45 protein-coding genes, 6 tRNA genes, 1 pseudogene and 1 riboswitch are annotated in these 57,671 nt (G+C 71.4%); of the genes and pseudogenes, 30 read left to right on the top strand and 22 right to left on the bottom strand.

Annotation, left to right across the window (positions count from 1 at the left end; translation table 11 throughout):
- Nucleotides 1-253: 253 nt before the first annotated feature.
- From ACF07B_RS17750 to ACF07B_RS17710, 9 genes are all read right to left on the bottom strand, one after another.
- Complete coding sequence (locus ACF07B_RS17750) at nt 254-445, bottom strand: DUF6274 family protein (protein WP_328450780.1); 192 nt, start codon at nt 443-445, stop codon at nt 254-256.
- A gap of 294 nt (nt 446-739) precedes the next feature.
- A tRNA-Asp gene (locus ACF07B_RS17745) sits at nt 740-814 on the bottom strand.
- A gap of 95 nt (nt 815-909) precedes the next feature.
- Complete coding sequence (hrpA, locus tag ACF07B_RS17740; RefSeq protein WP_392179579.1) at nt 910-4,887, bottom strand: ATP-dependent RNA helicase HrpA; 3,978 nt, start codon at nt 4,885-4,887, stop codon at nt 910-912.
- Nucleotides 4,888-4,955: 68 nt separating this feature from the next.
- Nucleotides 4,956-5,321: a hypothetical protein gene (locus ACF07B_RS17735; protein ID WP_392179578.1), complete on the bottom strand. Its 366-nt coding sequence runs from the start codon at nt 5,319-5,321 to the stop codon at nt 4,956-4,958.
- Nucleotides 5,322-5,502: 181 nt separating this feature from the next.
- Nucleotides 5,503-5,579, bottom strand: a tRNA-Phe gene (locus tag ACF07B_RS17730).
- 24 nt (nt 5,580-5,603) lie between these two features.
- A tRNA-Asp gene (locus tag ACF07B_RS17725) sits at nt 5,604-5,678 on the bottom strand.
- A gap of 48 nt (nt 5,679-5,726) precedes the next feature.
- Nucleotides 5,727-5,799, bottom strand: a tRNA-Glu gene (locus ACF07B_RS17720).
- Nucleotides 5,800-5,999: 200 nt separating this feature from the next.
- Entirely contained in the window at nt 6,000-7,532 is a 1,533-nt protein-coding gene (locus ACF07B_RS17715) for a metallophosphoesterase (RefSeq protein WP_392179577.1), read from the bottom strand.
- 146 nt (nt 7,533-7,678) lie between these two features.
- Entirely contained in the window at nt 7,679-8,029 is a 351-nt protein-coding gene (locus ACF07B_RS17710) for a metallopeptidase family protein (RefSeq protein ID WP_326790896.1), read from the bottom strand.
- A 163-nt stretch (nt 8,030-8,192) separates the two neighbouring features.
- Between ACF07B_RS17710 and ACF07B_RS17705 the strand changes: the two genes are divergently transcribed.
- The 6 genes from ACF07B_RS17705 (at nt 8,193) to ACF07B_RS17680 (ending at nt 17,850) form a co-directional block, all read left to right on the top strand.
- Nucleotides 8,193-9,440, top strand: a complete 1,248-nt coding sequence (locus tag ACF07B_RS17705; protein ID WP_369486376.1) for a serine hydrolase domain-containing protein — start codon at nt 8,193-8,195, stop codon at nt 9,438-9,440.
- Nucleotides 9,441-9,620: 180 nt separating this feature from the next.
- Nucleotides 9,621-10,139, top strand: coding sequence for a hypothetical protein (locus tag ACF07B_RS17700; protein WP_392179576.1), 519 nt, complete (start codon nt 9,621-9,623; stop codon nt 10,137-10,139).
- Nucleotides 10,140-10,479: 340 nt separating this feature from the next.
- Entirely contained in the window at nt 10,480-12,729 is a 2,250-nt protein-coding gene (locus ACF07B_RS17695) for a DEAD/DEAH box helicase (protein ID WP_392179575.1), read from the top strand.
- A gap of 236 nt (nt 12,730-12,965) precedes the next feature.
- Complete coding sequence (locus ACF07B_RS17690; protein WP_392179574.1) at nt 12,966-16,058, top strand: FG-GAP repeat domain-containing protein; 3,093 nt, start codon at nt 12,966-12,968, stop codon at nt 16,056-16,058.
- 58 nt (nt 16,059-16,116) lie between these two features.
- Nucleotides 16,117-17,652 (top strand): amino acid permease, encoded by a 1,536-nt coding sequence (locus ACF07B_RS17685; protein ID WP_392179573.1) that lies wholly within the window; start codon nt 16,117-16,119, stop codon nt 17,650-17,652.
- A 122-nt stretch (nt 17,653-17,774) separates the two neighbouring features.
- A tRNA-Lys gene (locus ACF07B_RS17680) sits at nt 17,775-17,850 on the top strand.
- 263 nt (nt 17,851-18,113) lie between these two features.
- Here ACF07B_RS17680 and ACF07B_RS17675 read toward each other — a convergent pair.
- Nucleotides 18,114-19,172 (bottom strand): annotated as a pseudogene (locus tag ACF07B_RS17675) (tyrosine-type recombinase/integrase); the annotation flags it as partial.
- Nucleotides 19,173-19,267: 95 nt separating this feature from the next.
- Nucleotides 19,268-19,951: a helix-turn-helix domain-containing protein gene (locus ACF07B_RS17670; protein WP_392179572.1), complete on the bottom strand. Its 684-nt coding sequence runs from the start codon at nt 19,949-19,951 to the stop codon at nt 19,268-19,270.
- 132 nt (nt 19,952-20,083) lie between these two features.
- Here ACF07B_RS17670 and ACF07B_RS17665 point away from each other — a divergent pair, with 132 nt between their 5' ends.
- The 13 genes from ACF07B_RS17665 (at nt 20,084) to ACF07B_RS17605 (ending at nt 27,292) form a co-directional block, all read left to right on the top strand.
- Entirely contained in the window at nt 20,084-20,299 is a 216-nt protein-coding gene (locus tag ACF07B_RS17665; RefSeq protein WP_392179571.1) for a helix-turn-helix domain-containing protein, read from the top strand.
- A 126-nt stretch (nt 20,300-20,425) separates the two neighbouring features.
- Complete coding sequence (locus tag ACF07B_RS17660) at nt 20,426-20,716, top strand: hypothetical protein (protein ID WP_392179570.1); 291 nt, start codon at nt 20,426-20,428, stop codon at nt 20,714-20,716.
- A complete protein-coding gene (locus ACF07B_RS17655) occupies nt 20,713-21,192 on the top strand; it encodes a hypothetical protein (RefSeq protein WP_392179569.1) in 480 nt (159 codons plus the stop codon). Before ACF07B_RS17660 ends, ACF07B_RS17655 begins: the two co-directional genes overlap by 4 nt.
- Nucleotides 21,189-22,706: a phage/plasmid primase, P4 family gene (locus ACF07B_RS17650; RefSeq protein ID WP_392179568.1), complete on the top strand. Its 1,518-nt coding sequence runs from the start codon at nt 21,189-21,191 to the stop codon at nt 22,704-22,706. Before ACF07B_RS17655 ends, ACF07B_RS17650 begins: the two co-directional genes overlap by 4 nt.
- A gap of 355 nt (nt 22,707-23,061) precedes the next feature.
- The gene (locus tag ACF07B_RS17645; protein ID WP_392179567.1) at nt 23,062-23,382 is read left to right on the top strand and encodes a hypothetical protein; all 321 of its coding nucleotides are present in this window, start codon (nt 23,062-23,064) and stop codon (nt 23,380-23,382) included.
- Between the two features lie 19 nt (nt 23,383-23,401).
- Complete coding sequence (locus ACF07B_RS17640; protein ID WP_392179566.1) at nt 23,402-23,899, top strand: helix-turn-helix domain-containing protein; 498 nt, start codon at nt 23,402-23,404, stop codon at nt 23,897-23,899.
- A complete protein-coding gene (locus tag ACF07B_RS17635; protein ID WP_392179565.1) occupies nt 23,896-24,588 on the top strand; it encodes a hypothetical protein in 693 nt (230 codons plus the stop codon). Before ACF07B_RS17640 ends, ACF07B_RS17635 begins: the two co-directional genes overlap by 4 nt.
- Nucleotides 24,585-24,860 (top strand): hypothetical protein, encoded by a 276-nt coding sequence (locus ACF07B_RS17630; RefSeq protein ID WP_392179564.1) that lies wholly within the window; start codon nt 24,585-24,587, stop codon nt 24,858-24,860. Before ACF07B_RS17635 ends, ACF07B_RS17630 begins: the two co-directional genes overlap by 4 nt.
- 208 nt (nt 24,861-25,068) lie before the next feature.
- A complete protein-coding gene (locus ACF07B_RS17625) occupies nt 25,069-25,272 on the top strand; it encodes a hypothetical protein (protein WP_392179563.1) in 204 nt (67 codons plus the stop codon).
- Between the two features lie 2 nt (nt 25,273-25,274).
- Complete coding sequence (locus ACF07B_RS17620) at nt 25,275-25,811, top strand: DUF6879 family protein (protein ID WP_392179562.1); 537 nt, start codon at nt 25,275-25,277, stop codon at nt 25,809-25,811.
- Complete coding sequence (locus tag ACF07B_RS17615; RefSeq protein ID WP_392179561.1) at nt 25,808-26,650, top strand: helix-turn-helix domain-containing protein; 843 nt, start codon at nt 25,808-25,810, stop codon at nt 26,648-26,650. Before ACF07B_RS17620 ends, ACF07B_RS17615 begins: the two co-directional genes overlap by 4 nt.
- Nucleotides 26,651-26,846: 196 nt before the next feature.
- A complete protein-coding gene (locus ACF07B_RS17610) occupies nt 26,847-27,083 on the top strand; it encodes a hypothetical protein (RefSeq protein WP_392179560.1) in 237 nt (78 codons plus the stop codon).
- On the top strand, nt 27,080-27,292 hold the full coding sequence (locus ACF07B_RS17605; protein WP_392179559.1) for a hypothetical protein: 213 nt from the start codon (nt 27,080-27,082) through the stop codon (nt 27,290-27,292). The genes ACF07B_RS17610 and ACF07B_RS17605 overlap by 4 nt, the downstream gene beginning before the upstream one ends.
- 257 nt (nt 27,293-27,549) lie before the next feature.
- Here the strand turns inward: ACF07B_RS17605 and ACF07B_RS17600 are convergent, their stop codons facing one another.
- The 4 genes from ACF07B_RS17600 to ACF07B_RS17585 all read right to left on the bottom strand — a co-directional run bounded on the left by ACF07B_RS17600 (nt 27,550) and on the right by ACF07B_RS17585 (nt 29,888).
- Complete coding sequence (locus ACF07B_RS17600; RefSeq protein WP_392179558.1) at nt 27,550-27,972, bottom strand: hypothetical protein; 423 nt, start codon at nt 27,970-27,972, stop codon at nt 27,550-27,552.
- Nucleotides 27,965-28,249 carry a hypothetical protein gene (locus ACF07B_RS17595; protein ID WP_392179557.1) on the bottom strand — a complete coding sequence of 95 codons (285 nt, stop codon included), beginning with the start codon at nt 28,247-28,249 and terminating at the stop codon, nt 27,965-27,967. Before ACF07B_RS17595 ends, ACF07B_RS17600 begins: the two co-directional genes overlap by 8 nt.
- A gap of 341 nt (nt 28,250-28,590) precedes the next feature.
- Nucleotides 28,591-29,253 carry a GTP cyclohydrolase II gene (gene ribA, locus ACF07B_RS17590; protein WP_369486380.1) on the bottom strand — a complete coding sequence of 221 codons (663 nt, stop codon included), beginning with the start codon at nt 29,251-29,253 and terminating at the stop codon, nt 28,591-28,593.
- A 125-nt stretch (nt 29,254-29,378) separates the two neighbouring features.
- Complete coding sequence (locus ACF07B_RS17585; RefSeq protein WP_392179556.1) at nt 29,379-29,888, bottom strand: MarR family winged helix-turn-helix transcriptional regulator; 510 nt, start codon at nt 29,886-29,888, stop codon at nt 29,379-29,381.
- 80 nt (nt 29,889-29,968) lie between these two features.
- On the opposite strand from ACF07B_RS17585, the gene ACF07B_RS17580 reads away from it, so the two are divergent.
- The 5 genes from ACF07B_RS17580 (at nt 29,969) to ACF07B_RS17560 (ending at nt 35,380) form a co-directional block, all read left to right on the top strand.
- Nucleotides 29,969-31,111, top strand: coding sequence for a dihydrofolate reductase family protein (locus ACF07B_RS17580; RefSeq protein ID WP_392179555.1), 1,143 nt, complete (start codon nt 29,969-29,971; stop codon nt 31,109-31,111).
- Nucleotides 31,112-31,228: 117 nt separating this feature from the next.
- Nucleotides 31,229-31,302 (top strand) — tRNA-Met (locus ACF07B_RS17575).
- A 287-nt stretch (nt 31,303-31,589) separates the two neighbouring features.
- Nucleotides 31,590-32,774, top strand: a complete 1,185-nt coding sequence (locus ACF07B_RS17570) for a PP2C family protein-serine/threonine phosphatase (protein ID WP_392179554.1) — start codon at nt 31,590-31,592, stop codon at nt 32,772-32,774.
- A 306-nt stretch (nt 32,775-33,080) separates the two neighbouring features.
- A riboswitch (cyclic di-AMP (ydaO/yuaA leader) is annotated at nt 33,081-33,237 on the top strand.
- An 11-nt stretch (nt 33,238-33,248) separates the two neighbouring features.
- The gene (locus ACF07B_RS17565; RefSeq protein WP_392179553.1) at nt 33,249-34,280 is read left to right on the top strand and encodes a M23 family metallopeptidase; all 1,032 of its coding nucleotides are present in this window, start codon (nt 33,249-33,251) and stop codon (nt 34,278-34,280) included.
- 155 nt (nt 34,281-34,435) lie between these two features.
- A complete protein-coding gene (locus tag ACF07B_RS17560; RefSeq protein ID WP_392179552.1) occupies nt 34,436-35,380 on the top strand; it encodes an aldo/keto reductase in 945 nt (314 codons plus the stop codon).
- A gap of 90 nt (nt 35,381-35,470) precedes the next feature.
- On the opposite strand, the gene ACF07B_RS17555 is transcribed toward ACF07B_RS17560, so the two are convergent.
- The 4 genes from ACF07B_RS17555 to ACF07B_RS17540 all read right to left on the bottom strand — a co-directional run bounded on the left by ACF07B_RS17555 (nt 35,471) and on the right by ACF07B_RS17540 (nt 40,814).
- Complete coding sequence (locus ACF07B_RS17555; RefSeq protein ID WP_369486546.1) at nt 35,471-36,817, bottom strand: PrsW family intramembrane metalloprotease; 1,347 nt, start codon at nt 36,815-36,817, stop codon at nt 35,471-35,473.
- An 89-nt stretch (nt 36,818-36,906) separates the two neighbouring features.
- Nucleotides 36,907-37,743, bottom strand: coding sequence for a tRNA (guanosine(46)-N7)-methyltransferase TrmB (trmB, locus tag ACF07B_RS17550; protein ID WP_384233727.1), 837 nt, complete (start codon nt 37,741-37,743; stop codon nt 36,907-36,909).
- Nucleotides 37,744-38,051: 308 nt separating this feature from the next.
- Complete coding sequence (gene lhgO / locus ACF07B_RS17545) at nt 38,052-39,257, bottom strand: L-2-hydroxyglutarate oxidase (protein WP_369486544.1); 1,206 nt, start codon at nt 39,255-39,257, stop codon at nt 38,052-38,054.
- 135 nt (nt 39,258-39,392) lie between these two features.
- Nucleotides 39,393-40,814, bottom strand: a complete 1,422-nt coding sequence (locus tag ACF07B_RS17540; protein WP_369486543.1) for an MFS transporter — start codon at nt 40,812-40,814, stop codon at nt 39,393-39,395.
- Nucleotides 40,815-41,629: 815 nt separating this feature from the next.
- Here ACF07B_RS17540 and ACF07B_RS17535 point away from each other — a divergent pair.
- Together ACF07B_RS17535 and ACF07B_RS17530 are read left to right on the top strand one after the other, a co-directional pair.
- Entirely contained in the window at nt 41,630-43,723 is a 2,094-nt protein-coding gene (locus ACF07B_RS17535; protein ID WP_369486542.1) for an asparagine synthase-related protein, read from the top strand.
- 323 nt (nt 43,724-44,046) lie between these two features.
- A complete protein-coding gene (locus ACF07B_RS17530) occupies nt 44,047-47,496 on the top strand; it encodes a BTAD domain-containing putative transcriptional regulator (RefSeq protein ID WP_392179551.1) in 3,450 nt (1,149 codons plus the stop codon).
- A gap of 23 nt (nt 47,497-47,519) precedes the next feature.
- Here the strand turns inward: ACF07B_RS17530 and ACF07B_RS17525 are convergent, their stop codons facing one another.
- Together ACF07B_RS17525 and ACF07B_RS17520 are read right to left on the bottom strand one after the other, a co-directional pair.
- Complete coding sequence (locus tag ACF07B_RS17525) at nt 47,520-49,619, bottom strand: sigma-70 family RNA polymerase sigma factor (protein WP_392179550.1); 2,100 nt, start codon at nt 49,617-49,619, stop codon at nt 47,520-47,522.
- A gap of 402 nt (nt 49,620-50,021) precedes the next feature.
- Nucleotides 50,022-50,801: a TetR/AcrR family transcriptional regulator gene (locus tag ACF07B_RS17520; RefSeq protein ID WP_369483774.1), complete on the bottom strand. Its 780-nt coding sequence runs from the start codon at nt 50,799-50,801 to the stop codon at nt 50,022-50,024.
- Nucleotides 50,802-51,175: 374 nt separating this feature from the next.
- On the opposite strand from ACF07B_RS17520, the gene ACF07B_RS17515 reads away from it, so the two are divergent.
- The 3 genes from ACF07B_RS17515 (at nt 51,176) to ACF07B_RS17505 (ending at nt 55,207) form a co-directional block, all read left to right on the top strand.
- The gene (locus tag ACF07B_RS17515; RefSeq protein WP_392179549.1) at nt 51,176-52,540 is read left to right on the top strand and encodes an NAD(P)/FAD-dependent oxidoreductase; all 1,365 of its coding nucleotides are present in this window, start codon (nt 51,176-51,178) and stop codon (nt 52,538-52,540) included.
- A 130-nt stretch (nt 52,541-52,670) separates the two neighbouring features.
- Nucleotides 52,671-54,338, top strand: a complete 1,668-nt coding sequence (locus ACF07B_RS17510; RefSeq protein WP_369483776.1) for a SpoIIE family protein phosphatase — start codon at nt 52,671-52,673, stop codon at nt 54,336-54,338.
- Nucleotides 54,339-54,391: 53 nt separating this feature from the next.
- Nucleotides 54,392-55,207: a class I SAM-dependent methyltransferase gene (locus tag ACF07B_RS17505; RefSeq protein WP_392179548.1), complete on the top strand. Its 816-nt coding sequence runs from the start codon at nt 54,392-54,394 to the stop codon at nt 55,205-55,207.
- Between the two features lie 91 nt (nt 55,208-55,298).
- Here the strand turns inward: ACF07B_RS17505 and ACF07B_RS17500 are convergent, their stop codons facing one another.
- On the bottom strand, nt 55,299-56,573 hold the full coding sequence (locus tag ACF07B_RS17500; RefSeq protein ID WP_392179876.1) for an MFS transporter: 1,275 nt from the start codon (nt 56,571-56,573) through the stop codon (nt 55,299-55,301).
- Nucleotides 56,574-56,754: 181 nt separating this feature from the next.
- Between ACF07B_RS17500 and ACF07B_RS17495 the strand changes: the two genes are divergently transcribed.
- Nucleotides 56,755-57,303 (top strand): MarR family winged helix-turn-helix transcriptional regulator, encoded by a 549-nt coding sequence (locus ACF07B_RS17495; RefSeq protein ID WP_369483778.1) that lies wholly within the window; start codon nt 56,755-56,757, stop codon nt 57,301-57,303.
- Nucleotides 57,304-57,671: the final 368 nt, after the last annotated feature.

Below are 57,671 nucleotides of genomic sequence, written 5' to 3'. Positions count from 1 at the left end.
GCCTTGTCGAAGTCTGGGGGCGGGTGTCGGATCCGCTGTGGATGCCCCCGATGAGGGGTGCAATTGCACATATTAAATTGACTGGTTGTAGGAGGGGGGTAAGTTCCACACTTCTGAAAACATATGCGGTGACTCCCGTCACATGCCACAGTCCTTGTCCCCCGAGAGCCCTCTGCGCTAGGGGAGTTGGGGTGGTGCGGGGGTGTCTCGCGCGGACGCCCGCTTCGGGTCGCCGGCGCGGGAGCGGGCCCGGTCACGCCGTCGAGGGGCTTTCGTCCTCCGGAGTGCTCTCGGGGTCCTGCTCGTCGTTCGGGACGGCTTCCATGGCCAGGCGCGCGAGCTGATGGCAGATCGGGCAGTGCCGCGTCAGATGGCGGTACCCGGAGGCGGCCGCCAGGTGGGCTCGGAGCAGAGCCCGGGTCTCGTGCCGAGCGGACACCGCCATACGCACCTCCACGGGGCCGGCAGGGCGAGGGCCCTGGATTCCGGGGTACCGGCGGAATGTGACGCCGTCAAGGGACGCGAACGCGCCGCGGGGGTGCCCTCCGGGGCCCTGGAGCCGGACGCGGACCGGTGCGCGCACGCGAACGGGCGGCGCGGACACCGGCGTACGGGCGGCGCGGGACGGCGTAGGGGCAGATCGGGCGCCGTGCGGGCCCGCCGGGCGCCGAGAGGCGGGTGGATCGGGGCGCGGACACACGAAAAGGCCCGGAGCCGAAGCTCCGGGCCTTTCCTCATGCGGTCCTGACGGGATTTGAACCCGCGGCCTCCACCTTGACAGGGTGGCGAGCACTCCAAACTGCTCCACAGGACCTTGTTTCGCAGCGACTTGTTCTTGCGCTGTGCTGCGAAATGAGACTGTACATGAGCTCAGGCCCGGGGTCGAACTCACCGCACGTGCGGGTGCCGTTACGGGACGGCGGCGTCGATCGCCTTCACGATCCGCTTGTCGGAGACCGGGTACGCCGTGCCGAGCGCGTGGGCGAAATAGCTGACCCGGAGCTCCTCGATCATCCAGCGGATGTCCAGGACCGACGAGGGCACCGGCCGGCCCTGCGGAAGCTGCTCCAGGAGCCAGGCGTACTCGTCCCGCATCTCGTGGACCTTCTCCATGCGGCTGGTGTCCCGCTGGGCACCGGTCGGCATCTGCTGGAGACGGCGGTCCGCTGCGACCAGATAGCGCATCAGGTCCGGCAGCCGGCGCAGTCCCGTCGCCGTGACGAAACCTGGCTTCACCAGCGCGTCCAGCTGCCCGCGTACGTCGGCCAGGTTCGCGAGCAGGGTCGGGCTCCTGACGCCCTTCAGCCGGCGCTCACAGGCCTGCCAGGCGGCGAGCACCTGCTGCACCTGTCCGACCGTGCGCACGGTCGTGTCGACGATCTCGGCACGCACCTTGTCGTACAGCTTCCGGTAGGACTCCTCGTCCCACGCCGGGCCGCCGAAGTCCGCGATGAGCTTGTCCGCCGCGGCCATCGCGCAGTCGTCGAAGAGCGCCTGGACCGAGCCGTGCGGGTTCGCGGACAGCGCCAGTTTCTGGGCGTTGGTGAGCTTGTCCGAGGCGAACTTGCCCGGGTTCACCGGGATGTTCCGCAGGATCAGCCGACGGGTGCCCTTCCACATGGCCTCGGCCTGCTCGGCCTCGGTGTCGAAGAGCCGCACCGAGACGGTGTTCGCCGCGGGGCCGTCGTCGACCAGCGCCGGGTACGCCTTCACCGGCTGGCCGGCCCGGCGCGTCTCGAAGACCCGCCGGAGCGAGCCGATCGTCCAGTCCGTCAGTCCCGAGCGTTCCAGGGACTCGCCGCCCTCGCGTTCCGCCGTCGCCGCGGCGGCCTGCGAGATCGCCTGGCGCGCCTTCGGCTTCAGCCGGACCTTGAGGGCTTCGAGGTCCTTGTCCTCGGCGAGCTTGCGGCGCCGCTCGTCGACGATCCGGAAAGTGATCTTCAGATGCTCGGGGAGCCGTGACCAGTCGAAGTCGTCGGCCGTCAGCGGCACTCCGACCATGCGCTTGAGCTCGCGCGCCATCGTCAGCGTCAGCGGTTCCTGGAGCGGTACGGCCCGCTCCAGGAACTTCTGGGCGAAGTTGGGGGCGGGGACGTAGTTCCGCCGGATCGGCTTCGGGAGCGAACGGATCAGCTCCGTCACCACTTCCTCCCGCAGCCCCGGGATCTGCCAGTCGAAGCCCTCGTCGGTGACCTGGTTCAGGACCTGGAGCGGGATGTGGACGGTCACGCCGTCCGCGTCCGCGCCCGGCTCGAACTGGTAGGTCACCCGGAACTTCAGCCGCCCCTGGAGCCAGGAGTCGGGGTAGTCGTCCTTCGTGACCTGCCCGGCCCGGTCGTTGATGAGCATCGAGCGCTCGAAGTCGAGGAGTTCGGGCTCCTCGTGCCGCTTGTGCTTCCACCAGGAGTCGAAATGCGCGCCGGACACGACGTGTTCGGGCACCCGCTGGTCGTAGAAGTCGTACAGGGTCTCGTCGTCGACCAGGATGTCCCGGCGGCGGGCCCGGTGCTCCAGTTCCTCGACCTCGGTGAGCAGCTTGCGGTTGTCGGCGAAGAACTTGTGGTGCGTGCGCCAGTCGCCCTCGACGAGCGCGTTGCGGATGAACAGCTCGCGGCTGACCTCGGGGTCGATCCGTCCGTAGTTCACCTTCCGCTGCGCGACGAGCGGTACGCCGTACAGCGTCACCTTCTCGTACGCCATCACGGCGGCCTGGTCCTTCTCCCAGTGCGGCTCGCTGTACGTCCGCTTGAGGAGATGGCCGGCCAGCGGTTCCACCCACTCCGGTTCGACGCGGGCGTTGACGCGGGCCCACAGCCGCGAGGTCTCGACGAGCTCGGCGGACATCACGAACCGCGGGGGCTTCTTGAAGAGCGCCGAGCCCGGGAAGATCGCGAACTTGGCGTTGCGCGCGCCCAGGTACTCGTTCTTGCCCGTGCTCCGCCCGCTCTCGCCGCCGGTCTCCTTCACGTCCTTCATGCCGATGTGCGAGAGCAGGCCGGCGAGCAGCGACACATGGACGCTCTGCTCGGGAGCGTCCTCCTCGTTCAGATGGATGCCCATCTGCTTGGCGACGGTCCGCAGCTGGCTGTAGATGTCCTGCCATTCGCGGATGCGCAGGAAGTTCAGGTACTCCTGCTTGCACATCCGGCGGAACGCGGACGAGCCGCGCTCCTTCTGCTGCTCGCGGACGTAGCGCCACAGGTTGAGGAAGGCCAGGAAGTCGGAGGTCTCGTCCTTGAAGCGGGCGTGCTGCTGGTCGGCCTGCGCCTGCTTCTCGGACGGCCGCTCGCGCGGGTCCTGGATGGAGAGCGCGGCCGCGATCACCATGACCTCGCGGGCGCAGCCGTTCTTGTCGGCCTCCAGCACCATCCGGGCGAGCCGGGGGTCGACGGGCAGCTGGGCGAGCTTGCGGCCGGTGGGTGTGAGCCGCTTGCGTACGTCCTTCTCCGTCGGGTCCAGCGCGTTCAGCTCCTGGAGGAGCTGGACGCCGTCGCGGATGTTGCGGTGGTCCGGCGGGTCGATGAACGGGAACTTCTCGATGTCGCCGAGGCCGGCCGCGGTCATCTGGAGGATGACGGAGGCGAGGTTCGTCCGGAGGATCTCGGCGTCGGTGAACTCCGGGCGGGCGAGGAAGTCGTCCTCGGAGTAGAGCCGGACGCAGATGCCGTCGGACGTACGGCCGCAGCGGCCCTTGCGCTGGTTGGCGCTGGCCTGTGAGACGGGCTCGATGGGCAGCCGCTGCACCTTCGTGCGGTGGCTGTACCGCGAGATGCGCGCGGTGCCCGGGTCGATCACGTACTTGATGCCCGGGACGGTCAGCGAGGTCTCGGCGACGTTGGTCGCCAGAACGATCCTGCGGCCCGTGTGCTGCTGGAAGACGCGGTGCTGCTCGGCGTGCGAGAGCCGCGCGTACAGGGGCAGCACCTCGGTGAAGCGGTAGTTCTTCTTCACCAGCGCGTCGGCCGTGTCGCGGATCTCGCGCTCGCCGGAGAGGAAGACGAGGATGTCGCCCTTGCCCTCGGCCTGGAGTTCCTCGACGGCGTCGCAGATCGCGGTGATCTGGTCGCGGTCCACGTCCTCGGAGTCCTCTTCGAGGAGCGGGCGGTAGCGCACCTCGACCGGATACGTCCGGCCGCTGACCTCGACGATCGGGGCGTCGCCGAAGTGGCGGGAGAAACGCTCCGGGTCGATGGTCGCGGAGGTGATCACGACCTTGAGGTCGGGCCGCTTGGGCAGCAGCTGGGCGAGGTAGCCGAGCAGGAAGTCGATGTTGAGGGACCGCTCGTGGGCCTCGTCGATGATGATCGTGTCGTACGCGCGCAGCTCGCGGTCCGTCTGGATCTCGGCGAGCAGGATGCCGTCCGTCATGAGCTTGACGAACGTGGCGTCCGGGTTGACCTGGTCGGTGAAGCGGACCTTCCAGCCGACGGCCTCGCCGAGCGGTGTGTCCAGCTCGTCCGCGACGCGCTCCGCCACCGTGCGGGCGGCGATGCGACGGGGCTGGGTGTGCCCGATCATGCCGCGCACGCCCCGGCCCAGCTCCATGCAGATCTTCGGGATCTGGGTGGTCTTGCCGGAGCCGGTCTCACCGGCGACGATCACGACCTGGTGGTCGCGGATGGCCGCCGCGATGTCGTCCTTCTTCTGGCTGACGGGAAGCTGCTCGGGATACGTGATCGCGGGCACGCGGGCGCGGCGCCGGGCCATGTGGGCCTCGCCCCTGGCGACCTCCGCCTCGATCTCGGAGAACACGGCGGAGCGGGCCTCGGGCTTACGGATCTTGCGCGCGCCTTCGAGCCTGCGCCCGAGCCGGTGCGCGTCGCGCAGGGACAGCTCGGTCAGGCGGGCGGCGAGATCGCCGAGGGCGGGGGCGGGGTGCGTAGACATACGCGGTCCAGGATCTCATCCCGGGGAAATCCGTGGCGAACCCTTTTGCCGCGGCGGTGCGGGCGGGGTCAGATCGCTCGCTGTGCCGACGGTGCGGGCGCGTCGGTGGCGGGTGCGGCAGGTGCGGCGGGAGCGGGGGTTTTGGCCGGAGCGTGCGCGGGCTCCCGCCGGGACGCCGACCCCAGGGCGATGGACCGGGCGGTGTTGGAGATGGCCTTGATGCCCAGGTAGGCGGTGGTCATGCTGCTCACCGCGGTGAACGCGGAGGTGAGCACGCCGACGATCACGGCCTTGTCGCCGTCGAGCCGCCAGACCCCGAAGATCGCGACGCCGACGATGGCGAGATTGCTCATGACGACCGCGATCAGCCCGTACCGGGCCCGGTCCTTCTCCAGCTCGGTGTCCGCCGTCGTCCCGGTCTCGTCCCGGCTCATGTCATCCCCCCGATGGAACCTGATCGATCAGCCAACGAAGCTAGCGCCGACCGCGTCCGGTGCCAAGCGGACCTCGTGAACCTCGTGAACCTCGTGAACCTCGTGGGCCACCGTGCCGCCGTACGTGTGGCTCGTGAACGAGGAAAACCCCCTCCGATTGACCCGGAGGGGGTTTTCGTTCTGGTGGCTGGGGCCGGGGTCGAACCGGCGACCTATCGCTTTTCAGGCGATCGCTCGTACCAACTGAGCTACCCAGCCACGAGGTTTCCGAAGAAACCTCAGCGGTCCTGACGGGATTTGAACCCGCGGCCTCCACCTTGACAGGGTGGCGAGCACTCCAAACTGCTCCACAGGACCATGCTGTTGTGCGTGCGACGTGTAACCAGTGTCCCACACGGTGTTGCGTACCCCCAACGGGATTCGAACCCGTGCTACCGCCTTGAAAGGGCGGCGTCCTAGGCCGCTAGACGATGAGGGCGAGCCAGTACCGCTCTGCTTCGTCTTCGCGTTCCCGAAGGGACGTGAGAAGCATGTGACTCCGCTTCCCCCCGAGGGGTTCCACTTCTCCTCCGCTTCGACAGAAGCTCGGGACGGTCAAGCCCTGACCGGCGCCCTTGGGCACGAACAGACTGTACTACGTGGTCTGGACGCGGACCAAACCAGATACCGAGGCGGGCCTCAGGGCCGGTTCCCCTCGGGGAGATGGCGGCTGATCTCGGCCGTCGTGAGGCCGAGACCACCGAGCTTGATCTCGTCCCAGGCCTGGAGGCGGCGGGTGTCCCGGCCGAAGTAGAGCACCGAGGCCTCGATCGGGTCCGGATACCTTCCCTCGACGGCGCGCAGCCCGCTGCCGCCCGTCGAGCCCTCGACGCGCAGCCGCGTGCCGTACTTCATGACCTCCGTCTCCTCGTGGTGCACATGGCCGGCCAGCACCAGGGGCACCTCGCCGTCCGTCACGCGCGCGGCCGACGGTTCGTGGGCGACCGCGATGTCGACCGGGGTGCCGGCGGCCCGCTGGTCCCGCAGGGCCGAGGCCAGGCGGGCGCCCGCCAGACCCTCCGCCGCGTCGCCGCCCCGCGCGGCCGAGCGGTCCGGGGTGAACTGGGGGTCGCCGATGCCGGCGAAACGCAGGCCCGCGACCGTGGCGGCCCGGCCGTCGTCGAGGACGTGCACGTTCTTCAGGCCTTCGAGATAGCGCTGCGTCTCACGGGAGTCGTGGTTGCCCCGGACCCAGACGTACGGGGCGCCCAGATCGGGGATCGGGTCCAGGAAGCCGTTCTCGGCCGCCGAGCCGTGGTCCATGGTGTCGCCGGAGTCGACGATCACATCGATCGCGTACTGCTCCACGAGCGAGGCGATGATCTTCCAGCTCGCCGGATTCAGATGGATGTCGGAGACGTGCAGCACCCGGATGGTGGTCGGGTCGGGCTGGTAGACCGGGAGAGTGGAGGTGACGTCGTACAGCTTCGTCACGTTCGTCACCAGGCGCGCCAACTCCTCCTGGTAGACGTCGAATTCGCTGACGATGCTGCGGGCGTCGCCGACCAGGGAGGGGGCCGAGGAGAGCAGCCCGGAGTACTTCGGCTCCAGGACCGACTCGGGATTCCAGGTGGCGAAGGCGGATGTGCCCGAGGCGGCCAGCAGGGCGAGGGCGAGGCCGCCCGCCGCCAGGGCCCGGCGCGGGCGGCGGTAGACCGCGAGGCCGAGGGCGGTGGCACCGGCGACCACGGCTATGCAGGAGCGGACGGCCAGGTCGAGGGCGCCGTGCTCGACGTCCTGCGCGACCTCGTCCTGGAGGCCCGAGAGGCGTTCCGGGTGGTCGACGAGGGCCTGGGAGCGTTCCGGGTCGAGCTGGTCCACGTCCACGTCCAGGCGCAGCGGGGCCTGGTGGCTGCGCAGCTCCAGCGCCCCGAGAGGGGCGATGTTGATCTTTGTGCCGCCGGTGAGGGAGGGGCGCAGGGTCATGGTGGTGTTCATGGGGCCGACCGGGACGCGGACGTTGCCCACGACCAGCAGTCCCAGCCAGGCGCCGAGCAGCACCACGCACAGCAGCCCGAGGGCGCGGGCGTACGGGTTCTGGCGGGCGGCGAGTTCGGGCACCGGGCCCTTGCGGCGGCCGGGGCGGCGGCGGGCGAGCGCGCGCAGCGCCCGTCCGGCGCGGCCGGCGGTGCGGCGGACGGTGGCGGTTGCGGCAACGCGGGCGCGGACCATTTGTCCCGTCTGCCCAAGGCGTGGGACGGGTATGCGGGGTTCCGTCGCCCGCACGCCGCGGGAGTGCGGCCGTCCGTCCGTCGTGCCGGGCCGGGTCCGCGGGGGAGGACGGGCCGCCTCCGGCCGCGGGCCCTTCGGCGGCCGGGTCAGCCCCAGCCCAGTTCGTGCAGCCGGTCGTCGTCGATGCCGAAGTGGTGGGCGATCTCGTGGATCACGGTCACGGCGACCTCGTGGACCACCTCGTCCGTGGTCTCGCACGTGCGCAGGGTGGGGCCCATGTAGATCGAGATGCGGTCGGGGAGCACCCCGGCGTACCACTCGCCGCGGTCGGTGAGCGGGGTGCCCTCGTAGAGGCCCAGCAGTTCGGGATCGTCCGCCGGAGGCTCGTCCTCGACGAACACGGCGACGTTGTCCATGACCCGGGTCAGCTCGGGCGGGATCCGGTCCAGCGCCTGGCTCACGAGCTCTTCGAAGGTTTCGCGCGTCATCTCCAGCACCTGGCCATTGTCGGGGATGGCGCGGCGGTGGCGGCGGACGACGGAGGCCCGGAGGGGCCGGAATCCGGCGGGGAAGCCGGGCGCCTGCCCCACATGGGGTGTCTTGTAGCATTTTCGGAGTGTTCTGTCGAATTGCCCTCGACCGTCCGGTGATAGTGCGGGCATGACACGCACCCCTTCCCCGGCCCGTCCGGGAGCGCGCGCCCGTGCCCGAACGGCCCTCCTGTGCGCCGCGCTGCTGGCCCTCGCGCTCCAGACCGGCGCCGCGCCGGCGTTCGCCGGGGCCCCCGGCCGCTCCGGCGGCGGCGACTGTGTGAGGACCGAGGGGCCCCTTGGCCCGGAGGCCCGCGAGGTCCTCGCCATCGCCCGGAAGGCCAAGACCGACCTGCGTCTGAAGTCGGTGGAGCTGAAGGTCACCAGCGACGGGCGCGAGGTCCTGACCGACGCGCTCGGCGAGTCCATGACCGGTGTCCCGGCCCGGCCGGACATGCACTTCCGCGCCGGTTCCGTGGCCTTCTCCTACGTCGGCACGGCTTTGCTCCAGCTGGTCCAGGAGGGGAAGGTCCGCCTCGACGACACCGTGGAGCGCTGGCTGCCCGGTCTGCCCAAGGCGAACCGGATCACCCTGCGGATGCTGGCCACCAACACCACCGGGCTGCACGACTACGTCACCGACCCGGCCTTCCTGGCCGAGCTGGAGGCCCACCCGTTCCGCGACTGGACCCCGCGGCAACTGCTCGCGTACCCCTACAGCCACTCGTTCTGGTACGAGCCGGGTACCAACTGGAGCTATTCGCACGCCAATTACCTGCTGCTGATCCAGGCGCTGGAGAAGATCACCGGTACCCGGATCGACAGGTTCCTGCGGGAGCGGGTCACGGGTCCGCTCGGACTCGACAACACCCGCAACAACTTCACCCCCGACATCCCGCGTCCGGCCCTGCACGCCTTCACGTCCGAGCGCGGCCTGTACGAGGAGTCCACCTTCTGGAACCCGTCGTGGACCACCGCACCCGGCGCCGTGATCACCACGCATGTCTGTGACCTGGCCCGTTCGGCGCAGGCCATCGGCAGCGGGGAGCTCCTCTCGCACCGCTCCTACCGCACGCTGCTCGACCCGGGGACGGTCGGTCTCGGCCACCCGACCGCCAAGTGCCCCGCCACGGTCTGCCTGGAGCAGACCGAGGCCAGGCACTTCGGACTCGGTGTCATCGTGATCAACGGATGGGTCCTTCAGAACCCGTCGTTCTCGGGTTACGCGGCGATCCAGGCGTATCTCCCGTCCGACCGGCTCGCCATCGCGGTCAACGCCACCAAGACCAAGGACACGCCCGACGGCAACATGGCCGAGGTGGTCGCCCAGCGCATCGCGGCCGCGCTGGCGCCGCGGACCCCGCTGGCGATCGGCTGACGCCCGGCATCCCCGGATCGCGCGGCGGGAGCGGTCTCCCGTACGCCCTCCCGGCGCGGTTGGGCCAGGGGGGCGCGTGTCCTCCCGCGGGCGGCGGGAGTTGGAAGGGGGAACTCCCGTTTCTCCCCACGCTCCCGGCTCCTTGCGAGCGGGGGACACCCCGCTCGGAGGTGGCCGCTCGTGCGTGCCTTGTACGTACCCGCCCGTCTGGTCGCCGTGGTCCTGGCCGCGACCGCCACCGCCGGCTGCATGAGCGTCGGCGACGACGCGGGGCGGCCGGGGCCCTCGCACCCGGCGGGCCGACGAGCCGACGCGGTGCCCGGCGCCGGCTCGGCCGTGGGCGGCGGCGGGTCCGGGGCGTACAGCGGCAGGAGCGGAAAGGGCGGCAAGGGCGGCAAGGCCTCGCCGAAGCCGGGGGAGTCCGCGTCCGGCGACGCGTCGGCCTCGGCGTCCCCGGGCGCGAAGCCGTCCGAGAAGGCGACCGACAAGGGCGGGGCCCCGTCCAAGGACACAGCGCCGCCGGGCGGCGAGCCGACCCCCACGCGTACGACGTCGGAGCCGTCGCCCGAGCCCCCGCCGGTCTCGCAGCCGTCGCCGCCCGACCCCGCGACGCCGGAGCCGTCGTCGTCGGCGCACGAGCAGCCGGTGACCCAGCTGATCCAGCGGGAACCGGCCCCGGAGGCGGGCTCGCCCGTGTAGCGCGGCCCGGGGCGAGGCGGATGTGGCGGGGTTCACGGGCGCCGAAGCCGTGAATGTGGCCGGTACAACAGCGCGGTCGGCGCGGGCGGGGTAGCTTTGATGAAGCGAGCAGGTGGCTAGGAACGCACCCTGGCCTGCTCGTATGGGGCTCAGTTTGCCTTCATGGGGGAAGGGTGCGTATGGTAGTAGATCGTTTGATCCCATTTGCCCGGCGCCGCCGCAGAGAGCGCCGCGTGGCGCGTACTCTCCCTTGCCGTGGCCGGACCGCATAGAGGCGGTCGTTTGCGACTTCACGGAGTTTGGGCGCGTGCCGAAGAACTCCGGAAGGTTCGCATTTCGCATGTCTGTTTCCAGTACTGACCACATCGTCGTGCCCGAGAACAACGAGAACGACGACGCGGTCGAGGCCGTCGAGGTCATCGAGACCGTCGAGGCCGTCGAGTCCGCCCCCGAGCTCACGTTCTCCGACCTCGGTCTTCCCGAGGGCGTCGTCCGCAAGCTCGCGCAGAACGGCGTGACCAGCCCCTTCCCGATCCAGGCCGCGACCATCCCGGACGCCCTGGCCGGCAAGGACATCCTCGGCCGTGGCCGCACCGGCTCCGGCAAGACCCTCTCCTTCGGTCTGCCGACCCTGGCGCAGCTCGCCGGCGGCCACACCGAGAAGAAGAAGCCGCGCGCCGTCATCCTCACGCCGACCCGTGAGCTGGCCATGCAGGTCGCCGACGCGCTGCAGCCCTACGGCGACGTCCTCGGCCTGAAGATGAAGGTCGTCTGCGGCGGTACGTCGATGGGCAACCAGATCTACGCCCTGGAGCGCGGCGTCGACGTCCTCGTCGCCACCCCGGGCCGTCTGCGCGACATCATCAACCGCGGCGCCTGCTCGCTGGAGAACACCCAGATCGCCGTCCTCGACGAGGCCGACCAGATGTCGGACCTGGGCTTCCTGCCCGAGGTCACCGAGCTGCTCGACCAGATCCCGGCCGGCGGCCAGCGGATGCTGTTCTCCGCCACGATGGAGAACGAGATCTCCACGCTGGTCAAGCGCTACCTGACCAACCCGGTGACGCACGAGGTCGACAGCGCCCAGGGCAACGTCACGACCATGTCGCACCACATCCTCATCGTGAAGCCCAAGGACAAGGCGCCGGTCACCGCCGCGATCGCCTCCCGCAAGGGCCGCACGATCATCTTCGTCCGCACGCAGCTCGGCGCCGACCGCATCGCGGAGCAGCTCCGCGACGCCGGTGTGAAGGCCGACGCGCTGCACGGCGGCATGACGCAGGGCGCCCGTACGCGGACGCTGGCCGACTTCAAGGACGGTTACGTCAACGCGCTCGTCGCCACCGACGTCGCCGCCCGCGGTATCCACGTCGACGGCATCGACCTGGTCCTGAACGTGGACCCGGCCGGTGACCACAAGGACTACCTGCACCGCTCGGGCCGTACCGCCCGCGCCGGCCGCTCCGGCACCGTCGTGTCGCTGTCGCTGCCGCACCAGCGCCGCCAGATCTTCCGGCTGATGGAGGACGCGGGCGTCGACGCCGCGCGTCACATCATCAACTCCGGTACGGCCTTCGAGCCCGAGGTCGCCGAGATCACCGGCGCCCGGTCGATGACCGAGGTCCAGGCCCAGTCCGCGGGCGACGCCGCCCAGCAGGCCGAGCGTGAGGTCACGCAGCTCACCAAGGAGCTGGAGCGCGCGCAGCGCCGTGCCGTCGAGCTGCGCGGCGAGGCCGACCGTCTGGTCGCCCGTGCCGCGCGTGAGCGGGGCGAGGACCCGGAGGTGGCCGTCGCGGCCGCCGCCGAGGCCGCGGCCGAGCAGGCCGTCGTCGAGGCTCCGGCCGCCGAGGCCGTCGCCGCCGAGCCGGCCGAGCAGCCGCGTCAGCGCCGTGACGAGCGGGGCAACTACGAGCGTCGTGACGACCGTGGTGGTTTCCGTCGTGACGACAACCGCGGTGGTGGCTTCAACCGCGATGACCGTGGCGGTGACCGTGGTGGTTTCCGTCGTGACGACAACCGCAGCGGTGGCGGTTTCAACCGTGACAACCGCAGTGGTGGCGGCTTCAACCGTGACGACCGTGGCGGCCGTTCTTTCGAGCGTCGTGACGACAACCGCAGCGGTGGCGGTTTCAACCGTGACAACCGCAGTGGTGGCGGCTTCAACCGCGATGACCGTGGCGGCCGTTCTTTCGAGCGTCGTGACGACAACCGCGGTGGCGGCTTCAACCGTGACGACCGTGGCGGCCGTTCTTTCGAGCGTCGTGACGACAACCGCGGTGGCGGCTTCAACCGCGACGACCGTGGCGGTGACCGTGGTGGTTTCCGTCGTGACGACAACCGCAGCGGTGGCGGCTTCAACCGTGACAACCGCAGCGGTGGCGGCTTCAACCGCGACGAGCGTGGCGGCCACCGGGGCAGCGACCGTCCCTTCAACCGTGACCGCCAGGGCGACCGTCCCGCGGGCGGCGGCTTCCGCTCCGGCCACGACCGCCCGACCGGCCGTCGCGACGACCACCGCACGACCGGCACCGGCACCGCTCCCGGTTCGTTCCGCCGTGACGAGAAGCCGCGCTGGAAGCGCAACGGCTGACGCCGGCTAGCTCGGTGAAGTGATGTGGCCCCCACCCGGACCGGGTGGGGGCCACATCGTCGTTTCCGGGGTGAGCCGCGGGAAAACCCCTTCCTGTTCACCTGTCAACTGCCTGTAATATCAGCTGACTTATGTGGGGGATGTGACGGCTGTGACCAGGTCGACGCCTGGTGCACACCCCTCCCCGCATGGCTTCGGGAGGGGTTTTCTTGTTGCGTCATTCCTTTGTCGGCCCGGTGCGAGCGCGACGCGTCGCCGTCGCCGCGGCGGCTTCCGCGATGCTCGCGGGCGGCGTGATCCCGCTGCTGCCGACGTCCGCCTCCGCGGTGGGTTCGGCTCAGGAGACGGTGGTCCCCGCCGCGTTGCGGAGCGCCTACACCTCGGCGACGATCTCCGGCACCTCCACGGGATCCGGCCACGACAGTGCCGGGGCGCGGGGCGTCTTCCACCGGCAGGAGGGCATGACGGGGCTGCTGTGGACGCGGTACGCCGACGGTGAGTCCGTCCCCGTTCCGCAGCGTGCCGGCCTGTCCCCCACGGCCACCGGCAGCGATGTCCTGGCGTACAAGGGCGCAGACGGCCGGGTCGACTTCTGGGACGCGGCGGACGGTACGTCCCGCAGCGTCCAGATCCCCGCGAACCTCGGGTATCTCACGTCCTTCGACAACCTGGCCGTCGCGTTTCGCAACGAGCCCGCCGAGGACGGGACGAGCACCCGGATCATGCACCTGCTCACCCCCGGGCCCGACGGAAGCACTCGTGACGTGAGCGTCGGCGGTGGGCCAGCGGGGCTCCTGCTCGGTCAGCCGGCGGGTGCCGACGCCACGAGCGTCTTCCTGCGGGCGTCGCTGGACGGTGAGACGCGTCTGGTCGCGGTGGACCGGGAGAGCGGCAAGGTGCAGAGCTGGAGCGGCCCGATTCCCGTCACGTACAGCAGGGTGTTGATCGCCCCGGACCATGTCGTCGTCTTCGCCTACGACAAGGCCAAGGTCCTGGTGCTGCCCCGCGCCGACCTGTCGGCGACACCGGCCGAGGTCGTTCTGCAGGGAACCGCCGACGGGCCGAACGCCACCCACGACCTGGCCGTCGTCGGCGACTGGCTGGTCAACGGCGTGAACCAGGTGACCGCGCAGCCGATCGCGGGCGGGCAGGCCGTGACGCTGCTGCCGTCCTCGAACTACGGGATCGCGGCCGGCCCCGGCGGCTCCGCCGTGAAGATCGGCCGCACCGGCCCCGACGACTGGGGCATCCGGCGCATCGTCTCCGGCGCGGACGGCACCCCCGTCGTCACCCAGGTCAGGCCGCTGCCCAGGCAGCCCGTCCCCGTCCAGGGGATCTCCCTCGACCAGGGCCGTCTCGTCATCACGGACGACAGCCTGCGCGGGCACCGCGACGACTACGTACGGACCGTCGCCGCGACCGGCACCCCCGCGTACGGTGAGCGGTCCGAGTTCTCGCCCTACACGGAGACCGTGTCCATCGCCTCCTGCGCGACGACGGACGTGTCCTGCTCCCAGATCCACGGGACGGCCGACGGCCGGATCGCCTGGCTGGAGCACTCCTCCGCGACGAACGACCTGATCCGGGTCAACGGGCCCCAGGGCAACGACCTCTGGGAGCGGAGCGTGCCCGCGGGCGGGCGTATCACCGACGTCTCGGGCACGTACCTGATCCACACGACCGCCGACAAGCAGTACGTGTACGCGCTCGGCAACGACGGCGCCCCCGTGCTCACCCGTACCCCCGGCGCCGCCGCGCTCTCCGGTGACGTGCTCTGGACGGCGGGACCGACGCCGGGCACGCTCACGGCGTACGACCTCACCGCGAGGAAGACCACCGAGACCCTCACCACCGACGCCGGCTGCACCCCCACCGAACTCCAGGCCCTCGGCCGCTGGATCTACTGGACCTGTGACGGCCGGGCCGGTGTCTTGGACCGTACGGCGAAGAAGTCCGTGGCCGTGCCCGCCGACGAGGCGAAGCTCGGTGACGGATACGTCGTCACCCACGACAAGGCGGCCGGGAAGCTGACGCTCACGACGGTCGTGGGCGGCAGCGCCGAGAGCCGGGTCATCGGGGAGCTGCCCGACACCGGCGTCTCGCAGCGGGACGTGCGCTGGACGGTCGACGAGTCCGGCGCGAACGCCGCGTACGTGGACGGCCAGGAGCGCGTGCACCTCGTACCGTCCGGAGTGGACCAGCAGCCGCTGCGGCTGCTGGCGCCCGCCGAGAACGCCCCGTCCGTCCGCCCGCACACGATCGACACCACTCCGGACACCCTGACCACCCTGCTGCTGTCGAAGCCCGTCGCGAACTGGACGGTGACCGCGCGCAACCGCGCCACCGGCAAGACCTACAGCGACGAGCGCGACGGCGAACCCGCGCGCGGTGAGCTGAACGTCGGCTGGTTCGGCGACGACCCGGCGCTCCCCGGCGACACCTTCGCGCCGGACGGCTCCTACGACTGGACCGTGACCGTCACGCCCGCGGACGGTGTCGGCGGTCCGCTCCAGGTGCGCGGCACGGTCCGGCTGAAGGGCGGCAGCCCGGTGCGGCACGACCACGTGGGGGCCGAGGGGGACCCGGACGGCACCGGCGACCTGCTCACCCTCAACTCCTCGGGCGGGCTGACCTTCCAGCAGGGCGACGGGAAGGGCGCGTTCGCCGGAAAGGTCACCGGCAACGGCTGGTCGGCCAAGGCGGTCGCGGTGCCGTTCGGCGATCTGAACGGCGACCGCTGCAACGACGTCCTGGTGCGGATGAGTGACGGGTCCCTGCGCGGCTACAAGCCCGCGTGCGGCACGGCGCCGACCCCCTCGACCTCGTACAAGGCGCTCGGCACCGGCTGGAACGCCTACAACGTCCTGACCTCGCCCGGCGACCTGACCGGTGACCTGCGGCCGGATCTGCTCGCGCGGAAGGCCTCGACAGGCGACCTCTACCTGTTCGCCGCGAAGAGCGACGGAACGCTCGCCGCGGGCAAGAAGGTCCGTACGGCGTGGACGGGCTACACGAAGATCGTCGGCGCCGGGGACCTGAACGGCGACGGGATCGGGGACGTGCTCGCGCGGGACAAGGCGGGAACGCTGTACCGCTACAACGGCACCGGGACAGGTCTGTTGAAGGACCGGGTCAAGGTGTTCTCCGCCTGGGGCGCGTCGTACGACGCGATCGTCGGGGTCGGCGACATCACCGGCGACGGGAAGAACGACCTGGTCGAGCGCGACACCTCGGGGAACGTCTACCGCAACGCCGGCACGGGGACGGGCTCGTTCGGCTCCCGGGTGAAGATCACCGGCGGCCGGCAGGGCTACAAGGGTCTTTTCTAGCCAACTTGCCCTCCCCCGCAGCGCATGTCATGCCCCCGACGAGGGAATCGCTGGGGGCATGACAGATGACGCCAGAGCGACTGGGCTGTCGGACGAAGAGCGGCTCGCCCAGCTCGGCTACACACAGGTTCTCGCCCGCCGCATGTCGGCGTTCTCCAACTACGCGGTCTCCTTCACGATCATCTCGGTCCTGTCGGGCTGCCTGACGCTGTATCTGTTCGGCATGAACACCGGCGGTCCCGCCGTGATCACCTGGGGCTGGGTCGCGGTCGGACTGATGACGCTGTTCGTCGGGCTGGCGATGGCCGAGATCTGTTCGGCCTATCCGACCTCCGCCGGGCTGTACTTCTGGGCGCACCGGCTCGCCCCGGAGCGCAGCGCGGCCGCCTGGGCGTGGTTCACGGGCTGGTTCAACGTCCTCGGACAGGTGGCGGTGACCGCGGGCATCGACTTCGGCGCCGCGTCCTTCCTCGGCGCCTATCTGAACCTCCAGTTCGACTTCGAGGTGACGCCGGGCCGCACGGTCCTCCTGTTCGCCGGGATCCTGATCCTGCACGGCCTCCTCAACACCTTCGGCGTGGGGATCGTCGCCCTCCTCAACAGCATCAGCGTGTGGTGGCACGTCATCGGCGTCGCCGTCATCGTCGGCGCGCTGACCTTCGTGCCGGACCACCACCAGTCGGCCGGCTTCGTGTTCACGAAGTTCGTGAACAACACGGGCTGGGGCAGCGGGGTCTACGTCGTCCTCATCGGACTCCTCATGGCCCAGTACACGTTCACCGGGTACGACGCCTCCGCCCATATGACGGAGGAGACCCACGACGCCTCCACGGCCGGCCCGAAGGGCATCGTGCGGTCCATCTGGACCTCGTGGATCGCCGGATTCGTCCTGCTCCTCGGCTTCACCTTCGCCATCCAGTCCTACGACAACGAGCTGGGCTCGGCGACCGGCGCGCCCCCGGCGCAGATCCTGCTGGACGCGCTCGGCGCGACCTCCGGGAAGCTCCTGCTGCTCGTCGTGATCGGCGCGCAGCTGTTCTGCGGCATGGCGTCGGTGACGGCCAACAGCCGCATGATCTACGCCTTTTCGCGCGACGGCGCCCTGCCGTTCTCCTCGGTGTGGCACACGGTGCATCCGCGCACCCGGACCCCCGTGGCGGCGGTCTGGCTGGCCGCGTTGGGCGCCCTCGTGCTCGGCCTGCCGTACCTCATCAACTACGCGGCCTACGCGGCCGTGACGTCGATCGCGGTGATCGGCCTCTACGTCGCGTACGTCATCCCGACCTTCCTGCGGGTGCGCAAGGGCGACGCCTTCGAGCGCGGGCCCTGGCACCTGGGCCGCTGGTCCCGGCCCGTGGGGGTGATCGCGGTCGGCTGGGTGGCCGTCATCACGGTCCTGTTCATGCTGCCCCAGGTCTCCCCGGTCACCTGGGAGACGTTCAACTACGCCCCGATAGCCGTCCTGGCCGTCCTCGGCTTCGCCGCGGCCTGGTGGCTGGCCTCGGCCCGTCACTGGTTCCTCAACCCCGATCATCAGCGCACGATCGCCCGTGAGGCCGCCCGCAAGGGTGCACCCGAACCGGTCGATCCCTGACCTTGCGGGCCTTCGGCGCGGCCGGGGCACCGATACCCGATCGGAGTCCCGGCCACGTCCCGCTATGCTCGGGGATGCGTCGGCGCGGGCCGGTGCGCCGTGTCGGGGTTTTCCCGGTGCGGGGACCCTTAGCTCAATTGGCAGAGCAGTGGACTTTTAATCCATTGGTTGTGGGTTCGAGTCCCACAGGGTCTACCAAGCCCTTCGGGGTCGGAACCCCCGCTGACCTGGTCAGACGGGGGTTCCGTCGTTTCCGGCGCCTGTTCGGCGGCTGAGTCCGCGGGCGAGGTGGTCACCAAGTGGTCACGCTGGCCCGCTGCTGGCCCGGATGGCGGCGCCTTCCTGGCCCGCGGTACGAGGGCCGAGGCGCGGTCGGCAGCATCCCGCCCGACTCCGCCGAGCAGATGCGAGTACGTGTCCGACGTGATCGAAATGGAACTGTGCCCGAGCCGCTTGGACACAATCGCGAGGTCGACGCCGGCGGCGAGCATGAGGGACGCCTGACCGTGGCGCAGATCGTGCAGTCGTACCCGGCGCAGTCGCCGACGCTGCTCGTCGGGAAGGTGGGCGTCGTCGTCGAACCGCACCTCGTCGACCAGATGGCCGAACAGCTTCGTGACGTCGTCGGGGCGCAGAGGGTTGCCGTCCTCGCGGGCGAACACGAGGCCGTGGTCGGCGTACGCCTCGCCCCACTGCTGCCGCTCGGCCTGCTGCCGTAGCTGATGGGCGAGCAGGGCGCCGACCGTGACCTCGTCGAGGTCGATGACGCGATCCTCGCCGGACGCGGTCTTGGGCTTGCCGAAGGAGACGCCGAGGTGCCCGGCCTCGCAGTACGGGCACGGCGCGGCGGCCTGCTTGGTCTTCTTCCGCCCGGACTCCTGTACGACCTGCTGCCGAACCACGATGATCCGGCGGCCGAGGTCGATGTCATCCCAACGCAAGCCGACCGCCTCGCCGCGGCGCATGCCGGTACCGGCGATCACCTCGAACATGGAGCCGAGCCTGTGCCCGCCGATGCTGTCGAGGAAGGCGCCCAGTTCGGCCGGCTCCCACGGTTTGGCCTTGGGCCGTTGGGCCCTGGGCAACTCGATGTCCTTGGCCGCGTTGTAGGTCACGAGGCGCTGTCTCACCGCGGTCGACAGGGCGGAACGGAGCGTCGCGTGAATCCGCCGAACGGTGGCGGCCTTTCGCTTCCCGTCGCTCACGGCACGGATCAAGGCGTCGACGTGTGGCGGACGCAGGTCGCGCAGACGTAGGCGGCCGAGCTGGGGCACGAGGTAGTCGTCGATGTGGTGCCGGTACGCGCGGATCGTCGAGGGGCGCAGGCCGGCCCGCTCCTTCGACTCCAGCCACGTGGCGAGCCACTGCGCGACAGTCTGCCCGTCGTCGTGGGTGTAGCCGCCCGAAGTGACGCGGGCGAGCAGCTCGGCGAGCGCGTTCTCGGCGTCGTCCGCGGTACGGAACCCGCCCTTACGGGCTTGCCTGCGCTTTCCGTCCGGACCGAACCCGACGTCGGCCACGTAGTACCAGGCGCCGTGGTCCTTGCGGCAGTTCTTCCGCCGGCCCTTGGCGTCGTACTGCGCGGGGCACTTGCACCGCTTGTACGTCGAACCCTTCACTCTGTGTCCCCCTTGCGTGTCTCCTGAGGCTCGGCATCAGCGAAGTGCGCGTCGTACCGAACAAGGTCATCCAGCTCGCTCGGAAGAACGGGCGGCGTCATTCCGCTGCGACGGATTTCAGAGCGGATCTCCCACAGGACCTCTTCCGCCTGTTCTGCCTGAGACTCGGCTGCCTTGGACAGGTCGAACAGGGCCGCGCGGAGGTCTTTGTCCCGCTCCTCGTCGAGTCGGGCGGCGTTCTCCAAGTGCTTCCGCGCTTGGGCGCGGCTTGCCGCGATGTCGCGTACGAAGTCTTGGTGTTCGTCGTACAGCACAAACCCAACTCGCTTCGCGGGTCGCGCCTCGTTAGGTGTGTTGAAACCGGCCCACCACTGCGCGGCGCGATACGTGTCGTACTCGATGCCAGGCAGAACTTCAACGGTCGGCGCGTAGCCCACGGGGAACACGAGAGATGTCGGCGGCACTTCCAGCGCCTCAGCGATAACGAGCAGCTCAGCTACAGAGAGAGTCGGCCGACGACCGCTTTCGAAGTTGGCGAGCACCGATCGGGCGATCGGGTGCCCCAGCTCTGCGCAGGCGTCAGAGAGCTGCTGCGCGCTCATGCCTTGCAGGTCCCGGTATCGGCGAACCTCTGCCGCTGCCACCTTGGCGACCTTGGACGCCCAGCTTTCATCTGTCATGGAGCAGCACAATACGGCAGAGGATTGACAGCGTCCAGCATCAACGGGCACGCTGTGATCTCCACGCAACGATCACACTGGAGTTGCCACGTGAGAGCACAACGAGACCGGGGAATGAAAGCGGCGCGAGGCATGAGCCACGCCGAAATGCTCGCCCTGCCCGTCGCTGTCGACCTTCCGACCGCGGCCCGCGCCCTGAACCTCGGCCGGACCTGCGCGTACGACCTCGCCAAGCGCGGAGAGTTCCCGGTCCCACTGCTGCGGCTCGGAGTCCAGTACAGGGCCCGCCGTGCCGACCTGCTCGAACTGCTCGGCATCGAACAGCCGGCCACCGCGCCCGCCGCATGAAAACGGGCTCGCACCAGGGTTGCCGCCCCGGTGAGAGCCCTCGACGAACCCCAGAAACAGCGAAGCCCCGGATCGCTCGCCAGCACCCCCGGGGCCCCGCTCCAATCGATTGGAGACGCCAAACCCATGATGGCACGCCCTACGCACCCCACGCCCGTAAGCCAGCTCACCGACGGCGACGCCAACTCGACCACCACGGCTGAGCAGCAGCTCGACGAGCGCGCTGCCCGCCTGGCGACCCGTGACCGCGCCGTCCGCCTGGCCGCCGCCGCCCGCAACGCGATGGCCGTCGCGCACGACGCCGGCGACACCGAAGCAGCCGGGCACGCCGCCCGTGAGCTCGGCCTGTGGTGGGCGATCGCGGACACCCACGGCGCCACCCCGGCCGACATCCTCGCTGTGGGCGCCGCCCTGTGACCGCGCTGCCCGCCGCAACCGACGCCGTAGCCCTCTGGGCCGCAGCCCAGGTAACTGCGCTCGGCGTAACCGACTGGCCGCCGTACGGGGGCCCCGCCTGGCGTGCGCTGCTCTTCACCGACCCCCGCAAGGCCGCCGCAATCTTCGAGGCCGCCGAGCAGTGGCGCCAGCACCGCGCCGAGGTCGACGAACTCGACCGGCTGCTCACCGACGACCCCGAGGAGTGGTGGCGCCGCGTCACTGCCGACGCGGACGCCGAAGCCCGCCGTGTTCTACCGACGCTCGCCAAGCGGCCCACCGTCGCGGAGATCCGCGCCCGTGCCAGTCACCGGCCCCCGCGCCCCGTCACCGCTACCGCGGGCTGGCCGCCCGTAGCCATCCCCGGACGCCCCGGCTGGTACCGGCACCGCGGCCCGAACGGCGAACAGACCGACCTCCCCACCCTCCGTAAGACTCTGGAGACCACCCACCGATGACCGCCGCCTACGGCGAAGCTGTGCCGCCGGCCAGGCCCGCGCCTGAGCCGGTGGTACAGCTGTTCCCCCACGCGTCCCCCAACTACGAGCCGCCGCCCGCCGAAGCGCTCGCCGAGCCGCTGCACCTTCCCGCCCCCACCAACCCCATGGCCGTGGCTCGCGCCCTGCTGCCCGTCTGGCAGGCACACAGCACCTTCACCCTGCGGCACTGGCGCGGCGCGTGGATGCGGTGGCGCGGCCCGCACTGGGACGAGGACGACGCTGCCGCCATGCGCGCCGACCTGTACCCCCGCGTCGAGCACGCCACCTACACCACCACCGACCGCAACGGCCAGGACAAGACCGTCGATTGGGCGCCCACCTCAGCGAAGGTCGCGAACCTCATGGAAGCCATGGCCGCGATCGTGCACCTGCCCGCCGACACGGAACCCCCGACCTGGCTTGCCGCGCCCGACCGCGAGCACGAACAGCGCACCATCGTCGCCTGTCAAAACGGCCTGCTCGACGTCACCACCCGTGCTCTGCACCCACTTACCCCGGTGTTCTTCAACCGTGTGTCGGTGCCGTTCGACTACGACCCGCAGGCGCCCGCCCCTACACGCTGGCTCGGCTTCCTGGGTTCGATCTGGCCCGACGACCCCGAAGCCGTCCAAGCCGTACAGGAGTGGTTCGGCTACGTCCTGTCCGGCCGCACCGACCTGCAAAAGATGCTCCTCATCGTCGGGCCGATGCGATCCGGTAAGGGCACGATCGCCCGGACCCTGACGGCGCTGATCGGTAAACGGAACATGACCGGCCCGACCATGTCGTCCCTGACGACGAACTTCGGCCTGGCCGACCTGATCGGTAAGTCCCTCGCGATCGTTGCGGATGCCCGTCTGCCTCGGCAGGGCGCCGAGACCATCGTCGAGCGGCTGCTCACGATCTCCGGCGAGGACGCGGTCACGGTCGACCGGAAGCACAAGGAGCCTTGGTCCGGGCGCCTCCCGGCGCGGTTCATGCTCCTGTCCAACGAGCTCCCCGCATTCCGCGACTCGTCCGGCGCGATCGCCTCGCGGCTGCTCATCCTCACGATGGCGATCAGCAACCTCGGGCGCGAAGACACCACCCTCGAACGCGACCTGGCCCGCGAGATGCCCGGAATCCTGAACTGGGCCCTCGACGGCCTCGACCGACTCACCACCCGCGGGCGCCTCGTCGAGCCAGCCTCGTCGGCCGAAGCCGTCGCCCTACTCAACGCGAGCACAAGCCCGATCCGCGCGTTCCTCGCCGACTGGTGCCAGCTCGCCCCCGAGGCCAGCACCCCGAAAGACGACCTCTACGAGGCGTGGCGCGACTGGTGCCGAACCGAAGGCCGCGACCACCCCGGCACTAAGCCGACGTTCAGCCGCGACCTGTTCGCCGCCGGCGCAGGCATCAAGGAATCCAAGATCCGTATCGGTGGCGTCCGGACACCGTCATACGTGGGTGTCCGCCTCGACCGACCCGCCACCGGTCCGCGGTGGTCCGGGTAGTGGTCCGGGATTGGTCCAGGGTGTTCGGCCAGTGAACCCGCAGGTCAAACACCCTGGTCCGGGTGGTCCGGGCATTTCCAAGAAGTTCCCCGCACGCACAGGCACGCACCCGCAACCCACCCAGAGAAGTTCCGCGACCTACCCCGGACCACCCAGACCGCCACACGGTGACCAGCGCAAACAGAGGCCGCACCACCCCGGACCACACCCGGTCCTGACCCCGGACCACCCACCCCCAATACCAACGAAGCCCCGGCCGTGGACCGGGGCACAGCCCTATCCAACCCCCGCGTCCGCGACCGGTCGCGACGCCCCTCACGCGCAGGCGCGCGGACATGTACGAGAGGACCCCACCATGCACAGCACCCCCGCCAGTGACCCGCAGACGCCGCCCATGAGCGGCTACCCCGGCCGTGACCGGCTCGACGAGGCCAACCGGTTGTTCCGCCGCGCGCTGGCCCGTACCGCCCGCGAGGGGCGACGCCACGACCACGCGCTACTTGCTGAGGTCGAGCGGATCGCCGCCGAGGCCGCGGTCGCTCTCGACCGGCTCACCCGGGCCGCCATCGAGGCTGAGGGGAACTCGGCCCGGCACCGCTCCGCGTTCGAGCGGGAGCGGCAGAACCTCGACCGCCTCACCCGGAAGATTGCCACCCGCGGGGGTGCTCGTGGGTAGCCCCGGCCGTGACCACCGCGTGAGCACTCCCCTTCCGACCAGCGGCGATGCTGATAGCAGCGGATATCAAATCCGTAGGAACCAGCCCACCGAGCCGCCCCTCGACCTCGTCCGCGCCGACGGGTCGGTCATCGTGCCGGCCGCCGTCGCAGGCGAGGTGCTGCGGGCCCTCGTCCGAGACCTCACCGCCCGCGTACGCGCCGACGGGGGCGAAGTCCCCCCGGACGTCCGCCGACTGTTCTACGCGCTGCACGCGGCTGCACAGCACGCCGAGCACCGCGCCACCACCGGCACTCGAATCGAACGCAGTTCCGATAACGGCACCGCGCCGCCCGCCCCTGCCACGGTGACCGAGGTGTCGGTCGACGAGGCCGCCGCACTGCTCGGCTGCTCACCCGAGTACGTGCGGCGCCTTACCCGCCGCGGCACCCTCGCAGCTCGCCGCATAGGCCGCCGCGCATGGGCGATCGACCGGACCGCCCTCGATGACTACCGCCACGGGAGAACCGCAGCATGACCGAGACCCCCACCATCGAGCAGGCCCGCGAAGCCCTCGCGACCGCCGAGACCGAGAAGACCGAAGCCGAGGAGCTGGCCGCCGCCCTTGCTGACAAGGTGCGCGCCGGCGACGACAGCGTGAAGCCGAAGGACATCACCGCTGCCCGCGAGCTCGCCGAGTTTGCCGACCTGCGTATCACTGCTGCCCGCCGCAAGCTCGCCGCCGCCGAGGAAGCCGAACGCCACGCCCGCGCCGAGGCCGTCGCCGCTGATGTTCGCGACCTGCTCAAGAACGAGGACCCCGACGACATCGCCGCGAAGGTGACCGCGGCTGTCGAGGCAGTCGCCGCCCTGTACTTCGCGACCGAAGCGCGTCGCCTCCGAGTGCTGGAGATGTCCGGCCGCGTCCGGTTCATCGCCAACGAGCTGGAGGTTGCAGGGTTCCACCCCGTGACGGAACTGCAAAAGCGGTACGGCATCAGCGCCGATCACGACTCTGTGGCGATCTGCGAGCCGGAGCGCATAGGCACCGTCGGTGTCACGCCCGCCCTCGCGATCGCTGCGGTCGTCGGCATGGCCGTACGCGACAACGGCAAGCAGGCGGAGATCTCGGAGCAGATGAGCTACCTGTCGTCTCGTGTCGAGACGTTCGTAGCCCAGGTTCCGGCACTGCGCGACATCTTCAACAAGGATGGGAGCACCAAGTGACCATCGGGACGTACAACTTCGACCGCCTGCACGAGACTGCCGCCACCCCGGAACCCCCACCGCGTCAGACCGCCCCGCAGCAGACCGGCTGGGTGTCGCCGACCGCGCGCCGGTTCGCCGAGAATCAGGCCCGCCTCGCGGCCGAGGCCGCCGAGGACCGCTACCGAGTCCCCGAGACCCGCGAGCAACTGATCGCCATGAAGAGCGCCGACCAGACCCGCACGTACCTCGAACACCGTGAGACGTACGACCAGCTCATGGACTCCACGTGACCGACGAGGACCAGGCCGACGAGCAGTCGCCCGCCTTCCGAGCATGACCGGCCCCGGCGCACCCACCGCGCCGGGGCTTCGCCATGTTCCCCACGTTGCGCGCAACCGCCCCGCGACCGCGCCATGCGCGCAATCTCCGGCAATCCGTGGGCGCCACCCCGTCACCCGCCGCCATCCTGGTCACCCGACCAGTTACCCGGAGGGCGACATGACGCTCAGGTTCCTCGGCACCACCAGCGAGCACGGCAACTGCCCGACCCTGTACGAGGTCGTCGAGACCGGTGACATCGTCGTCCAGGGCGACCAACTCACCGACACCGAGCACCTCGCACAGCTCCGTGACCTCGGCGTCCAGGAATCCGCCGTCGTCATCCCCCGTGACCTGCTGACCCGCTTTGCCCCCAAGGAGTGAACGTGCCGCCCCTGGTCCCCTTCGAGGAGATCACTCACCTGTTCGCCGAGTTCGAGCACACCGCGTTCCGGCTGGAGACCCGCCGCAGCTATGCCACCGACCGCGCCGGCGCCCGCTTCCAGGCGTTCATGCGAGGCGTCGACCCTGCGCCGGAACCCGAGCACCCATGGAACGTGAACGTGCGGGACAAGGCCGAACAGGGCGGCCGGTTCTCCCGCGTCCGAATCATCGACAAGCCGCCCACGGACGGACAGCGGTTCCTCATGGCCACCGCTGCGGGCAACACCGCCGCGGGGGAAGATATCCGAGTCTTGCCCCGATCCGAAGCCGTCCGTATCGGCCTGCCGGACTGGGACTTCTGGCTGTTCGACTCCCGAACCCTGGTACGCATGCACATCGACGACACCGACACCACGATCGGCGTCGAGGTCATCGAGGACCCTGCCGAAGTGCTCACCGCGTGCCGGACCCGTGACGCTGCGGTTGCCGCGGCGCGGCCTTCTGCGCAGGTGTGGGCGCAGGTACGTTCGTCCGTGTGAGCACCGACTTTCAGCATGGGCGTGAGGCCCTCGGCGCGCGGCTCCGCGAGCTCCGCGTCGAGGCCGGCCTCGACGGCAAGGCCCTCGCCGATCGTCTCGGCTGGCAGCGCTCCAAAGTGTCCCGCCTCCAGAACGGACACCAGACCGCCACGGAAAACGACTTGGCGGCATGGGCCGAAGCGGTCGGAGCACCCGGGCAGGCCGCCGAGCTGAAAGCCCGACTTCGCGGCCTCGAATCACAGCAACGGCACTGGCGTCGCCAACTCGCCGCCGGACACACGCCCGTACAGGACCGGTACGTCGTCGAGTACCACCGCACCGCCACCGTGCGCGGCTACGAAACGAGCGTCGTACCCGGCCTGTTCCAGACCCCCGACTACGCCCGTCGGCTCCTGGCGCAGAACGCCGAGCTGATGCGCTCGCCGCGCGACACCGACGCCGCCGTACAGGCCCGCATGCGCCGCCAAGAGGTCTTGTACCAGCCGGGCAAGCTGTTCCGCGTGCTGATCTGGGAAGCGGCCTTGCACGTCGTCGTCGGTACTGGCGAGGAGATGGCCGGCCAACTCGACCGCCTGGTCGGTCTGATCGGCATGTCCACCGTCGAGCTTGGCATCGTTCCGCTCGGCGCGAGGATGCCCATCACGCCGAAGCATGGGTTCTGGATCTTCGATGAGGAACGCGTCGTCGTTGAGACCGTCAACACCGAGTTGCAGTACGACTCCGCCGATGACCTCGCACTGTACGGGCGCGTGTGGGACCACCTCGCCGAGACCGCGGCGTACGGGGCCAAGGCGCACCGGTTGATCGCCCGCGCCCGAAGCACGGTTGCAGCAACCTGAGCAACCGGCCTCAACCCACGTAGGGGCCCGCGCAATCCGGCGCAATCAGCCCGACAGGCCCGGTGTCTGCTTCCTACCGTCCCCACATGACCAGACGCACACCCACGCCGCGCATCAAGACCGGCACGAGGATGCGAGTTGTGCTCGCGGGCGACGCTCGTGACGAGGGGCGAGTCATGAGACGGAAGACCCCGCCATGCCTTCACCTCTAACCGTCGAAACGCTGTGCTCGGCCATCGAGCAGGCGACCGGCGACGTGGCCACCGTGAGTCGCCGCGGCGGGTACGTCCGCGTCTACGTGGCCGCGCCACAGGCTGACGACGCGCTCCGAGACCTGCTTGACGTCCTGCTCACTGCGGACGCCTGGGGGAGCAGCGACGGCACGGGACAGCTCCGCATGTGGGCCGCCCTGGTCACGAGGGGCGAGTCATGAGCCCGCGTCCGACGATCCCGCCGGCCGACACGCTGACGTACGCGCAGCATCAGGGATGGGCGTGCGTCTACTGCGGCACGTCACTCCAGGACGGGGCCGTGAGCGTAGGGCGCGCGTTCGCTCAGCTCTCCGAAGGGCACGCGCTCGACATCGAGGTCTACGCCTGCAAGGTCCCGTGCATCCGGCCGAAGAAGAGGCGGGCGCGATGACTGCCGGGGTCCTCATCTGCTGCCGGTGCGACTTCTCGATTCAGCCGGGCGAGCGAGCAGCGAAGCATGTGCACGACCGGCCGACGGGCGTCCCGCTGGTCGAGTACAGCCATGCCAACGGGTGCTCTCCATATCCCCTGCTCGCGGTGTTGAGGAGCACCAAGAGCAGGGCGGGGTAGCGCTGGCCGTTCCATCCAGTCGCGCCCCGCATGGGACGACCCCCGAGACGCCGGCATCGGGGGCCGTCCTGTTACTTCCTACGCCTTCTCGATCGTCTTCCTGTTGTCGCCCGCCGCGTAGGGCCACAACTGGACCACCCGAACCCGCGGCGCCATACCTGGCGGATAGAGCTGGAACTTCCACGCTCCCCGGTACGCCAGAGCGATCGTCGCCAGGGCGAATTCCACGGCCTCTTGCGGGCTCTGGCCGGCCTTCTCGAACACCGCGAGATGCGCGCCCATGGCGTCGGTCATCTCGATCATGGCGGCGCTCACCGGCCGCTTACCCAACGCCTCATCGGGAACCGCCGGGGCGTCTGTCGTGGTCGACACGGCTTCCATGTCCCTGCGCGCGGTATGACGGGATACCCCCAGCTCAGCTGCTATCTCCGTCGAATTCTTGCCCGCGTCGACGAGGTGGCGCACCAACACCTGGCGCAGCTCGCGAGACAGCTCAACCACGGCTCACGTCCCCGTTCCGAGACGCCACGCAGATCACGCCCTCGCGCTTCCTCTGTTCCGTCGTCGCCTCCTCGGCGAGCCTGGCGCGAAGGTAGTCGGCGTTCCAACCGATGTCCGCCGGGTCCTCGGCGAGCGCGGCCGTGGCAACCGTGCGGGCATGGGCGGCGCGGTCCAGGATCCGCCGGTCGTAGTCAGGGGTGTCATAGGGCAAGGTGATGGCGTCGAGGACAACCGCGAGCAACTCGCGCACGGCACCGTCCGGGATACGGTCTGGCATAGGTCTGGGCTCCTTGATCAGAAGGGGTTCGGATCAAGGCCCCGCCCGGCGTTGCAGTCGCCGAGGCGGGGCCGACGTCGTGTCGGCGGCGCGGTGGTCACGTGGTCACACGAGTGGTCACGGACGGGCTGAAGAGGGCCGACACGGGGCGGTATCAAGCGGCGGAGCCCTAAGCCGCTGACCTGCATGGGAAGCAAGAAACGTCACCGGGCATCACCCGGCGGCATGTCTGAACCTGAACTTTTAATCCATTGGTTGTGGGTTCGAGTCCCACAGGGTCTACGGAAGAGCCCCCGGTTCAGAGCGATCTGAGCCGGGGGCTTGTTTCGTTCCGCGGGCTGTCAGCCGGCCGTGAGTCCCGTGAGTCCCGTGAGTTCCGTGCGCTCCGTGAGTTCCTGCAGCGGCAGCGTGTGCTGGGTCTGGAGGACCTTGGCGCGGAGGTAGCGGACGTTGTGGGCGGTGGTGAAGACGCCCGTCGGGACACGGCGGGAGACCGTGATGCCGAGCTCGCGGAGCTGTTCGGCCTTGTCCGGGTTGTTGGAGAGCAGGTCCAGGGAGTCGATGCCGAGGGCCCGGAGCATCTGGGCGGCCGCGGTGTAGTCGCGGTCGTCCTCGGGCAGACCGAGGGCCGCGTTGGCCGCGTAGGTGTCCAGGCCCTGGTCCTGGAGGGCGTACGCGTCGAGCTTGTTGTAGAGGCCGATGCCGCGGCCCTCCTGGCGCAGGTACAGCAGGACGCCGCCGCGGTCCGCGATCTGTTCCACCGCCTCGCGCAGCTGGGGTCCGCAGTCGCAGCGGGCCGAGCCGAACACATCGCCGGTCAGGCACTCGGAGTGCAGTCGCACCAGCGGGTTCGGGCCGGGTTCGCCGAGGACGACGGCCAGGTGCTCCTTGCCGTCGTCGAGGCCGTGGAAGGTCACGAGCTGGGCGTCGACGGAGTAGCCGTCGCCGAAGCGCAGGGGTACGCGGACGCGGGTGCGCACGGTGGCGGTGGGGTGGTCGCGCATGGAGTCTCTCCGTCCGGCGGGTTCGTACGGGGCTGTGTGCTTCAGATTTGAAGCACAGCCACGGAACGAGACACTACATCTGCTTCAAACTTCAAGCAATGGGGTTCACGCCCCCCTCGAGCGCCTCACGAGGAGCAGGAACGCCGCCGCCAGGGCAGATCTTCCCCGGGCGCCCCGGAATCCCCGCCCTGGATCGCCCGGGTGATGGTTCCGCAGATCTCGTCCAGCTGCCGCACCTGCTCGGGGGTCAGATGGTCGAAGATCGCCGTCCGCACCGTCTCGACGTGCCCCGGCGCGACCCGCTCCAGGAGGGCCATGCCCTCGTCGGTGAGGACGGCCATGTGCCCGCGCCGGTCGGTGGGGCAGCCCTCCCGGCGTACGGTGCCGTCCTTCTCCAGCCGGGTCACGGCGTACGTCAGACGGCTGCGGGTGATCTTCTGGGCCTCGGCGAGGTCGGTCATCCGCAGCCTCCGCTCCGGAGCCTCGGACAACTTGGCCAGGATGGAGTAGTAAAGGTGGGGCATCCCCGCCTCCGCCTGGAGCCGGCGGTCGATGGCGTCCTCCAGGAGGGAGCTCGCGGAGAGGTACGAGCGCCAGGCGCGCTGTTCGGCGGCGGTGAGCCAGCGGGTCGTCATGAGACCAGTCTAGGTATTGTTTAAAACTTGAACCACTGCGCTCGAATCGCCGCGCGCGTGCGACCGGAGGAAGCGTCCCGATGCCCCGTCCCTACGTCCTGCTGTCCGCCGCCGTCTCTCTCGACGGCTTCCTGGACGACACCGGCCCCGAGCGGCTGCTGCTCTCGGGCCCGGCCGACTTCGACCGGGTCGACGAGGTGCGGGCGTCCAGCGACGCGATCCTGGTGGGCGCCGGCACCCTGCGCACGGACAATCCGCGGCTTCTGGTCAACTCCGCCGAACGGCGCGCGGCCCGTGTCGCCGGCGGCCGCCCCGCATACCCCCTGAAGGTCACCGTCACCGGTTCCGGCGAGCTCGACCCGGGGGCCCAGTTCTGGCACACGGGCGGCGAGAAGGTGGTCTACACGACGGACGAGGGCGCGCCGCGGGCGTCCGCCCTGCTGAAGGGCATCGTCGGCGTGGACGTCGTCCCGACCGGCCCCGCACTCGACTGGCGTGTGCTCCTGGAACACCTTCACGACGTACGGGGGGTGCGCCGCCTCATGGTCGAAGGGGGCGGCAAGGTCCACACCCAGCTCGTGCGCGAGGAGCTCGCCGACGAACTGCAGCTCGCCGTCGCCCCCCTCTTCGTCGGGCAGCCGGACGCGCCGCGGCTGTTCGGGACCGGGCGGTACCCCCAGGGCCGGATGCGGCTGGTGGAGACGCGGCCCGTCGGCGACGTCGTCCTCATCCGCTACGTCCCCACCGCGCCCGGCACCGGCTCGCGCGCCTCCGCCGCGGACCGGCGGTGGTTGGAGCTCGCCTGTGAGCTGGCGGAGCTGTGCCCGCCCTCGAAGACCGCGTTCAGCGTGGGCGCCGTCGTGGTCGCGGCCGACGGGACCGAGCTGGCCCGGGGCCACTCCCGCGAGGGCGGCGATCCCGTCGTGCACGCCGAGGAGGCCGCCCTCGCCAAGATCGGCCCGGCCGATCCCCGGCTGGCCGCCGCCACCGTCTACAGCAGCCTCGAACCGTGCGCCCACCGCGCCTCCCGGCCCGCGCCGTGCGCCCGGCTCATCCTGGACGCCGGTGTGCGGCGGGTCGTCACCGCCTGGCGCGAGCCCGACACGTTCGTCAGGGACGCCGACGGCAACGGGCTCCTCGCCGCCGCGGGCGCCGAGGTCGCCGTCCTTCCCGAGTACGCGGACCGCGCCGAGGCCCCCAACCGGCATCTGACGGCGAGGTAGAAGCAGGGGAGAAGCCGGGCAGCGGCAGGGGAGAGGCCGGGTGCCCGCGCCGCTGGAGGGGCGGGCTTGAACGGGTGTGCTTCGGGTCCCGCGGATGGCGTACACTGGTTTCAACGACGCGGGGTGGAGCAGCTCGGTAGCTCGCTGGGCTCATAACCCAGAGGTCGCAGGTTCAAATCCTGTCCCCGCTACTGAAGGCCAAGGGCCGGAACTCGGATTCACGAGTTCCGGCCCTTGGTGTTTGTCCCGACCGGTTCCGCCGACCGCGCCGAGTCCTTTTCCCGGCTTCTTCCGGCTTCCTCCGGCTCCTTTCACCTTCCTTTGGCCGCTTTCGCGTTCTTCGGGCCGCGGTTCCCCGGAGCCGGTCCCGGTTCGCGTGGTTCTCCGTGCCGGTCCCGGTCCGCTCCGGCGGGCGGTGTCCTCCCCCGGTCGGGTCACACAGGTCGCCCGCCGCCCCCGCACCGGGTCTTCTGGACAGGTGGGGCAGCCAGGAGGTGAGCGGCGGACCGGACAGCCTCGTGACCGGGCCGGCCGGCTGTCCCGCGAGCCCGGGAGCGTCCCGCCCCCCGGTCCGGCGACGGGAGCGGCCCCGCGCGGGATCGCGCGCGCACGCGCCTTCGTCCGGACCCTGCCCGTGCTGTTCGTCGCCGCCGGGGTCGTCTACGACTACCTCACCCCCTCGGAATTCACCGCGACCCCCCTGTTCGCGGCCGCGCCCCTGGTCGCCGCACCCCTCTACTCGCTGCGCGGAACCGTTCTCGCCGGCGTCCTCGCCGTCGCCGCGGTGCTCGCGACCCACTCCGTCCTCGGCATCGTCCTTCAGGTCGACGCCGTCACCGAGGTGGTCACCGTCGCGATGGCCTCGGTCCTCGCCGTCCTCATCAACACCGTCGTCCGGCGCGGCGACGAGCGGCTCGCCTCCGTCCGGGAGATCGCCGAGTTCGCGCAGCGGGCCGTGCTGCCCGAGCCCGAGGAGCGGATCGCCGGACTGGAGGTCGCGGCCCGGTACGAGGCGGCGCAGGAGGACGCCTTCATCGGCGGGGACCTGTACGCCGTGCAGGACTCCCCGCACGGCGTACGGCTGGTCGTCGGGGACGTACGGGGGAAGGGGATGACCGCGGTGGCCACCGTCGCGACGGTGGTCGGGGCGTTCCGGGAGGCGGCCGAGCGGGAGGCGACCCTGGAGGGCGTCGCGGAGCGCCTGGAGCGGGCGCTGACGCGCGCGGGCACCCGCCGCGACAGCGTCGACGCGGCCGAGGGGTTCACGACCGCCGTCCTCGCCGAGATCCCGCACGGCGAGGACGCCGTACGCGTCGTCAACCGCGGCCATCCGCCGCCCCTGCTGCTGCGTCCCGACGGCACGCTCCTCACGCTCTCCGCCGAATCCTTCGCGCTGCCCCTCGGGATGAGTGAACTGGGCGGCCTGCCCGCGCCGACGGTGCGGGAGGGATTCCCCCGCGGGGCGACGCTGCTGCTGCACACCGACGGACTGTCCGAGGCCCGTGACGCGCGGGGGGAGTTCTTCGATCCGGCCGGCTGGCTGGCCGGACGGGTCTTTCCGGGTCCCGACGCACTGCTGGCCGCCCTCTACGAGGCGGCCCTCCGGCACACGGGCGGCGCGCTGACGGACGACCTGGCGCTGCTCGCCGTCCGGCGCCCGTGACGGGTGCCCGCCGAGCGAAGTCGCGCGTCGCCCGGGAGGTCTTCCGCCCCCCCCGGGCGACGGCTTTTCCGGGCTCGGTCACGAACGGTGAGCGTACGGTGTCCCTCCGCCTAGCATCTGACTGGCCATCAGAGAAACCCGTGTCGACACCATGAGGTCAACTCGCCCGTTTTTCATCGTTCATGACCCCAAAGTCCTGGCCAAGAGCCGTTAATGATCAGTCGGAACAGCTTGGAATTCGGTGCCTGGGTCTATTAACGTTCGATAACGCAGCGCGGTCGTTACAGCCGTCACAAGAGGTGGCTCCGTGCGCACGCGCCGAATCCCGCAAGGGAACCGGGGAACCAACTCGTGGGGTGAATCGAGCGTATTCCGCCGTGGAAGCACGGTGGCCGTACGCGCGTAGGAGACCTTCCTGCTCCGAACCCGTCAGCTAACCCGGTAGGCGGCAAGGAAGGAAAGGAGTGCGCCCACGTGGCGTCCAACCGGCCCGCTCAGCCAACCTCGTTCACGCCGAACGAAACACACACCTTCGGCTACGGCAAGGACGAGGGACCCTGGGAGGAGTGGAATCCCACCGCGGATTCCGTCGCTCCCGTCCGCGGCCGGCACCGCACGGGCAAGCAGCGCGGCGGAGGTCTCGCCCGCAGCTCCACGGTTCTCGGCGTCGGCGTCATAGCCGCCGTCGGAGCGGGTGGTATCGCCAGCGCCGCTCCGGGCAAGCCGCCCGTCTCGATCTCGCTGCCCGACCTGTCGTCGGTCACCGATTCGGCGAGGGCGCTGATATCGGACGGCGGGTCCAGCACTCCCAAGGGCTCCACGACCCCGCTCACCAGCGCCGGTCTGACCACCGCCGACGCGGCCCAGGGCGCCACCGCCGGTGAGGCGCTGCGCGACCGCATCATGCAGCAGGCCCAGTCGCAGCAGAACCAGGCCGACACCGCCACGCAGCAGGCCGCCCAGACGGCCGCCGCGAAGAAGGCCGTCGCGCTCGCCGCCAAGCAGCAGGACGAAGCCGAGGCCAAGGCCGACGCGGTGAAGGAGAAGGCGGAGGAAGCGGCCAAGGCGAAGGCCGAGCAGGAGCGCCTCGCCGAGCTCGCCAAGAGCTACTCGCTGCCGACGTCCTCGTACACGCTGACCTCGACCTTCGGCGAGGCCGGTGCCCTGTGGTCCTCCGGCTACCACACCGGACTCGACTTCGCGGCGCCCACCGGCACGCTCATCAAGGCGGTCCACAGCGGCACCATCACCGAGGCCGGCTGGGCCGGATCGTACGGCTACCGCACGATCCTCACCCTCGACGACGGTACGGAGCTGTGGTTCTGCCACCAGTCGTCCATCAGCGTCAGCGTGGGCCAGAAGGTCGCCACGGGTGATGTCATCGGGCGGGTGGGCGCGACGGGCAATGTCACCGGGGCGCACCTGCACCTCGAAGTGCACCCCGGCGGCGCCGCCACCGGCATCGACCCGATGGCGTGGCTCCAGAGCAAGGGCCTCAACCCCTGATTTCCGATCTCCGGCAGCCCTGACGTCAACCCCCCCGACGTCAGGGCTGTTGGTCGTCCGGGGCACGGACGCCCGGCACGCGGCGGCCCGGGACACGCAGGCCCGCCCAGGTGATTGCGGAATACATCCATCCGGGAACGGCGTTGACCCCTTACATGACTTCTCTTCGCAAGCTCGGTGCGTCCGACCTCGAGGTCTTCCCGCTCTCCCTCGGGGGCAACGTCTTCGGCTGGACGGCCGACGAGACCCGGTCCTTCGCCGTGCTCGACGCCTACGCCGCCGCCGGCGGCAACTTCCTCGACACGGCCGACTCCTACTCCGCCTGGATCGAGGGCAACGAGGGCGGCGAGTCGGAGACCATCATCGGCAAGTGGCTGAGGACCCGCGGCAACCGCGAGGACATCGTGGTCGCCACCAAGGTCAGCCAGCACCCCGCGTACCCGGGTCTGTCCGGCGCCAACATCAAGGCGGCTGCCGACGCGTCGCTGCGCCGCCTGGGCACCGACCACATCGACCTCTACTACACGCACTTCGACAAGCCGGAGGTGCCGGTCGACGAGATCATCGGCGCCCTCGACGAGCTGGTGAAGGCGGGCAAGGTGCGGCACATCGCCGCCTCCAACATCTCCCCGGAGCGGCTTCAGGAGTCCCTGGAGTTCTCCGACCGCGAGGGCCTCGCGCGCTACGTCGCGCTTCAGCCGCACTACAACCTGGTCTCGCGCGACACCTACGAGGGGCCCCTCCAGGAGGTCGCCTCCCGGGCCGGTCTGGCCGCCGTCCCGTACTTCGCGCTCGCCTCCGGTTTCCTCACCGGCAAGTACCGCCCCGGAACGACGGTCGACTCGGCCCGGGCCGCGGGCGCCGCCAAGCACCTCGGCACGGAACGCGGGCCGCGGGTCCTCGCCGCCCTCGACGAGATCGCCGCGGCCCACGGCGTCGCGGTCCCGACCGTCGCGCTCGCCTGGCTGGCCGCACAGCCGACGGTCGCCGCGCCCATCGCCTCCGCCCGCACCGTGGAGCAGCTCCCGGCCCTGCTGGGGGTCGCGGAACTGGTGCTGACGGACGAGGAACTGACGCGCTTGACGCAGGCGTCGGCGTAACGGCCGGAGCACCGGTACGCGGGACCGGTGGACACCACCGGTCCCGCGTGGCGCCGCATGATCCCAACGGCGGGGGCTGCCGGACACGGCCTAGGAGCGGTACGGGTTGTACGCGGGGTACGGGGCCGGTGCGGACGCCTGTGCCGGCGGGCCGTAGGGCCGGGCCGGCGGGACCATGCGGCCGTACCCGGGGGCCGGCCAGGGCGGCGGCGCGGGCAGCGGTGCCGTGGCGCGGGCCGCGTAGGCGAGGGCCGGCCGGGCGATCTCCCGGCGGCGCCACAGCTCGTCGAGCAACTCGCGCTCCCGTACGACGAAGTCGGCGCCCGCGCGGCCCCGCCGCCCCCGGTGGCGCAGGAACGCCAGCGAGGTCGCGTACGCCTCGTACTCCGCCACCGAGCGTGCCGCGCCCTTCCCGAAGTGGTGGCCCGCGTACTCGCGCGCGAGCTGCCGCGCCCGCATCGAGCCGAGGACCCACGGCTCGGCCGCGCCCAGCCAGCCGGCGGCGGTGTACACGGGCAGTTCGGCGCGCACGGTCCGCAGCTCGCGCTGCCGGGTCCAGACGACGAGCCAGGTCAGCAGCCCGAACGCGGGCACCATGAACGCCGCGTACACACCGAAGAAGCCGAACCGGCCGAAGCCGGCCGAGCCGTTCCAGATCGCGTGCATGCCCATCGCGAGCAGCAGTCCGGTGAGGGGCAGCAGCACCCGGCGCGCGTGCTGGCGTTCGGCGGACAGTGCCGCGACGCCGAAGCCGATGCCGGTCAGCACGGTGAACAGCGGGTGCGCGAAGGGCGACATCACCACCCGGACGAAGAACGTCGCCGCGGTGACCGAGGCGATCCCGCTCTCCCCGCTGAGCTGGTCGGTGCCGAACGCGGTGCCGAGATAGAGGATGTTCTCGGTGAAGGCGAAGCCGGTGGCGGTGACCCCGGCGATGACGACACCGTCGACGATCCCCGTGAAGTCCCGTCTGCGGAAGAGGAACACGAGCAGGACGGCCGCCGCCTTCGCCGACTCCTCGACGACGGGCGCTATGACGGTCGCGCCGAGCGTGTCGGCGCCGGAGGGATCCGCGGTCGTCATGGCGATCCAGCGGGTCGCGAAGCTGTTGGCGACGATCGCGATGAGCGCGGCCGCGCAGGCGCCCCAGGCGAAGGAGAAGAACAGGTTCCGCCAGGGGCCCGGTTCGACCCGGTCCAGCCACCGGAAGGCGGCTATGAGCAGCGGCACGGGGAACACGGCCAGTCCGAGGCCGACCAGGAAGCCCTCGGTCCCGGTCTGTTCGCGGACGAGGGCGAGGATCACCAGACCCGACATCGCGAGCAGCGTGATCAGCGCTCCGTACCGCACCCAGCCCCGCTGCCACCAGTGCGGATGTCGCAGCGCAGGTCCGGCGGGGGCGCCGGGCTGGTTCGGGTACGGCGGATGGATGGCCACGGCATTGACCCTAACGAGGGAGGGCGTGGCCCGCGACGGTAACCGGCGTCCCCGGGGTCTCCCGGTGGACGCCTGCCGGTGTGTGCGGGTCAGTCGCCCGGGGTGTGCAGGTCTCGATGCTGTACGCGCCGGAAGAGGAGGTCGTTCACCACATGACCCTTGTCCAGTCCCTGGCCCTCGAAACGGGTCAGCGGCCGGAACCCGGGACGGGGCGTGAAACCGCCGTCGGGCCGGGTGTTCTCGAACGCGGGGTGCGCGCTCAGCACGTCGAGCATCTGCTCGGCGTACGGCTCCCAGTCCGTCGCGCAGTGCACGAGCGCGCCCGGCGCGAGGCGGGTCGCGGCGAGATCCAGGAACTCCGGCTGGATCAGCCGTCGCTTGTGGTGCCGCTTCTTGGGCCAGGGATCGGGGAAAAAGACGCGCAGTCCGTTCAGGGAGGCGGGCGGCAGCATCTCGCGCAGCAGGATGATCGCGTCCCCGTTGGCGACGCGGATGTTGGTCAGGCTGTTGCGCTCGGCGAGATTGAGCAGGTTGCCCTGCCCCGGTGTGTGCACGTCCACGGCCAGGATCCCGGTCCCCTGGTCCTCGGCCGCCATCTGAGCGGTGGCCTCACCCATGCCGAAGCCGATCTCCAGGACGACGGGCAGGTCCGCCCCGAACAGCTCCGCGAGGTCGAGCGTCCGCTGTCCGTCGATGTCCAGACCCCACCGGGGCCACAGCCGCTCCAACGCGTCGGCCTGCCCGGTCGTCACCCGGCTCCGACGCGGCTGGAAGCTCCGGATCCGCCGCTCGAAGTGCGAGCCGGCGGGGTCCGGCTGCGGTCCGTCGGGGAAGCGGGGTTCGCCCTTGGAGCGGTGGTGACGCGGCGAGCCGTCCTCGGCGGAGGCGGGCCGGGTCTCTTCGGTGGAGTCGAGGAAATCAGACACAGTGAGGTCGATTTTACGGGCGCCGCACCGCGGCCCGCCGCCCGTCCCTGCGGCGGGTGGGGCCGTGGGGGTGGGCCGTCCCGGTGGTGAGTGGGGCCGCGGGGTGGTCAGTGCCTGCGGTGGGCGGGCCGCGCGGTGGCCCGCCCTGGTGGGGAGTGGGGCCGTGGGGTGGGCCGTCCCGGTGGTGGGTGGGCCGCGCGGTGGCCCGCCCTGGTGGTGGGTGGGGCCGTGGGGTGGCTTGTCCCGATGGTGGGTGGACCGCTGCGGCCGCCGGGCGGATCGTGTCCCGGACGGCCGTGGGCCGCCTTTCAGGCCGCCGCCAGCGCCGCCAGTGCCCGGCGGGCGACCTCGCGGCCGATCGGGAGGGAGGCGGTGGCCGCCGGGGACGGCGCGTTCAGTACGTGCACGGTCCTCGGGCCCTCCTTGATCAGGAAGTCGTCCACCAGGGTGCCGTCCCGCAGGACCGCCTGGGCGCGGACACCGGCGGCGGCGGGGACCAGATCCTCCGGGGTCACCGCGGGCAGCAGCCTGCGCACCGCCTCCGTGAACGCCGACTTCGACACCGACCGGCGCAGCTCCCCGGCTCCGTAGCGCCAGTGCCGCCGCGCTATCCGCCAGGAGCCCGGCCAGGACAGGGTCCCGCCCAGTTCACGGGGCCGGATCACCTTCCATCCGTACCCCTCACGGGCGAGCGCGGGAACCGCGTTGGGGCCGATGTGGACACCGCCGTCGATGCCCCGGGTGAGATGGACGCCGAGGAACGGGAAGGCGGGGTCCGGGACCGGATACACCAGGCCCCGCACCAGCTCCGGCCGCGCCAGCGTGTAGTACTCGCCGCGGAAGGGGACGATCCGCATCCCGGGGTCGTCGCCCGTGAGCCGGGCCGTCTCGTCGCAGTGCAGCCCCGCGCAGTTGACGAGCACGCGTCCGCGGACGATCGTCCCGTCGTCCGTGCGCACGGCCACGCCGCGGTGGGCGCGTCGGTCGGCGCGCACGACCCGCGCTCCGTACCGGATCTCCGCCCCGGAGGCCTCCGCGAGCCGGCGGGCCACCGCCACGTAGTCGCAGATGCCCGTGGTGCCGACGTGGATGGCGGCGAGGCCACGGACCTCGGGTTCGTAGTCGGTGAGCTGGGTCGGGCCCAGTTCCTTGACCGGGATGCCGTTCTCCCGGCCGCGCTGCACCAGACCGTGCAGGCGGGGGAGCTCCGACTTCTCCGTCGCGACGATCAGCTTGCCGGTGACGGCGTGCGCGATGTCGTACTCCGCGCAGAACTTGACCATCTCGGCGGCACCCCGCACCGCGTACCGCGCCTTCAGGGAGCCGGGGCGGTAGTAGATCCCGCTGTGGATCACTCCGCTGTTGCGCCCGGTCTGGTGCCGGGCGGGTCCCAGCTCCTTCTCCAGCACCGTCACACGGGTGCCCGGTGCCGCCCGTGTGACGGCATACGCCGTCGACAGACCGACGATCCCCCCGCCGATCACCAGAACATCGCAGTCGTACGCGCTCCGCATCCGCACCACCTCCCGGCCTCGATAGTGCACTGCGCCACTGACAATGCCCTCAAACCCGAGGACCGCGCCCCGCGTTTCCTTCGCGCCGCGGGGCCGTGGCGCCCTGTCCGTGCCCGGGTCGTCGGGCGTTCTCCCTCAGGCGGGAGCCATCAGCAGAGGACGGGCCCGCTCCCGCAGCTCCACCACGCGCGGTTCGTCGCCGTAGGGCTCCAGCCGGTGCAGCAGGTCCTTCACGTACTCGGTGGTGCGCGCGGAGGAGATCCGTCCCGCGACCTCCACCGCTCGCACGCCCTGCTCGCACGCCGCGTCCAGGTTGCCGGACTCCAGCTCGGCGACCGCCGAGACCACCAGGCGGAGTCCGTGCGAACGCACGAACTCCTCCGTCGGCTTCGACAGCGCCTGTTCGGTGAACCGGCGCACCTGGCGCGGTGCCTTCAGGTCGCGGTAGCACTCGGCCGCGTCGGCCGCGAAGCGGTCGTACCCGTAGAAGCCGAGCCAGGACGGGTCGTGGTCGCCGTCACGGGCCCGCTCCAGCCAGCCCTCGGCCGCCTTCAGCGCCGCGCCGGCCGCGTGGGCGTCGCCGGCGCGGGCGTGGGCACGTGCCTCGACGAGCCGGAAGAAGCTCATGGTGCGGGCCGTGGCGAGACCGCGGTTGCGCTCCAGGGCGGCCTGGGCGAGGTCGACGCCCTCGTCGCCGAAGCCGCGGTAGGTCGCCTGGAGGGACATGGACGCCAGGACGTAGCCCCCGAGGGGCACGTCGGCGGCCGCGCGGGCCAGCCGCAGTGCCTGGATGTAGTAGCGCTGCGCCGCCTCCTGCTGGCCCGTGTCGAAGGCCATCCAGCCCGCGAGACGGGTGAGCTCCGCCGACGCGCCGAACAGCGCTCTGCCGACCTCGTCGGAGTAGGAGCCGAGCAGCAAGGGCGCCGCCTCGACCCGCAGGCACTCCGGCACCATGGACGAACGCCAGTCACCGCCCCCGTACTTGGAGTCCCAGCGCCTGGCGTCCTCGGCGGCCTCGCGGAGTTTCAGCACATCGCTGTGGCCGACTTTCAGCGGCGCTCCGGAGCCGTCGCCCGGACTCACCTCGCGCGCCACCGAACTGTCGGCCGGGGTTATCAGCCAGCGTGAGGCGGGCGTCGCGTAGGCGCTCACGGCGAAGGATCCGGCCAGTGACTGCCAGATGCCGCCGCCGGCCCGGCGCCCGGCGAGGTCGAGGCGGTACAGCTCCGTGGCCGACCGCACCGCCTGCCCGACGTCACGGGGGAAGGCGAGGCCCACTTCCGGCGCGGGATCCGCGTCCGCCAGGCCGATCTCGTGGAGCGGCACGGGACGGCCGAGCTTCTGGCCGATGGCGGCCGCGATGAGGTGCGGCGCGGCGCCCTGCGGCACCATGCCCTTCGACACCCAGCGCGCCACCGACGTCTTGTCGTAGCGAAGAGTCAACCCGCGTTGAGCGCCAAGGTCGTTGACGCGACGCGCGAGTCCTGCGTTGCTGATTCCCGCGAGGGCGAGAACGGCGCCGAGTTTTTCGTTCGGCCCGCGTTGCTCCCTGGACATGCGCCACCCCTCGACACAGACGGCTGCCGCACTGGCATAACCACGCGGCATTCGTAAACCCAGCGTAGTTCGCCCGATCCCCAGCGTTAAGGGGCGTACGTCCGGTTGGCGGGATTGTGGTCCGTACGACTGTACGGACTGTCGCGGCGTGCTCCTGTTGTGTGGCTGTGCGCCTGTCCGTGCGCTCTTCTCCGGCCACGGTGGGGAGCGCTTCCATGGAACGTGCGTGGGTCGGCCCGCTGTACTGGATCCAGTGGGCTGGGGGACACCGCCGCCTACATCCCCGCGGGCGGCGGACCGGTCCGGGGGGCGAACTCCGCCTCCCGGACTGTGCGTTGCGCAAGCGGTGCGCAAGGCCTGTACGGAGCGTGTCCGCGCCCGTCCGCCTCCCACCGAATTGGCCGAAAACCGACGGCCTCCCCTGAGGGCAATCAGGGCTCCCACCACGTGAGTTGAGGGCGCGAAGGGCGTCCTGAGGGAGCGTATCGGGGGCGCATTCACGTCGACCTGCCGGGGTGGGTCCGGGCGTTCCGGATGGGGTGCCTCGCGGGCCGGGGTCGCCCGGTGGTGGTCCGGTGGCGGTCCTGAGCGGATTTCCCCCGGTGCGGGGTGGCGACTGCCGATGACCTCAACAGGCGCTGTATGAAGGGTATTTGCCGGTAGCGTGCCCCCCGCGTGACGGCGCGGACGTTCGCGTGGGGGCGCACTTCGGGGAGCGCAAGCCGCCGCAGGGGCCCTCCCGTACGCCTCCTTCGTGGCAGCATGGTGCCGAGTTCGTACGGTGCACTGGTTGTCCACAGCCTGTGGAGGCGGCGATGCGATGGTTGGTGGGGTGGAGCAGCACCGTCGCCAGAGCGTCCGCGATCGGCTCGGCGGGCGCCACGGGCAACGACGGAGAGACCGTGCACCCCGTCGGTTCCCAACTCCTGTGGGGTGACCCGGATCCGCTGTGGGCCGTCGGCGACTGGCGCCCCGACGAGGTGCGCGTGGTCAAGGCCGACGCGGAGAACCGCATCGCCGTCCTCGGCACCTGCGGGGCCTCCGACGACGAGCTGCGGGTCGGACTGTTCGCCGCGCGCGGCGGAGCGCTGCGCCACCTCACCAACTGGTCCGGCAGCTACACCGCGGTCGTCCAGGTCGGCCGCCGCGTGACCGTCTGCGGCGACCTCGCCGGTGCCCGGCCCGTGTTCTACACCCCCTGGGCCGGCGGCACGGCCTACGCCACCGCCGCGCTCCCGCTCGCCGACCTCATCGAGGCCAACCTCGACTTCGGGCACCTGGCCGCGATGCTCGCCGCCCCCGACGTACCGGCCGCCGTGCACGACTCCACCCCCTACGAAGGCGTGCGCCGCATCCCGCCGGGACACACGCTCATCCTGCGGGCCGGAGCCCGCGAGATCGCCGGGTACGAACCCGTCGCCTCCCTCGCCGTCGCCGCGCCCATCGCCGATCCCACGATCGCCGTGGACGCCGTACGGGACGCCCTGGTGGAGGCCGTCCGCGCCCGCCTCTCCGCACCCCGCCATGTACCCGGCGCCGACGTGGACCCCGGGCCCGTGCCCGGCATGGGGCCCGCCGAGCGGCGCGCCGCCCGCGGGACACCGGTACCGGGTATCGGGGCCGACCTCTCGGGAGGGCCCGCCTCGGGAACCCTCGCGCTGCTCGCCGCCGGCCTTCCCGGAGCGCCCGGCACGGTCCTCGGACACGGCACCGGTGCGGGGGAACGGCTCCTGGCCGTCACCTTCAACGACCTCGCCGTCCGCGGGCGCGAGGCCGAACTGGAGCGGGCCGGGACGCTGGCCGCGAACCCCAGGCTGCACCACGTGGTCGTCACCGGGGGCGAGGAGACGCTTCCCTACGCCGACCTGGAGGGACCGCTGACCGACGAGCCGGGACCCTCCCTGGTGACCGCGGCACGCCACCGCGCGCGGCTCGCCTCCGGCAGCGCGGACCACTTCACCGGCTACGGCGCGCGGCAGGTGCTCGACGCCCACCCGGCCCGGCTCGCCGACCTGCTCATGGACCGCAAACGACGCCATCTGGTGCGACCCGTCGCCGCGTTGACGAAGGCCGACGGCTCGGTGATGGTCCCCGCGCGCGTGTACGGCGCGGCGCGCAAGCTCGCCCGCACGCCGTACCGCACCGGGGTCGAGGTCCTCGCCGAACAGTTGCTGCACCGGCGGTTCGAGGAACCCGGGGGCGCGGTGGGCGCGTCGCTCGCCGCGCTCAGCTGGGCGAGACCCGGGCCGGCGGCGCGCTGGCTGACCGGCGAGGCGCTGGCGGAAGTATCGGTTCGCCTCCAAGGGGGCGGGGGACGTCCGAACGTCGGTCCCGGACAGCGGCCGGGGGACTTCCGTGCCAGGGCCGCGCTGGCCCGCCACGCGGCCGACGTCCGTGTCCTGGAGCAGGCCGCCGAGATCCGCTTCCAGCGGCTGCACACGCCGTTTCTGGACAACCAGGTCGTCCGGGCGTGCCGTGCCCTGCCGGAGGCGCTGCGGGTGCAGCCGGGGGCACGGGCGGCGATCCTGCGTACGGTGCTGGAGGGGGCCGGGGTGGCCGATCTGCCCCCCGGCTGGGGGGCTCCGTCTCAGTCGTCCTCCACGGCGGCGGCCCGCACCGGGGTGCGGGTGGCGGCCGATTCCCTGGTCTCCCTGTTCGACACACCGTTGCTCGCGCAGGCCGGGCTGGTCGAGGCGCGCGTCGTCCGCAAGGCCCTGCGCTCGGCCGCGGAGGGGGCGCCGCTGCCGCTCGACGGTCTGGCCGATCTCGTCTCGCTCGAACTGTGGCTGCGGCGGTTGCTGGCCCGGCGCGGAACCTGCTGGACGGGGACACCGGCACGCCAACGCGCCGTTCCCGCGGGGATAGTTCCGCAGGGACGGGCGCTCGGGGCGGGTGCCCAGCGGGGCTGAACCTGCGCGCCGGGTCGCTGCGCTCGCGGGTGCGGGTGTGTTGTGGGTCGGGGCCGTGCCGGTGCATCAGCCCGTCGCCGTTGGGTGAGGGGTGGGCGTCGGTGGCGACGGGCATCGATGTACCGGCACGGCCCCTCACGTGCGTGAATTTCAGCCTCTCCGGCGTTTGAGGAGCGGGGGCCGGGGCGGAGCCCCAGGTTCGGGTTGGGTAGGGGCGGAGGGGGCGAAGGAAGGTTTTGGTGGGGCGGGGAAGAAGGGGGACCTTGGCGGCTCGGGAGGGGTCAGGCGGTGACCTCGGGCGGGCGGGCGGTGAGAATGGGGGCGTGCGGTACAGGATTCTGGGGGTTGCCCAGGCGGAGGACGACCGGGGAACCCTCGTCGCGGTGGGCGGCCCCCGGGTCCGCGCGCTGCTCACAGCCCTGGCCTGCCACCCCGCCCGAACCCTCTCCCCGGACACCCTCATCGACGAGGTATGGGCGGACGACCCGCCCCAGGACGCCCCCGCCGCCCTCCAGGCGCTGATGGGCCGCCTCCGCCGCGCCATCGGAAAGGACGCGGTCACCTCCGAGGCCGGCGGCTACCGCCTCCGCGCCGCCCGCGACGACGTGGACCTGTTCGTGTTCGAGCGGCTCGTCACGGAGGGCAGGACCGCGCTCGACGCGGGCGACGCCCGTACCGCCGCCGCCCGACTGGGCGAAGCCCTCGCCCTGTGGCGCGGCCCCGCCCTCGCCGACCTCCCCGACCGCACCGCCGCGACCCGCCCGGAGGCCCTGCGCCTGGAGGCGACGCGCAGCCGCGTCGAGGCGGACCTGCGTCTCGGCCGCGCCGCCGACGTCGTACCGGAACTGAAGGAACTGACGACGGCCCACCCGTACGACGAGGCGCTGCACGTCCTGCTCATCCGCGCCCTGCGCGAGACCGGCCGGAGTGCCGACGCGCTGGCCGCGTACGAGGACGTGCGCCGGGCCCTGACGGACGGTCTCGGCGCCGATCCCGGGCCGGAGCTCCGGGACCTGCACGCCGCGCTGCTGGACCCCCGGGACGCCCGCGGAGCGCGGGAACCCGGGGCCGCCACGGGCAGTGGCGCACCGGACGCCGGCCCGCGTTCCGGGGACCCCTCCCGTGCCCAGCGGACCGGGAACATCCGTCCGCGCCTGAACTCGTTCGTCGGACGGGAACGTGAGGTCGAGGCCATCCGCGCGGATGCGCGGGGGGCACGCCTGGTCACGCTCACCGGACCGGGCGGTTCGGGCAAGACCCGCCTCGCCGAGGAAGCCGCCGCCGGGCTCGCGCAGGCGTGGCTGGCCGAGTTGGCCCCGCTCGACCGGCCCGAGGCGGTCCCGGGCGCCGTGGTCAGCGCCCTCGGCCTGCGCGAGACAGCCCTGATCACCAACGAGATGGCGGGCGCGCAGGACGACCCGGTCGCCCTGCTCGTCGAGTACTGCTCCCCACGCAGCCAGCTCCTGATCCTCGACAACTGCGAGCATGTGATCGACGCGGCGGCCGAACTCGCCGAGACGCTGCTGACCCGCTGCCCGGGGCTCACGATCCTCGCCACCAGCCGTGAACCCCTCGGAATCCCCGGTGAGTTGGTGCGCCCGGTCGAGCCGCTCCCGCCCGATTCGGCCCGCCGCCTCTTCATGGAACGGGCCTCCGTGGTGCGCCCCGAAGCCGCCACCGCGCTCCACGACTCCGCCGCCGTGGACGAGATCTGCCGACGGCTCGACGGCCTGCCCCTGGCCATCGAGCTGGCCGCGGCCCGCCTGCGGCTGCTCACCCCGCGGCAGATCGCCGACCGGCTCGACGACCGCTTCCGGCTGCTCACCTCCGGAAGCCGTACGGTGCTGCCCCGCCAGCAGACCCTGCGCGCCGTCGTCGACTGGTCCTGGGATCTGCTCGACGAACGGGAGCGGACCGTACTGCGCGAGGCCTCCGTGTTCGCGGGCGGCTGGGACCTGGCAGCCGCGGAAGCCGTGTGCACCGGCCCCGCCGCCGACCTCATCGGGGCGCTCGTCGACAAGTCCCTCCTCGTCGCCACCCCGGACCCCACGGGCGGCGACGGCCGTCCGTACGGACCCGGTGACCACGACGGACGGGGCGACGGGGACCGGGACGCCTGGGCGGGCGGCGGGATGCGCTACCGCATGCTGGAGACCATCCACGAGTACGCCACCGAGCGCGCCGCCGAGGTTCCCGAGCTGCGTGCCGCCGCCGAGCGGCGCCACCGCGCCTGGGTGCGCGCCCTGACCGCGGAGGCCGAGCCCCAGCTGCGCTCGGCCGGCCAACTCCCCTGGATCCGGCGCCTGGAGACCGAACTCGACAACATCCGGGCCGCTCTGCGGCGCGCGCTCGCCGCCCATGACGAGGAGGAGGCGGGCGCTCTCGTCCTCGACATGGGCTGGTTCTGGTGGCTGCGCAACTTCCGCTACGAGGGCATCTCGTGGACGGAACGCGTCCTGAAATTGGGGGCGCTGCTCGATACGCCGGCCGGTGACCGTCCGGCGGCGGCCGTCGGCGCCGTGTCCGCCGCCGGTGACGGCCTCCTCCCCGAGCTCGGGGACGTCGATCCGGTGGGCGCCTTTCTCGACCATCCCGAGCGTGACGCGCGGCACCCGCTGCACGCCATGCGGATGCGGGTGCGCATGCTCCACCTGTTCATGAAGGTGGACGTCGTCCCGCTGGACGACTGGGGCGACAAGCGGCTGCGGGAGTACGTGGGGCGGGTGCGGGGCGCCTTCGAGCGGGGCGGTCCGGACGCGGCGCGCATGCCGGGGATCATCTGGCCGATGGCCGCGCACTTCCTGGACGACCCGGACGACGTGGGACCCGCGATGAACTCGGCGGTCGCCAACTGCCGTGAGTTCGGCGGCGAATGGGAGATCGGCGTCGCCCTGATGTTCCGTACGCACATGGTCGTCGACGCCCCGGGCGGCATGCCGGGAGTGGACGAGGACCTGGAGGAACTGCGCGGACTCAGCCGACGCGTCGGGGACCGCTGGATGCGAGCCCAGGTGTGCAGCGCGGCCGGTGAGGCGGCCATGGCACGCAGCCGGTTCGACGAGGCGAAGAGCGAGTACGCGGAGGCGCTGCGGCTCGCCTACGAGGTGGGGGCGTACGCGGAGGTGCCGTTCCTCATGGCGCGGCTGGCCGAGATCGCCCACCGCGCCGGCGACAGTCCGCTGGCCCTGGCGACACTGGACGAGGCGAGCGTCGCCGCCGACCAGTACGGGGTGACCGACTCCCGGGCGTTCGTCCATCTGCTGCGTGCCCAGGTCGTCCTGGACCACGGGGAGGTCGCCCTCGCACGCGAACTGTGCGACAAGTCGCGCGAGGAGAGCCTCCGGGGCACTCCGCCGCCCCAGTTCTCGGCGGGGCTGAACCTGGTGCACGCCCTGGTCACGGCCGCCGAGTCCGGCCCCGCGCCGGGACTGCGGAAGCTGAGCACGGCGCTGCGGCACGCGATGGACGCGCGGTGCGCCGACGTGGTGGCGTCGGGTTTCGTCGAGAGCGCGGCGCGGCTGCTCACCGAGCTGGGGGCCCACTCGGTCGCGGCGCGGCTGCTGGCCGCCGGCACCGGCTGGCGTGGCGGGGATCTGCGGTCCGCCCGAGAGAGCGCCGCCGTGCGGAGCACCGCGGCCGCGGCTCTCGCGGCGCTCGGCCCGGAGCACTACGCGTCCGAGCGCGCCCGAGGCTCCGGCTACACCCAGGAAGAGGCCCTCGGCGACCTGGCCGAAGCCCTTGAGGCGTACCCCGAGTCGCATCCCGCCGCGTGATCCGGACGGCGGGCCCTAGGTGATCACCGGCACCGGAACTTCGATTCCGCCCAGTCGCCCAGCGACGTCGAGTCGAACGGGGTGCGGGGTTCGACGACGAGCCGGACCGTCCGGTGGCCGGTGAGGTTCACATGGACGGGGACCGCCGGGTCGCCGCCCTCGATCAGCGGTGACCGCCACAGCCGCGACCCGTCCGCGTAGACGGAGAAGCGCAGCCTGCCCAGGCCCAGCATCAGATCGTCGACACCGGCCATGGCGTCGTACGAGCTGCACTCGCGGTTCAGGTCGATGGTGACGGAGGACCGGCCGTGGACGGTCACACCGTGCGCGTACCGGGTGTTCGCGATGCTCATCGCGTGGCGCTGCCACACCCAGCTGCTCGCACCGATCCGCATCTCCGGCTCGGTGTGGTCGCCGATGACGTCGTAGTCCAGGTCGCTCCACCGGTAGACGACGGGGGCAGGCGGGGGAGGCGTGGGCTCCGGGGCGGGGTCCGGCGGGGGTGGCTTCGGCAGCGGGGCCGGGGTGGGGGACGGCGTGGGGGACGGACTCGGGCTCGGGACCGTCTTCGGCGCCGGCTTGGGGGCGGGTTTCGGCTCCGCCGGGGAGGGCGGGGCGGGGGCCGGCTCGCGGACCGCCGGCGGTGGCTTCGGCGTGGAGGACTTCCCGGGCGGTGCCGGCGACGGCACCGGCGCCTCGACGGCGGGCGAGGCGGCCGGACCCGCCTCGGGCCGCCGGGCGGGGCTGTCGTTGCCCACCAGGGACAGCGCGACCGCCGCCGCGGCCACCGCGACGACACCCGCCGCGATGCCGGCCTTGACCGGCGCGCCCAGCCCCTCGGAGACCGCGGCGCCGCCCCCGGCGCCGACACCTCCCGAGCCGCCGCCCGCCACGGCCGCCGCGCCCGCGGCTCCGGCCGCGCCCGCTCCGGCGCCACCGGCGATGAGCGCGACGGCCTTCGCGTACCCGGCGGCACCGAACCAGCCGATGACCGCGACCGGCACGACCCCGGGGATCCCGCCGGCCACTTCCTTGATCTGGCCCGCGGCCAGCCGGCACCTGGCGCACTCCTCCAGGTGTTTGCGCAGGCCCCGTTCGGCACGGGTGCGCAGGCCGCCGCGGGCGTAGGCACCGAGCCGGTCGGCGTGCCGCGCGCACTCCTCGTCCAGGGTGAGCGTCGTGCTCACGTGCGCCTGGAGGTAGGCCTGCCGGAGTCCCTCGCGGGCGCGGCTGGCGAGCACACGGGTGCCGTTCGCGTCGAGACCGAAGAGCGTGGCGACCTCGCTCGGGGACTCGTCCTCGACCTCGGTGTGCCACAGCACGGCCTGCCAGCGCTCCGGCAGCGAGCGGAAGGCCCGCATGGCCATGGACTGTTCGGCCTCGTGCATCGCGCGCACATCCGCGCCGAGGTCGAGCGTGTCGTCGTCGGAGACCTCGGATCCGCGGGTGGCCTGTGCGGCGAACACGGCGAAGTCGTCGACCAGTTGCTCGCGTCTGGCCGTCTTCGTCCAGTTCGCGGCGACCCGCCGGACGGTGGTGAGGAGATAGGCGCGCACGGCGTGCTCGGGGCCGCTGCCGCCGCGTACGGCCTGGAGCATGCGGGCGAACACCTCGGCCGTGAGGTCGTCGGCGGTGTGCGTGTCGCGGCAGCAGGTGCGGGCGTAGCGGCGGACGGCTTCGGCGTGCCGGCGGTACAGCTCCTCGTACGCCGTGTCGTCGCCCGCGCGCATCCGCTCGATCAGACCGGCGTCGGGGGGCGGCGGGTCCACGGGGGTTCCCGCCTCGCGCGGGGGCGGCAGAACGCCGTCGTCGTGCACGTCCCAGCGGTCGCGCTGTGACGGCATGCCGAGCTCGGCCGTCGCGGCGTCCGGGCCGTCCCGGTGCCGGTCGTCGCGGTCCCGGCTTCGGTTGTCCGAGCCGTCGCCGTCCCGGCTTACGCGGCTGGAGTCGCCGCCGTCCCGGCTCATGCGGTCAGAGGTGCCGCCGTCCCGGCTCTCGCCGTGCGGGGTTCCGCCGTGCGGGCCGCCCTGGCTCGGCACCCGCCGTGACGGTGAGCCGCCGGTTTCCGTGCCGCCGTCGGCGCCACCGTCACCGAGTGACTCGTCCCGCCCGTCAACACCCATCGCGGAAAGCCCCCGCCTGCACACTCTCGGACCCGAATACCGGGCCAGAGTGCCACAGGCGCCCCCAAGGGAACGTACGCGTACGGACCAACCACTCGTCCGAGGGGACTTGTCGCTCTGGAGTACTAACTGTCACCCGTTCGGGGAATGTTGAAGAGTCGCCGTGCGCGCGGAATCAGTCGTTCCGCACCGAGTGCGGCCGGGAAGCGCGATGCCCCCGGGGCGAGTGACGTCACTCGCCCCGGGGGCATCGGGGTGTTCACGCGCGACCGCGCGCTCGGCGGCGGCCGCGTACACAGGACCCCGCGCACGCGGAGCCCCTTCGTGCCCCGCCGTGCCCTCGTGCTCCGGCACGCCTCCGTGTCCGGAACCCGCTCACACCGCGGGTGCCTTCGAGCCGGCTCACGCGGGACGCGAGCGCAGGCCCTCCAGCAGGATGTCCAGAAGCCGGGCCGAGGCCGCGGCCTGCTGGGCCGCGTCCGGCAGCGATGGTGCCGCCGTCGCGATGACCAGCAGGACGTCCGCCACGGTGACGTCGGCGCGCAACTCGCCCGCCGCACGCGCCCGGTCGACGAGCCGCCCGACCACCTCGAGCAGCGCCGTCGCCCCGGCGTCGTCCACCGCGGCGATCACCTGCTCCTCCTCGGGAGCGGACCGCTGCTCGACGAGCCGCAACTCGGGCGCGGGCTGCGACCGCTGCTGCGGCACCCGTGCCTCGTCGTGCTCGGGACCGTCCTCGGCCACGCCGACCCGCAGCACCTGCGGCGGCAGCAGCCGTCCGGCGCCCGAGGCCACCGAGGTCCGCAGGAAGCGCGAGAGCGCCGACCACGGCTCGTCCTCCTGACCGAGCGCGGAACGGGCCTGGTCGGTCAGCCGGGAGGTCTCCTCCTCGGCTATCCGGCGCACCAGGACGTCCTTGCTCGGGAAGCGCCGGTACACCGTGCCGACACCGACCCTCGCCCGTCGGGCGACGTCCTCCATCGGCGCGCCGTACCCCAGCTCGCCGAAGACCTCGCGCGCCGCCCGCAGTACATGTTCCAGATTGCGCTGTGCGTCCACACGCAGCGGTGTCGTACGCGGTCCGTCCGTCGGACCGCGGCCGTTGCCGCTCGTCACCGCGCCCATCGCACCACCAGGTGCGATGGCTGACGCGGAAGACCAATGAGAGTCCTGAATATGCATAAGCGTTCCCCCGGTAATGACGTCTCCCCCCGGAGACTCTCCCCGCCATCGACAGACCGGAGCGTGCGGAACAAGCTGGTGCGCGAGTCCGCCGTGCGGAACCGCCGAGCGCATCCCCCTACACCCCGTCGACACACGAACATAGTTGAGAGGGGGTCAATTCAGAAGGGGCAGGTTCCGCACGGAGCGCCCCCCGATCGGAGTACGGACCCCGTACGTCCCGATTACACCCTGTCCGAATACCCCCCTCACCCACCTTGACCTGCGGGTTTTCCCTAGACTCCGACAAATCGGCCAACTCCGCACGTTGTCGGCGACCGGTCACACAAATTGTCGGGGCTGTGGACAAACTCCGGAGCGGGGTGCGTCATGGGATGGTGAAGGAACGTGCGCGCATTCTCATCGTCGGCGGCGGCTACGTCGGGATGTACACCGCCCTGCGCCTCCAGCGGCAGCTCAAGCCCGAACTGAAGCGGGGCGAGGTCGAGATCACGGTCGTGTCGCCCGACCCGTACATGACCTATCAGCCGTTCCTTCCCGAGGCCGCCGCGGGCTCCATCTCGCCGCGTCACGTGGTCGTCCCGCTGCGCCGGGTCCTCGACCGGTGCCGGATCGTCATCGGTGAGGTCCGGTCGATCGACCACGCCAAACGCACCGCCACACTCACCACGCTCGCCACCGAGGAGGAGGGCGCGGGCGCCGAGCAGCTCACGTACGACGAACTCGTGCTCGCCCCCGGCTCGGTCTCGCGCACCCTGCCGATCCCCGGACTCGCCGACTTCGCCATCGGCTTCAAGACGGTCGAAGAGGCCATCGGCCTGCGCAACCACGTCATCGAGCAGATGGACATCGCCTCCTCCACCCGCGACCCCGCGATCCGGGACGCCGCCCTGACCTTCGTCTTCGTAGGGGGCGGCTACGCCGGCGTCGAGGCGCTCGGCGAACTGGAGGACATGGCCCGCTACACCGCGCGGTACTACCACAACCTCAAGCCCGAGGACATGAAATGGATCCTCGTCGAGGCCTCGGACCGCATCCTGCCCGAGGTCGGCGAGGAGATGGGCCGGTACACGGTCAGCCAGCTGCGGCGGCGCAACATCGAGGTACGCCTGGAGACCCGCCTCAACAGCTGCGCGGACCGGGTCGCCGTCCTCAGTGACGGCGCGCGCTTCCCGACCCGCACCGTCGTGTGGACGGCCGGCGTGAAACCGCACCCCGTCCTCGCCGCGACCGACCTCCCCCTGAACGAGCGCGGCCGGCTCACGTGCACGCCCCGGCTCACCGTCGACGGCGTCGCGCACGCCTGGGCCGCCGGGGACGCCGCCGCCGTCCCCGACGTGACCGCCGGGCCCGGCAAGGAGACCGCGCCCAACGCCCAGCACGCCGTGCGCCAGGCGAAGCTCCTCGGCGACAACCTCGCGCACACCCTGCGCGGCGAACCCCTGGAGACGTACTCCCACAAATACGTCGGCTCCGTCGCGTCCCTCGGACTGCACAAGGGAGTCGCGTACGTCTACGGGCGCAAGCTGAGGGGCTATCCTGCCTGGTTCATGCACCGCGTCTACCACCTCAGCAGGGTGCCGACCTTCAACCGCAAGGCCCGTGTGCTCGCCGAATGGACCCTGGCGGGTCTCTTCAAGCGGGAGATCGTGTCCCTCGGTTCGCTCGAACACCCCCGTGCGGAGTTCGAACTGGCGGCCGGGGGAAAGCCTCCGACCGACCCGAAGGGGTCGTCCTGACCGGACCGAGGAACTCCACCGGCAGGGACGGCGTCTGACGGATGCAGGCCCGGTCGGTCAGACTGCCAGACAGGTCCACGACTTTGGGCGGGTGAACCGCTCGCCCTTCTAACACGAGGCTTTCCCCACTGTGAACTTCACGCGCTGGAGCGCCCGGCTCCCCGGAACGCAGCGCCGCGCCGCAGCGCGGACCGAGCACACGGCCCCGCACACGGCCGCCCCGGACCGGCGCGGCGAAGGCTCCGTGCCGGCGGCCCGCGTCGAACAGCTCACCGACGACGCCCCTCCCGGCCTCGCCGTCGACGAACTCCCGGTGCGCGCGGTCCTCGACCGCGTCCCCGCCCTCGTCGCCCTCGTGCACGGTCCCGAACACCGCGTCTCGTACGTCAACGACGCCTACACGGCGGCCTTCGGCGCCCGCCCCGCCGGCGCGCCCGCGCGCGAGGCACTGCCCGAACTGGACGAACTCGGCCTGCTGCCGCTCCTCGACCAGGTCCTGCGCAGCGCCAAGCCCCGCACCGTCAAGTCCCGCAAGGTGTCGACCGGCCGCTCCTACACGTTCACCTGCACGCCCGTCGACATCTCCCCGGAGGCCGACGGCCGCGGCGTCCTCGTCTTCGCCACCGACGTCACCGATCACGCCGAGGCCGCCGAGCGGCTGCGCGCCAGCGAACGCCGCCAGCGCGAGACCGCCGTCACCCTCCAGCGTTCCCTGCTCCCGCAGGAACTGGAGGAGCCCGACGACCTGCGCATCGCCGCCACCTACCTGCCCGGCGGCACGGAGGCGGCGGTCGGCGGCGACTGGTACGACGTCATCACCCTGGGCGGCGGCCGCACCGCGCTCGTCATCGGCGACGTCATGGGCCGAGGCGTCCGCGCGGCCGCCGTCATGGGCCAGCTGCGCACGGCCGTGCGCGCGTACGCCCGTCTCGACCTGCCGCCGCACGAGATCCTGCAACTCCTCGACGGCCTCGCCACCGAGATCGACGCCAACCAGATCGCCACCTGCGTGTACGCCATCCACGACCCGAACGAGGGCCGCCTGGTGTACGCCTCCGCCGGCCACCTGCCCATCCTGGTCCGCGACGAGAACGGCATCATCCACCGCGGCGACGAGCCGACAGGACCGCCGCTCGGCACCGGCGGCTGGCTGCACGCCTCGGGCTCGGTGCCCCTGGGCCCCGGCTCCACCGCCGTCCTGTACACGGACGGCCTGGTCGAGCGCCGCGACGAGGACCTCGACGAGGGCATCGCCTCCCTGGAACGTGCCCTGGCCGGCGCCACCGGCAGCCCCCAGGTGGTCTGCGACCGCCTGGTCCGCGCGGCCGGCGTCACCGCCGACCACGACGACGACGTCGCCGTCCTGGTCCTCCAGCACCCTTCCCGTACGGGCTCCGACAGCGAGCTCTTCCGCAACGCCGCCCTGGAACTGCTCGGCGGCATGGAAGCGGCCCCGCGCGCGCGTGCCTTCGCCTCCGGCGTGCTCGCCAGCTGGCGCTTCCCCGGCGACCTGCACGACCTCGGCGTCCTGGCCGCCAGCGAACTCGTCGCCAACTCGCTCCAGCACGGCACCCCGCCGATGAGACTGCGCCTGCGCCGCACCGACCGCCGCCTGATCATCGAGGTCACCGACGGAGACGACCACCTCCCGCGGCGCCGCCGCGCGGAGCCCGGCGACGAGGCGGGCCGCGGCATCGCGATCGTGGCCACGATCGCCTCGAACTGGGGCTCGCGCCGCACACCGGGCGGCGGCAAAGCGGTGTGGTGCGAGTTCGCGCTCCCGCGCGCCGGGACCTGACCCGTCCCGCGCGTCCCCTGGCCGAGGGGGCGGCCGGGTGCTAAGAGCTCCCCATGGCAGACGAATCGGGCTTTCAGCTCAAGGGAAGTGGCCCCGAGCGCTACGAGCGGTACGCGACGCCGTTCATGGCGCCCTTCGTGGAAGCGATCCTGGACGCCGTCGACCTGTACCCCGGAGCCAAGGTGCTCGACCTGGCCTGCGGCACCGGCTTCGCGGCCCGCGCGGCGGCGGCCCGGGTCGGCCCCGCCGGCCGGGTCTCGGGGGCGGACGTCAACCCGGGCATGATCGGCGTGGCCGCGGAGCACGCGCCCCGCATGTACCCGGACATCGAGTTCACCGTCGCCCCCGCCGAGGGACTGCCCTACGAGGACGCGGCCTTCGACGCGGTCGTGTGCCAGCAGGGCGTCCAGTTCTTCCCCGACCTGGACGCGGCCCTCACGGAGGCGGCCCGCGTGACGCGCCCCGGCGGCCGCTTCGCCGCCACCGCCTGGGCCGCCAGAGAACTCATCCCCTACTTCGTCGCCCAGTACGAGGCGGTCGAGGAACACGGCGGCAAGGAACTCGCGGCGGACTACGAGGGCGCGTTCTCCGGCACCCCCGAGCGGCTCTCCGCCGCCCTGCGAGACGCCGGCTTCCACGACGTCGCCGTCCGCCAGGTCACCTTCGCCATCCCGTTCCCGCCCCTCGACGCGTACGCCCCCGGCCAGCTCTCGTCCACATCCTGGGGACAGGCGATCGTCGACACCGCGGGCGAGGACGCACTCCTGCGCGCGGGGCGGACCGTCCACACCCGACTCGCCGGCCACACCGCCCCCGACGGCACCGCCACCCTCCCCTTCACCGCCAACCTGCTGACCGGCATCCGCTGACACCCGCGCCGCGCACACGAAACGGCCGCCACCACGTCCCTTCGTGATGGCGGCCGTTCCGGTCCGCGCCTTCGTCCCGCGGCCCCGGCGGTCAGGCGCTCGCGGGCACCGGCTCGGCCGGAGCCCCGCCCTGCGCGACCACCCGGCTCCGCGCGAGCGACGGCTGATTCTGTACGGGGGTGAGCCGCCGCCCGAGCCGCAGGGCCAGGGCGGTGATACCGAGCGAGAAGAGCAGGAACGTCACGACGTACGGGCCGTGCAGCGAGGCCCCCATCGGACCGCCCACCGCGGGGCCGATCGCCAGCGCGAGCTGCTTCACCAGGGCGAAGGCGGAGTTGTACTGACCCGCCATGCCCGCCGGCGCCAGATCGGCGACCAGCGGAGCGACGGTCGGCGACAGCATCGCCTCACCGAGCCCGAAGAGCGCGTACGTCGAGACGAAGGCCGCCGTCGCCATGGTCTGGCTGCCGTGCCCGAGACCCGCGTATCCGGCCGCCAGCCAGGCGACGGCCCAGATGAGCCCGACCGCGGCGATCACCCGGGACCGCTTGCGGCGCTCGACGAACTTCAGCACCGCGAACTGCGCGACCACGATCATCGCCGTGTTCGCCGCCATCGCCGTACCGAGCGCGGACGTGGAGATCCCGGCCGCCTCGACGCCGTACGCCGACAGCCCCGACTCGAACTGTCCGTAACAGGCGAAGAACAGCACGAAGCCCAGCACGGAGAGCTGCACCATGGCCCGGTTGCCGAGCAGCTGCTTCCAGCTCCCGCCCTTGGACCGGGGCGTGTCCCCGTCGATCCGCGGCGCGTGCGGCATCCGGACGCCCGCCATGATCACGACCAGCACCAGGAACATCGCCGCTTCGATCGCGAACAGGAGCGTGAACGAGCTCGCCCGGTCCGGGTCGACGATGTGACCGCCGATGAGACCGCCGACACCGAGGCCCAGGTTCTGCAGGAAGAACTGCGTCGCGAAGGCCCGCGAGCGGGTGTCCGCCGAGGAGCAGTCCACGATCATCGTCGCGAGCGACGGCTGCATCACGGCCTGCCCGGCACCGAGCGCCGCGGCCGACAGCACCACGGTCGTCGCGCTGCTCGCCAGCCCGAGGCTCAGCGCACCCAGGGCGGCGGTGACCAGGGCGATCAGGAGCACCGGCAGGGGACCGCGCCGGACGATGGCCCGCCCCGCGAACGGCAGCACGACGAGAGCGGCCACGGCGAAGACGGCGAGCACGATGCTCGCCGTCATGGAGCCGAGTCCCCGCACCTGCGCCACATAGACGTAGAGGAAGGGGACGGTAAAGCCGAGCCCGAACGCGCTGAGCGCGTTGCCCACGTGGATCCGGCGCATCGCTGCGCCCATCGCCCTGGTCACTTTCACCTGCCTTGATCGTGAAGCCGTGCCGGCCCCTGCCGGGCACCGTGTCGGTGACACGTTCCCTACGCATGGATGCAAGCCTGAAGACTTCAAAGCTAAAGTTCGAAGTTGAACTCTACATGTTCAAGGACTTCGATGCCAAGCGGCGTCATGCGATACTCGGGCCATGGGCGACACCCCCGGCGTCAGCGAGCCGGCACTCGAAGAACAGATCGCCGCCTACCAGCGCGAGTTCCAGGACCTCGACCCCCAGGTCGAGAAGATCGTCTCGGCGCTGTCCCGCCTCAACCGGCGGATGAACGTCGCCTATGGCCGCCAGACCGCCGCGCTCGGCATCAGCAACGCCGAGTGGGAGGTCCTGAAGGCGCTCGTCCTCGCCGGCGCTCCGTACCGCCTCGGCCCGAGCGAGCTCGCCAAGCGCCTCGGTCTCACCCCGGCCGCCATGACCCACCGCATCGACCGCATGGTCGGGGAGGGTCTGGTCACCCGGGAACGCGACGAGTCGAACCGGGTGCGGGTCATCGTCGAGCTGACCGACGAGGGCCGCGAGAAGTGGCTGGAGGCCATGCGCCTCGCCACGGTCTTCGAGGAGGACCTGCTCCAGGACCTCTCGACCGAGGACCGGGGCGTCCTGGGCGAGGTTCTGACGCGCCTGCTGCGACGGGTGGAGGACGCCCAGCCGGACGCGGGCGGTCGGCTCAGCGACCTCGATTAAAAGATCTTGACAGGGGAGGTTGACACTGCCCTGTCGGATCCGTAAAGTTCTTCGAGTTGTCACGGAGCCGGACTGGTTCCGCGACGGCGCCTCCGCCGCTGATGCGGCACTCAAACCACCAGCATGATCTCCCAGTCGGGATGAATTCGGCGTGTCCGAATTCCATTCGATTTGGGGCCGGCGGCCCGATTAGGAACTGCCGGGAAGATCCGCTAAAGTTTGAGACGTCGGAACGGCCCAACAGCCGGGAAGACAAGCCCCGCTGACTGGGAATCAGGCCCGAAAGGATCTGATAGAGTCGGAAACGCAAGACCGAAGGGAAGCGCCCGGAGGAAAGCCCGAGAGGGTGAGTACAAAGGAAGCGTCCG

Origin of the sequence: Streptomyces sp. NPDC015532 (assembly GCF_043078065.1) — a bacterium.
Classification (GTDB): domain Bacteria; phylum Actinomycetota; class Actinomycetes; order Streptomycetales; family Streptomycetaceae; genus Streptomyces.
Note: the sequence above shows the minus strand (reverse complement) of the source record. Positions and strands in the feature narration are given on the sequence as shown.

Bases quoted from the DNA above. Each gene is read 5' to 3' on its own strand.
- ACF07B_RS17580 (WP_392179555.1), top strand. From the start codon at position 29,969: ATGCCCCGTCCCTACGTCCTGCTGTCCGCCGCCGTCTCTCTCGACGGC.
- ACF07B_RS17515 (WP_392179549.1), top strand. From the start codon at position 51,176: ATGGTGAAGGAACGTGCGCGCATTCTCATCGTCGGCGGCGGCTACGTC.
- lhgO (WP_369486544.1), bottom strand. From the start codon at position 39,257: ATGCGGAGCGCGTACGACTGCGATGTTCTGGTGATCGGCGGGGGGATC.
- ACF07B_RS17705 (WP_369486376.1), top strand. From the start codon at position 8,193: ATGACACGCACCCCTTCCCCGGCCCGTCCGGGAGCGCGCGCCCGTGCC.
- ACF07B_RS17500 (WP_392179876.1), bottom strand. From the start codon at position 56,573: ATGGGCGCAGCGATGCGCCGGATCCACGTGGGCAACGCGCTCAGCGCG.
- ACF07B_RS17540 (WP_369486543.1), bottom strand. From the start codon at position 40,814: ATGTCCAGGGAGCAACGCGGGCCGAACGAAAAACTCGGCGCCGTTCTC.
- ACF07B_RS17715 (WP_392179577.1), bottom strand. From the start codon at position 7,532: ATGGTCCGCGCCCGCGTTGCCGCAACCGCCACCGTCCGCCGCACCGCC.
- ACF07B_RS17750 (WP_328450780.1), bottom strand. From the start codon at position 445: ATGGCGGTGTCCGCTCGGCACGAGACCCGGGCTCTGCTCCGAGCCCAC.
- ACF07B_RS17635 (WP_392179565.1), top strand. From the start codon at position 23,896: ATGACCGAGACCCCCACCATCGAGCAGGCCCGCGAAGCCCTCGCGACC.
- ACF07B_RS17645 (WP_392179567.1), top strand. From the start codon at position 23,062: ATGCACAGCACCCCCGCCAGTGACCCGCAGACGCCGCCCATGAGCGGC.
- ACF07B_RS17505 (WP_392179548.1), top strand. From the start codon at position 54,392: ATGGCAGACGAATCGGGCTTTCAGCTCAAGGGAAGTGGCCCCGAGCGC.
- ACF07B_RS17685 (WP_392179573.1), top strand. From the start codon at position 16,117: ATGACAGATGACGCCAGAGCGACTGGGCTGTCGGACGAAGAGCGGCTC.
- ACF07B_RS17535 (WP_369486542.1), top strand. From the start codon at position 41,630: ATGCGATGGTTGGTGGGGTGGAGCAGCACCGTCGCCAGAGCGTCCGCG.
- ACF07B_RS17660 (WP_392179570.1), top strand. From the start codon at position 20,426: ATGATGGCACGCCCTACGCACCCCACGCCCGTAAGCCAGCTCACCGAC.
- ribA (WP_369486380.1), bottom strand. From the start codon at position 29,253: ATGCGCGACCACCCCACCGCCACCGTGCGCACCCGCGTCCGCGTACCC.
- hrpA (WP_392179579.1), bottom strand. From the start codon at position 4,887: ATGTCTACGCACCCCGCCCCCGCCCTCGGCGATCTCGCCGCCCGCCTG.
- ACF07B_RS17560 (WP_392179552.1), top strand. From the start codon at position 34,436: ATGACTTCTCTTCGCAAGCTCGGTGCGTCCGACCTCGAGGTCTTCCCG.
- ACF07B_RS17610 (WP_392179560.1), top strand. From the start codon at position 26,847: ATGCCTTCACCTCTAACCGTCGAAACGCTGTGCTCGGCCATCGAGCAG.
- ACF07B_RS17665 (WP_392179571.1), top strand. From the start codon at position 20,084: ATGAGCCACGCCGAAATGCTCGCCCTGCCCGTCGCTGTCGACCTTCCG.
- ACF07B_RS17735 (WP_392179578.1), bottom strand. From the start codon at position 5,321: ATGAGCCGGGACGAGACCGGGACGACGGCGGACACCGAGCTGGAGAAG.
- ACF07B_RS17695 (WP_392179575.1), top strand. From the start codon at position 10,480: ATGTCTGTTTCCAGTACTGACCACATCGTCGTGCCCGAGAACAACGAG.
- ACF07B_RS17605 (WP_392179559.1), top strand. From the start codon at position 27,080: ATGAGCCCGCGTCCGACGATCCCGCCGGCCGACACGCTGACGTACGCG.
- ACF07B_RS17585 (WP_392179556.1), bottom strand. From the start codon at position 29,888: ATGACGACCCGCTGGCTCACCGCCGCCGAACAGCGCGCCTGGCGCTCG.
- ACF07B_RS17670 (WP_392179572.1), bottom strand. From the start codon at position 19,951: ATGACAGATGAAAGCTGGGCGTCCAAGGTCGCCAAGGTGGCAGCGGCA.
- ACF07B_RS17520 (WP_369483774.1), bottom strand. From the start codon at position 50,801: ATGCATATTCAGGACTCTCATTGGTCTTCCGCGTCAGCCATCGCACCT.
- ACF07B_RS17625 (WP_392179563.1), top strand. From the start codon at position 25,069: ATGACGCTCAGGTTCCTCGGCACCACCAGCGAGCACGGCAACTGCCCG.
- ACF07B_RS17525 (WP_392179550.1), bottom strand. From the start codon at position 49,619: ATGGGTGTTGACGGGCGGGACGAGTCACTCGGTGACGGTGGCGCCGAC.
- ACF07B_RS17650 (WP_392179568.1), top strand. From the start codon at position 21,189: ATGACCGCCGCCTACGGCGAAGCTGTGCCGCCGGCCAGGCCCGCGCCT.
- ACF07B_RS17495 (WP_369483778.1), top strand. From the start codon at position 56,755: ATGGGCGACACCCCCGGCGTCAGCGAGCCGGCACTCGAAGAACAGATC.
- ACF07B_RS17595 (WP_392179557.1), bottom strand. From the start codon at position 28,249: ATGCCAGACCGTATCCCGGACGGTGCCGTGCGCGAGTTGCTCGCGGTT.